Annotated in this window: 53 protein-coding genes (2 of these 53 only partly in view); 32 read left to right on the top strand and 21 right to left on the bottom strand. The window is 63.3% G+C overall.

The features are described from left to right. On the top strand, positions 1-423 hold the final stretch of the coding sequence (locus AC1DZ8_RS03870) for an FGGY-family carbohydrate kinase (RefSeq protein ID WP_477306063.1). Its footprint begins 1,164 nt before the window's first position; the window shows 423 of its 1,587 coding nt (coding positions 1,165-1,587); its start codon lies beyond the left edge, outside the window; the stop codon is at positions 421-423. A gap of 1 nt (position 424) precedes the next feature. Here the strand turns inward: AC1DZ8_RS03870 and AC1DZ8_RS03865 are convergent, their stop codons facing one another. The 7 genes from AC1DZ8_RS03865 to AC1DZ8_RS03835 form a co-directional block, all read right to left on the bottom strand. Next, positions 425-1,516, bottom strand: a complete 1,092-nt coding sequence (locus AC1DZ8_RS03865) for an ABC transporter ATP-binding protein (protein ID WP_477400324.1) — start codon at positions 1,514-1,516, stop codon at positions 425-427. Positions 1,517-1,518: 2 nt separating this feature from the next. Beyond that, on the bottom strand, positions 1,519-2,565 hold the full coding sequence (locus AC1DZ8_RS03860; protein ID WP_477306059.1) for an NAD(P)-dependent alcohol dehydrogenase: 1,047 nt from the start codon (positions 2,563-2,565) through the stop codon (positions 1,519-1,521). Between the two features lie 15 nt (positions 2,566-2,580). Next, complete coding sequence (locus AC1DZ8_RS03855) at positions 2,581-3,408, bottom strand: carbohydrate ABC transporter permease (RefSeq protein WP_477306057.1); 828 nt, start codon at positions 3,406-3,408, stop codon at positions 2,581-2,583. Continuing rightward, positions 3,405-4,271 (bottom strand): carbohydrate ABC transporter permease, encoded by an 867-nt coding sequence (locus AC1DZ8_RS03850; protein ID WP_477306055.1) that lies wholly within the window; start codon positions 4,269-4,271, stop codon positions 3,405-3,407. Before AC1DZ8_RS03850 ends, AC1DZ8_RS03855 begins: the two co-directional genes overlap by 4 nt. A gap of 103 nt (positions 4,272-4,374) precedes the next feature. Beyond that, on the bottom strand, positions 4,375-5,646 hold the full coding sequence (locus AC1DZ8_RS03845; RefSeq protein WP_477306053.1) for an ABC transporter substrate-binding protein: 1,272 nt from the start codon (positions 5,644-5,646) through the stop codon (positions 4,375-4,377). Between the two features lie 228 nt (positions 5,647-5,874). Continuing rightward, positions 5,875-6,792: an AraC family transcriptional regulator gene (locus tag AC1DZ8_RS03840; RefSeq protein WP_477306051.1), complete on the bottom strand. Its 918-nt coding sequence runs from the start codon at positions 6,790-6,792 to the stop codon at positions 5,875-5,877. Between the two features lie 95 nt (positions 6,793-6,887). Continuing rightward, a complete protein-coding gene (locus AC1DZ8_RS03835; protein WP_477306144.1) occupies positions 6,888-7,691 on the bottom strand; it encodes a helix-turn-helix transcriptional regulator in 804 nt (267 codons plus the stop codon). Positions 7,692-7,810: 119 nt separating this feature from the next. On the opposite strand from AC1DZ8_RS03835, the gene AC1DZ8_RS03830 reads away from it, so the two are divergent. From AC1DZ8_RS03830 to AC1DZ8_RS03760, 15 genes are all read left to right on the top strand, one after another. After that, positions 7,811-8,947 (top strand): ABC transporter ATP-binding protein, encoded by a 1,137-nt coding sequence (locus AC1DZ8_RS03830; RefSeq protein ID WP_477306049.1) that lies wholly within the window; start codon positions 7,811-7,813, stop codon positions 8,945-8,947. Next, entirely contained in the window at positions 8,928-10,091 is a 1,164-nt protein-coding gene (locus AC1DZ8_RS03825) for an ABC transporter substrate-binding protein (RefSeq protein ID WP_477306047.1), read from the top strand. The genes AC1DZ8_RS03830 and AC1DZ8_RS03825 overlap by 20 nt, the downstream gene beginning before the upstream one ends. Before the next feature lie 61 nt (positions 10,092-10,152). Then, on the top strand, positions 10,153-11,016 hold the full coding sequence (locus tag AC1DZ8_RS03820) for an ABC transporter permease (RefSeq protein WP_477400323.1): 864 nt from the start codon (positions 10,153-10,155) through the stop codon (positions 11,014-11,016). Next, entirely contained in the window at positions 11,016-11,828 is an 813-nt protein-coding gene (locus AC1DZ8_RS03815) for an ABC transporter permease (protein WP_477306043.1), read from the top strand. The genes AC1DZ8_RS03820 and AC1DZ8_RS03815 overlap by 1 nt, the downstream gene beginning before the upstream one ends. Before the next feature lie 11 nt (positions 11,829-11,839). Then, on the top strand, positions 11,840-12,601 hold the full coding sequence (locus AC1DZ8_RS03810) for an SDR family NAD(P)-dependent oxidoreductase (RefSeq protein ID WP_477306142.1): 762 nt from the start codon (positions 11,840-11,842) through the stop codon (positions 12,599-12,601). A gap of 189 nt (positions 12,602-12,790) precedes the next feature. Beyond that, positions 12,791-14,194 (top strand): MATE family efflux transporter, encoded by a 1,404-nt coding sequence (locus AC1DZ8_RS03805; RefSeq protein WP_477306041.1) that lies wholly within the window; start codon positions 12,791-12,793, stop codon positions 14,192-14,194. 429 nt (positions 14,195-14,623) lie between these two features. After that, positions 14,624-15,202, top strand: coding sequence for a TetR/AcrR family transcriptional regulator (locus AC1DZ8_RS03800; RefSeq protein ID WP_477306140.1), 579 nt, complete (start codon positions 14,624-14,626; stop codon positions 15,200-15,202). A gap of 46 nt (positions 15,203-15,248) precedes the next feature. Beyond that, positions 15,249-16,526, top strand: coding sequence for a beta-ketoacyl-ACP synthase II (gene fabF / locus AC1DZ8_RS03795; protein ID WP_477306039.1), 1,278 nt, complete (start codon positions 15,249-15,251; stop codon positions 16,524-16,526). 93 nt (positions 16,527-16,619) lie between these two features. Further along, positions 16,620-17,435: an oxidoreductase gene (locus AC1DZ8_RS03790; RefSeq protein WP_477306037.1), complete on the top strand. Its 816-nt coding sequence runs from the start codon at positions 16,620-16,622 to the stop codon at positions 17,433-17,435. A gap of 185 nt (positions 17,436-17,620) precedes the next feature. Then, positions 17,621-19,420: a winged helix-turn-helix domain-containing protein gene (locus AC1DZ8_RS03785; RefSeq protein ID WP_477400322.1), complete on the top strand. Its 1,800-nt coding sequence runs from the start codon at positions 17,621-17,623 to the stop codon at positions 19,418-19,420. Between the two features lie 178 nt (positions 19,421-19,598). Further along, positions 19,599-19,895, top strand: coding sequence for a nickel-binding protein (locus tag AC1DZ8_RS03780; protein WP_112560016.1), 297 nt, complete (start codon positions 19,599-19,601; stop codon positions 19,893-19,895). 128 nt (positions 19,896-20,023) lie between these two features. Further along, complete coding sequence (locus tag AC1DZ8_RS03775; RefSeq protein ID WP_477306032.1) at positions 20,024-20,182, top strand: DUF1127 domain-containing protein; 159 nt, start codon at positions 20,024-20,026, stop codon at positions 20,180-20,182. 29 nt (positions 20,183-20,211) lie between these two features. Beyond that, positions 20,212-20,433 (top strand): hypothetical protein, encoded by a 222-nt coding sequence (locus AC1DZ8_RS03770; RefSeq protein WP_112560017.1) that lies wholly within the window; start codon positions 20,212-20,214, stop codon positions 20,431-20,433. 381 nt (positions 20,434-20,814) lie between these two features. Continuing rightward, positions 20,815-21,492: an outer membrane protein gene (locus tag AC1DZ8_RS03765; protein WP_477306030.1), complete on the top strand. Its 678-nt coding sequence runs from the start codon at positions 20,815-20,817 to the stop codon at positions 21,490-21,492. A gap of 100 nt (positions 21,493-21,592) precedes the next feature. Beyond that, complete coding sequence (locus tag AC1DZ8_RS03760; protein ID WP_477306028.1) at positions 21,593-23,182, top strand: tetratricopeptide repeat-containing sulfotransferase family protein; 1,590 nt, start codon at positions 21,593-21,595, stop codon at positions 23,180-23,182. 140 nt (positions 23,183-23,322) lie between these two features. Here the strand turns inward: AC1DZ8_RS03760 and AC1DZ8_RS03755 are convergent, their stop codons facing one another. From AC1DZ8_RS03755 to speB, 8 genes are all read right to left on the bottom strand, one after another. Then, positions 23,323-24,126 (bottom strand): ABC transporter permease, encoded by an 804-nt coding sequence (locus tag AC1DZ8_RS03755; RefSeq protein ID WP_477306026.1) that lies wholly within the window; start codon positions 24,124-24,126, stop codon positions 23,323-23,325. Further along, positions 24,123-24,977: an ABC transporter permease gene (locus tag AC1DZ8_RS03750; RefSeq protein ID WP_477306024.1), complete on the bottom strand. Its 855-nt coding sequence runs from the start codon at positions 24,975-24,977 to the stop codon at positions 24,123-24,125. The genes AC1DZ8_RS03755 and AC1DZ8_RS03750 overlap by 4 nt, the downstream gene beginning before the upstream one ends. Next, entirely contained in the window at positions 24,974-26,011 is a 1,038-nt protein-coding gene (locus AC1DZ8_RS03745) for an ABC transporter ATP-binding protein (RefSeq protein ID WP_477306022.1), read from the bottom strand. The genes AC1DZ8_RS03750 and AC1DZ8_RS03745 overlap by 4 nt, the downstream gene beginning before the upstream one ends. 81 nt (positions 26,012-26,092) lie before the next feature. After that, on the bottom strand, positions 26,093-27,181 hold the full coding sequence (locus AC1DZ8_RS03740; protein WP_477306020.1) for an ABC transporter substrate-binding protein: 1,089 nt from the start codon (positions 27,179-27,181) through the stop codon (positions 26,093-26,095). A 67-nt stretch (positions 27,182-27,248) separates the two neighbouring features. Beyond that, positions 27,249-27,896, bottom strand: a complete 648-nt coding sequence (locus AC1DZ8_RS03735; protein ID WP_477306018.1) for an amino acid ABC transporter permease — start codon at positions 27,894-27,896, stop codon at positions 27,249-27,251. Continuing rightward, positions 27,893-28,549 carry an amino acid ABC transporter permease gene (locus AC1DZ8_RS03730; RefSeq protein ID WP_477306016.1) on the bottom strand — a complete coding sequence of 219 codons (657 nt, stop codon included), beginning with the start codon at positions 28,547-28,549 and terminating at the stop codon, positions 27,893-27,895. The genes AC1DZ8_RS03735 and AC1DZ8_RS03730 overlap by 4 nt, the downstream gene beginning before the upstream one ends. A 6-nt stretch (positions 28,550-28,555) precedes the next feature. Continuing rightward, positions 28,556-29,338, bottom strand: coding sequence for a transporter substrate-binding domain-containing protein (locus AC1DZ8_RS03725; protein WP_477306014.1), 783 nt, complete (start codon positions 29,336-29,338; stop codon positions 28,556-28,558). Between the two features lie 94 nt (positions 29,339-29,432). Continuing rightward, a complete protein-coding gene (speB, locus tag AC1DZ8_RS03720; RefSeq protein WP_477282987.1) occupies positions 29,433-30,494 on the bottom strand; it encodes an agmatinase in 1,062 nt (353 codons plus the stop codon). 208 nt (positions 30,495-30,702) lie between these two features. Between speB and gcvA the strand changes: the two genes are divergently transcribed. The 8 genes from gcvA (at position 30,703) to AC1DZ8_RS03680 (ending at position 39,855) form a co-directional block, all read left to right on the top strand. Beyond that, positions 30,703-31,671 (top strand): transcriptional regulator GcvA, encoded by a 969-nt coding sequence (gene gcvA, locus AC1DZ8_RS03715; RefSeq protein ID WP_477400321.1) that lies wholly within the window; start codon positions 30,703-30,705, stop codon positions 31,669-31,671. Between the two features lie 169 nt (positions 31,672-31,840). Next, positions 31,841-33,145 (top strand): nicotinate phosphoribosyltransferase, encoded by a 1,305-nt coding sequence (gene pncB / locus AC1DZ8_RS03710; protein ID WP_477400320.1) that lies wholly within the window; start codon positions 31,841-31,843, stop codon positions 33,143-33,145. Between the two features lie 311 nt (positions 33,146-33,456). Further along, entirely contained in the window at positions 33,457-34,899 is a 1,443-nt protein-coding gene (locus AC1DZ8_RS03705; protein WP_477306008.1) for a hypothetical protein, read from the top strand. Between the two features lie 152 nt (positions 34,900-35,051). Beyond that, positions 35,052-36,356 carry an ABC transporter substrate-binding protein gene (locus AC1DZ8_RS03700; RefSeq protein WP_477306006.1) on the top strand — a complete coding sequence of 435 codons (1,305 nt, stop codon included), beginning with the start codon at positions 35,052-35,054 and terminating at the stop codon, positions 36,354-36,356. 214 nt (positions 36,357-36,570) lie between these two features. After that, entirely contained in the window at positions 36,571-37,452 is an 882-nt protein-coding gene (locus AC1DZ8_RS03695) for a branched-chain amino acid ABC transporter permease (RefSeq protein WP_352582590.1), read from the top strand. Next, entirely contained in the window at positions 37,449-38,411 is a 963-nt protein-coding gene (locus AC1DZ8_RS03690) for a branched-chain amino acid ABC transporter permease (protein WP_477306004.1), read from the top strand. The genes AC1DZ8_RS03695 and AC1DZ8_RS03690 overlap by 4 nt, the downstream gene beginning before the upstream one ends. Then, the gene (locus tag AC1DZ8_RS03685) at positions 38,408-39,133 is read left to right on the top strand and encodes an ABC transporter ATP-binding protein (protein WP_477306002.1); all 726 of its coding nucleotides are present in this window, start codon (positions 38,408-38,410) and stop codon (positions 39,131-39,133) included. The genes AC1DZ8_RS03690 and AC1DZ8_RS03685 overlap by 4 nt, the downstream gene beginning before the upstream one ends. Then, on the top strand, positions 39,130-39,855 hold the full coding sequence (locus AC1DZ8_RS03680) for an ABC transporter ATP-binding protein (protein WP_477306000.1): 726 nt from the start codon (positions 39,130-39,132) through the stop codon (positions 39,853-39,855). The genes AC1DZ8_RS03685 and AC1DZ8_RS03680 overlap by 4 nt, the downstream gene beginning before the upstream one ends. On the opposite strand, the gene AC1DZ8_RS03675 is transcribed toward AC1DZ8_RS03680, so the two are convergent. Further along, positions 39,856-41,265: a sodium:proton antiporter gene (locus AC1DZ8_RS03675; RefSeq protein ID WP_477306138.1), complete on the bottom strand. Its 1,410-nt coding sequence runs from the start codon at positions 41,263-41,265 to the stop codon at positions 39,856-39,858. It lies immediately after the preceding gene. A 39-nt stretch (positions 41,266-41,304) separates the two neighbouring features. Next, positions 41,305-41,919 carry a bifunctional nicotinamidase/pyrazinamidase gene (pncA, locus tag AC1DZ8_RS03670; protein WP_477305998.1) on the bottom strand — a complete coding sequence of 205 codons (615 nt, stop codon included), beginning with the start codon at positions 41,917-41,919 and terminating at the stop codon, positions 41,305-41,307. Between the two features lie 271 nt (positions 41,920-42,190). Between pncA and AC1DZ8_RS03665 the strand changes: the two genes are divergently transcribed. From AC1DZ8_RS03665 to AC1DZ8_RS03640, 6 genes are read left to right on the top strand one after another with little or no spacing between them, the layout of a single operon-like run. Then, entirely contained in the window at positions 42,191-43,054 is an 864-nt protein-coding gene (locus AC1DZ8_RS03665; RefSeq protein WP_477305996.1) for an FAD binding domain-containing protein, read from the top strand. Next, positions 43,051-45,858 (top strand): molybdopterin-dependent oxidoreductase, encoded by a 2,808-nt coding sequence (locus AC1DZ8_RS03660; protein ID WP_477305994.1) that lies wholly within the window; start codon positions 43,051-43,053, stop codon positions 45,856-45,858. Before AC1DZ8_RS03665 ends, AC1DZ8_RS03660 begins: the two co-directional genes overlap by 4 nt. Continuing rightward, the gene (locus tag AC1DZ8_RS03655; protein WP_477305992.1) at positions 45,855-47,396 is read left to right on the top strand and encodes a 6-hydroxynicotinate reductase; all 1,542 of its coding nucleotides are present in this window, start codon (positions 45,855-45,857) and stop codon (positions 47,394-47,396) included. The genes AC1DZ8_RS03660 and AC1DZ8_RS03655 overlap by 4 nt, the downstream gene beginning before the upstream one ends. Next, complete coding sequence (locus AC1DZ8_RS03650) at positions 47,396-48,280, top strand: UPF0280 family protein (RefSeq protein WP_477305990.1); 885 nt, start codon at positions 47,396-47,398, stop codon at positions 48,278-48,280. The genes AC1DZ8_RS03655 and AC1DZ8_RS03650 overlap by 1 nt, the downstream gene beginning before the upstream one ends. Continuing rightward, complete coding sequence (locus AC1DZ8_RS03645; protein WP_352582569.1) at positions 48,273-48,857, top strand: amino acid synthesis family protein; 585 nt, start codon at positions 48,273-48,275, stop codon at positions 48,855-48,857. The genes AC1DZ8_RS03650 and AC1DZ8_RS03645 overlap by 8 nt, the downstream gene beginning before the upstream one ends. Further along, positions 48,854-49,315, top strand: coding sequence for a MarR family winged helix-turn-helix transcriptional regulator (locus tag AC1DZ8_RS03640; protein ID WP_477305988.1), 462 nt, complete (start codon positions 48,854-48,856; stop codon positions 49,313-49,315). The genes AC1DZ8_RS03645 and AC1DZ8_RS03640 overlap by 4 nt, the downstream gene beginning before the upstream one ends. Before the next feature lie 2 nt (positions 49,316-49,317). Here AC1DZ8_RS03640 and AC1DZ8_RS03635 read toward each other — a convergent pair whose 3' ends face one another. Then, positions 49,318-50,433, bottom strand: a complete 1,116-nt coding sequence (locus AC1DZ8_RS03635) for an aminomethyl transferase family protein (RefSeq protein ID WP_477305986.1) — start codon at positions 50,431-50,433, stop codon at positions 49,318-49,320. A 74-nt stretch (positions 50,434-50,507) separates the two neighbouring features. Then, positions 50,508-51,278 carry an ABC transporter substrate-binding protein gene (locus AC1DZ8_RS03630; RefSeq protein WP_477305984.1) on the bottom strand — a complete coding sequence of 257 codons (771 nt, stop codon included), beginning with the start codon at positions 51,276-51,278 and terminating at the stop codon, positions 50,508-50,510. Between the two features lie 197 nt (positions 51,279-51,475). On the opposite strand from AC1DZ8_RS03630, the gene AC1DZ8_RS03625 reads away from it, so the two are divergent. After that, complete coding sequence (locus tag AC1DZ8_RS03625) at positions 51,476-52,366, top strand: SGNH/GDSL hydrolase family protein (RefSeq protein ID WP_477305982.1); 891 nt, start codon at positions 51,476-51,478, stop codon at positions 52,364-52,366. A 39-nt stretch (positions 52,367-52,405) separates the two neighbouring features. Here AC1DZ8_RS03625 and AC1DZ8_RS03620 read toward each other — a convergent pair whose 3' ends face one another. Together AC1DZ8_RS03620 and AC1DZ8_RS03615 are read right to left on the bottom strand one after the other, a co-directional pair. After that, positions 52,406-54,091, bottom strand: coding sequence for a hydantoinase B/oxoprolinase family protein (locus AC1DZ8_RS03620; RefSeq protein WP_477305980.1), 1,686 nt, complete (start codon positions 54,089-54,091; stop codon positions 52,406-52,408). Position 54,092: 1 nt separating this feature from the next. Beyond that, positions 54,093-56,177 carry a hydantoinase/oxoprolinase family protein gene (locus tag AC1DZ8_RS03615; protein ID WP_477400319.1) on the bottom strand — a complete coding sequence of 695 codons (2,085 nt, stop codon included), beginning with the start codon at positions 56,175-56,177 and terminating at the stop codon, positions 54,093-54,095. Positions 56,178-56,399: 222 nt separating this feature from the next. On the opposite strand from AC1DZ8_RS03615, the gene AC1DZ8_RS03610 reads away from it, so the two are divergent. Then, on the top strand, positions 56,400-57,114 hold the 5' portion of the coding sequence (locus AC1DZ8_RS03610) for a ferredoxin--NADP reductase (protein ID WP_477305976.1). It continues 113 nt past the right edge of the window; the window shows 715 of its 828 coding nt (coding positions 1-715); the start codon lies at positions 56,400-56,402; the stop codon falls past the right edge of the window.

The raw sequence follows: 57,114 nt of genomic DNA, 5'->3' as shown, positions 1-57,114 counted from the left end.
AGCGGGCTGACGCTGGATTCCTCCTTCGACAGCCTGTGCAAGCTCTACTGGCGCACCGCCGTCGGCATCGCGCTGGGCGTGCGCCATGTGCTCGAGGCGCTGAACGAGAACGGCTACCTCATCGACACGCTGCATGTCACCGGCGGCCACACCAAGAACCCGCTGTTGATGGAGCTTTATGCCGACGCCACCGGCTGCGCTGTGATCGAGCCGCTGGCCGATGAAGCGGTGCTGCTCGGCACCGGCATGGTCGCCGCCACCGCCGCCGGGCTGTTTCCTGATCTCAACGCCGCCTGCGTCGCCATGCAACAAGGCGGCAGGGCACGCGCCTCGAACCCGGGTGCATCAAGCCGCTTCGACCGCGATTACAAGATCTTCCTCGAAATGCACCGCCAGCGGCAGGCGCTCGACGCCATCAGCTAGGCTACTGTGCTCTGCGCAAGGATACACCTGACGTCGCGTCGAACAGGTGGATGCTCTCCTCCTCGAATGTGTAGCGCACTGGCGCGTGCAATGCCGGGCATTCACGGGCCGGCACGAGCGCGCTGACCTCCTTGCCGCCGCAGGCGAACGTCACCAGCGCGTCATTGCCATGGAATTCGATGAGGTCGGCCGTGCCCTGCAGGGGGTCGATGCTGCCCCCGGCGCCGGCGGTCTTCAGGTCCGGCGGGCGGATCCCAAGTACGGCACGATGCAGGCCGCGCAGATCGAAGCCGGAGCCTTCAATGGAAAAGGTCGCGCCGGCGCTGGTCAGGATCCAGCGGTCGTCTCTCCGCCCGATGGCCACGTCGATGAAATTCATGTTCGGTGTGCCGATGAAGCCGGCGACGAACAGATTGCCGGGCCGGCGGTAGATCTCGGCCGGCGAGCCGATCTGTTCGATGACCCCGTCCTTCAGCAAAACGATGCGGTCCGCCAGCGTCATCGCTTCGAGCTGGTCGTGAGTGACATAGACGGTGGTGGTCTTCAGCGACTGGTGCAGGCGGGCGATTTCGACCCGCATATGGTTGCGCAGTTTGGCGTCGAGATTGGACAGCGGTTCGTCGAACAGGAACACCTTTGGCGTCTTGATCATGGCACGTGCAATCGCCACGCGCTGCTGCTGGCCGCCGGATAGCGCGGTCGGCTTGCGGGCGAGGTAGGGCTCGAGGCCCAGTGTCTTCGCCACCGCCTCGACCCGCCTCTGAATCTCGGCCGACGGTACCTTCTGTCGCTTGAGGCCGAAGGCGATGTTGTCGAAGATCGTCATGTGCGGGTAGAGCGCATAGTTCTGGAACACCATGGCGATGCGGCGGTCGCCGGGCTCGAGATCGTTGACCACTCTGCCGCCGATCGACACCTCGCCGCCGCTGATGTCCTCCAGCCCGGCCAGCATCCTGAGCAAGGTCGACTTGCCGCAGCCGGACGGGCCGAGGAAGACGACGAACTCATGCTCCTCGATCGAGAGATTGAGATCGCGGATGACGGTGGTGGCGCCGTACGCCTTGTCGACATGGGAACAAACGATCGCGGACATGATCAGCCCTTCTCGCCGGTAAGCAGGATTTGCAGCTTGACGTCCTGCGGATTGCCTTGCGCCGCTCGCTCGAAGGCCTCGATGCTGTCGGCAAATGCATAAGTGCTGGTGATCAGTGGCTTGAGGTCGACCTTGCCCGAGGCAATCAGCTGCAGCGCGCGGTCGAAGATGTTGGCGTAGCGGAACACCGTCTCGATGCGCACTTCCTTGGAGATCGCCGCCGGCACGTCGAGGCTGACCGGCTCCACCGGCAACCCGACCAGCACCACCGCGCCGCCCGGCCGCACGACATCGAACAAATTGGCGAATGCCCTAGGGCTGCCGCTCGCCTCGAAGACGATGTCCGCGCCCCAATTGTCGGTCGCGGCTGCGACGGCATCGACCAACGCCTGCTCGCCGATATTGACCGGCACGATGCCGGCATATTGTGCGGCGATCTCGAGCTTGGGCGCCGAGAAATCGGAGATCAGTACTTTCGAGCAGCCGCCGGCAAGCGCGGCAAGCGCGATCATGATGCCGATCGGGCCGCAGCCGACGACCACGGCGACATCGCCCGGCACGATGCGGGCGCGGGCCGCCGCCTGCATGCCGATGGCAAAGGGTTCGACCATCGCGCCTTCGGCAAACGAGACGTTGTCGGGCAGCCTGTAGGTGAAGGCGGCCGGGTGGACCGCAAAGGGCGCAAGAATGCCGTGCACCGGCGGCGTCGCCCAGAAGGAAACGTCCGGGTCGACATTGTAGATGCCGAGCTTGGTTGCCCGCGACGACATGTTCGGCACGCCCGGCTCCATGCAGACGCGGTCGCCAACCTTCAGTGTCCTGACATTGGCGCCGACCTCGACGACCGTTCCCGCGGCTTCGTGGCCGAGCACCATCGGCGCCCGCACGACATAGCTGCCGATGGCGCCATGCGTGTAATAGTGCACGTCGCTGCCGCAGACGCCGACCGTGTGGATGGCGATCTTGACGTCGTCCGGTCCGACGTCGAGCGGCAGCGCGATTTCGCGCAGCGACAGTTCGCCTTTTTTCTCAAGCACCAGTGCCTGCATCGGTCAGTCCTCGCATCAAGTCTTTTTTTGCCGGAAAACAGAATTCAGGAAGCCGCTGAGCACGCCGAGGAACAGCAGCGGCGGCAGCGACAGCAGCACGACCGAGGCGTTCAGGATGCCCCACGGCACGTTCATGCCTTGCTGCGAGAGCTCGGAAGCGACGATTGGCAAGGTCTTGGCGTTGGAGCTCGACAGCATCAGCGCGATCAGGAACTCGTTCCACACCAGCACGAAGCTGAAGGCGACGGCGCCGATCAGCGAGCGCGCCGCAACCGGCAGCGCGATCCGCCAGAACACCGAATAGGCGCCGTAGCCGTCGACGAAGGCGGCTTCCTCGATTTCCTTCGGCACGGCCTGGAAAGCAGGGATGGCGAGCCACATGATCACCGAAATGGTGAGTAGCGAATAGGTGACGATCAGCGCCGGCAAAGTATCGTAGAGCCCGATCTGCAGCCAGATCACCATCAATGGAATGGCGACCGCCACAGGTGGCAGGAAGCGAAGCGACAAAACGAAGAACTGGATGTCGCCGGCGAAGCGGTTGGGATAGCGCGCCACCGCATAGGCGGCCGGCAGGCCGAGCACGACGCCGATCAGCACGGCACAGCCGCAGGCGACCACCGAATTGTAGAGCCCGGTCATGACGCTGTCGCGGCCGATGATATAGCTGATGTTGTCAAACGTCGGCGTAAACACCAGGCGTGGCACGCGGGTGATGATGTCGACATTGTTCTTCAGCGAATTGAGCGCCGTCCAGGCCAGCGGGAACACCGCCATGAAGCCGGCAAATGCCAGGATGGCCTTGCCAATGAGCAGGCCCAATCTTGTGCGGTGTGGCCTCATGCCTGCACCCGCTTCCACAGCATGGTGAAGGTGATCACGGTCGCGATCATCATCAGCACCGCCATGGCCGAGGCATAGGACACCTTGCCGGACTCGATGAAGCCTTGCGAGAAGGCGTACATGTCGAGCGTCTCGGTCGCCACGCCCGGCCCGCCGCGCGTCATCACATAGATTAGGTCGAAGGAGCGCAGCGATTCGATCATCTTGACGAACATCAGGCTGATCAGCGGCGCCTTCAGCATCGGCAAGGTCACATAGGCATGGATCTGCCAGCGTTTGGCGTGGTCGAGGCGCGCCGCCTCGATCGGTTGCGGCGGCAAGGTCTCCAGGAGCTTCAGCACGATGACGGCGAAGAACAGGCCCCACTGCCAGACATCGACCGAGGCCACCGCAAACAAGGCCGTCGACGGCTTCGACAGCGGGTCGAAGATCAGCCCGCCGGTGATCAGCCGGTAGGGGTAGGTGGCGATGCCGTAGAGCGGATGATAGGCGAACTTCCACACGAAGGCCGCCGAAACGCGCGGCAACAGCACCGGGATGATGAACAGCAGGCAGTAGATGTTGCGCAGCCGCGGCGACGCCGCTTCGAACATCAGCACGCCGAGCCCGATCGCCACCACCATTGTCGCCACGACCGTGACGACTTCCCATTTCACCGACACCCAGACAGCGTTGAGGAAACGCCGGTCGAGGAACAGATCGATGAAGTTCGACAGCCAGACCCAGGAATAGTCCGACGAGCTCAGTTCGCGGTTCTGCAGCGCGATGACTATGGCGTAGAGCGTCGGCACCATCGACAGCACCAGGAGAATGGCGAGCGTCGGAACCAGAAACGTCACGGGCAGGGAAGAACGTCGGCGCATTGCCTATCCTCGGGCTGTGCCTTTCGGGAGTGGCGGGAAACCCGCGGCGCACAGGCCCGGCATCCCATCGAATGCCGTGGACCGCGCGCCGCGGGCGGGAGGATTATTTCTTTTTCAGCAGCTCGTTGGCGTAGGCTTCGAGCTCGTCGAGGCCGCCCTTGACGTCGGTGCGTGTGCCGGTGACCAGCTCTTCCAGGATGATGCCCCAGCGGTCGCCCAGATCCGGCCAGCGCGGATCCTGCCAGAAGTTGACCGCCGTCACCTTGCCGGTCTCGGCAAGCGCCTGGCCGAGATCGGCGCCGTAAATGTCGGCGAACTCCTTGCTGGACAGGATGCTGGTGCGGTTGAGCTCGCCGAACTGGTGCGCGTCGAGCCGGCGCTTCTCGTTCTCCTTCGATGTCGCCCAGGCGATGAACAGGCCGGCGCATTTCTTCGAGGCGTCATCCGCGTTGGCCTTGGCGGCAATGGCGAGCCCATGACCATAACCCCCGCCGGTCAGCGGCGACGGCGGCGGCAGGAACCCGATCTTGCCGACCACTTGCGACGTCTTCGGGTCGACCGCCATACCCGACAGCGGCGTCGATTCGACGAGGATGGCGACCTGGCCCGACAGGAACGCGCCGGTCGATTCATCCCAGCTGCCGGTCTGCGTGCCGGGCGCGGAGTCCTTGAACAGCTTCAGGTAGGTCTCGGTCGCCTTGACGGCAGCCTCGGAATTGAAAGCCGGCTTGTCGCCATCGAACCATTTGCCGCCATAGGCTTTGAAAAATGGCATCCAGCGCCAGACGTTGGCGCCCGAGCCACGCGCGCCGCGCAGTGCAATGCCGTACATGCCCTTGTCCGGGTCGGTCAGCTTCGGCACATCGGCGATCAGTTCGTCCAGCGTCTTCGGCGGCTGGATGCCGGCGGCTTCCAGCACGTCCTTGCGATAGACCATTAGGTCGCCGCCGCCGGTCAGCGGCGCAAACCAGACCTTGCCGTCATAGGTGGCGACCTTCTGGCGGCCTGGATCGAAATCGGCATAGTCATAGTCAGCCGGATAATAATCGACCAGCGGCACGATCCATTTCGACGATGCGAACAAAGCGACATTGGCTTCGTCGACATAGTAGACGTTGTAGTTGCCGACGGTGGATGCATCGGCGCGCGATTTCGCCCGGCGGTCGTTCTCGTTGAGATAGTCGATCTGGAAGCCGGCGCCGGCAAGCTTTTCGAACTCGGCCTTGGAGTCCTCCAGCAGCGTCAGGCCGTCGCGCGGCTGCGCCAGCACTTTGACCGGTGCCGAGCAGACCGGCGCCGCCAGCGCCATGGTTGAGAGGGTGGTGGTGAGCATGAAAGCTGCGCTTAAGCTCGCAGCGAGCCGAATTGGTTTCATTGATTTTCTCCTCCAGGAACAGTCGCAGGAAGCGGAAGTCCTCGGCTGCGCGATCCTCGCCATCGCCCGAGCGACATGCCACCCATCGCCAAAATGAGGAGTTGCTAAAGGCCGCGCTAGAAGCCCCGTTGCAGCAGACCTGTACTTTTATGCATTGTGCGCTGCAAAACCGGCTGCATGGAGACGGTGTCCGTCAGATGAGTACCGATGGGTCGGGAAAGGGCGGGTTCAGGCGCGCATCGTCAGCCGCTGCCGTGACAGCTTGCGGTAGGAGGACGGCGTCATCCTGTGCTTGCGCAGGAAGGCGCGGTTGAAGTTGGAGATGTTCATATATCCGACCTGGAAGCAGATGTCGGTGATCGGAATATCGGTGTCCGCCAGCAGCTTGCACGCCTGCCAGAGCCGGAGCTTGGCGATGTGGTCGCTGAAGGAGTTGCCGGTGTTTTTCTGGAAGAAGCGCGAAAACGTGCTCTCGCTCATCCCGGCCAGTTCCGCCACTTTCGGCAGCTTCAGATCCTCGGCGAAATGCTGGAACAGATAGGTCAGCGTGCGCTGGATGATGTCCAGCGAGGTGGCGTCGAGGGCCGGCGAGAAATCCGGTGACGACAACAATTCGTATTCGTCGGTCCTGGCCAGCAGATCCACCAGTTCGAGGAACAGGCAGAGCCGGACGAGCCCGTGCACCGTGCCCATCCGCTCCATCAGCGCACCGCCTTCAAGCGCGGTTTGGCCGTGAAAGACGATGCCGCGCAGTGACCGCTCCAGGAACGGCTCCAGCTCGCGCAGTTCCGGCAACAACCCGGCCGACCCGCGCAGCCGTTCGGGATCGAACTGCAGAACGATGTCACGGCCTTCGATCAGCTCGCCCGGCTGCACCGCCGTTACCCAGTCATGCGGCAGCCCGCCGCCGACGATGGCTAGGTAGCCCGGCCCGAATTCGCCGATGTGATCGCCGACCAGCACGACACCGGAAGACTTCCTCAGGAGATGGATTTCGTATTCCGGATGGAAATTCCAGACATTGCGCTCCCAGGGATAGTCGTCGAGCCGCCATAGAAAACTGTCGCTCGCCTCGGTGACGATGTGCTCGAAAGCAGGCACCGTGCGCGGGATCGCGGCCGTATTCTTTCTGCGCCTGAATGCCATCGTCTGCTCTCCGGGCGAAATCCGGATCCGGTCCGGTCTCGGCTCGTTCCTAGCAGTCTGTCGCCGGCAAGTGAACGATCTCTGCCTTCACGACGTCAGCGCCGGCTCTCGATGATCTCGATGAAGCGGGCGAACAGCCCGGCCTGTGATTTGATGCCGAGCTTGCGATGGATGTTTCGGCGGTGAACCTTCACGGTTCCCGGCACGATGCGCATGGCTCTCGCGATCGATTCGGTGGAATGCCCCTGCAGCACCAGGTCGACGACATGCTTTTCGCGCGGTGTCAGCGACAGGCTTTCCCAGATATGTGCGCGGTCGAATTCGTTGACCGCTGCGATCGTCTCGTCCTGCTCCGCTTCGTCCGGCTCGTCGGCCGCAAGAGCAGGCCAGCGCAGCCTGGCGAAGCTGATGACCGCCGGTGCCATGTCGCGTAGCAGCCGGGCATCTGCGGTGCCGAAAGGCCCTGAAGCGCGCAGTCGCATCAGCGACAGCACCAGCGCGTCCTTCCCCCGCAGCGGCACGAAGAAGCCGACCTCCTCGGCCAGTTTGGTCTGGCTGTAGTAGGAGCGAAAATATTCGCTGGCGTAGAAGCGGTCCGGCGCCAGCTCGCGCATGCGCCAGAACCCTTCCTTGCGCTCGACAGCCGCGTGGTGGAACGGGTCGAGCAGATAAGGCCCTTCCTGATAGAGCGTGACGAAGACATGGCTCTCGGCCGGCGAGAAGGTTTCGAACAGCAGCGGAGGTCGCGCCGCACCGCGATAGCCGAAGATCACGCAGTGGTCGAAGCTGACATGCTGCCTCAGCCAATTGACCATCGCGCTGCCGAACAGGTCGCCGCTGGTCTCTCGGGTCGCCGCGACAAGGGCAGCAAGCTGGGCGTATTCGTCGCTGCGCGACACACTCAATCTATACCCCCTTAAACGAGAAAATAGATCAGATATACCACCTGCGAGGTATATACTAGCCGCCGTTGGCTCTGATAGCGTCGTGAAATAGCCCTGTTGCTGGAGCCCGCACTTTGACCGCAGTGCCCGACATCGAGTTTCGCGGCGTCACCAAGCGCTATGGCGCGGTGACCGCGGTCACCGGCATCGATCTCGCCGTTCCGCCCTCCGCCTTTGTCGCCCTGCTCGGCCCGTCAGGCTGCGGCAAGACCACATGCCTGCGCATGATCGGCGGCTTCGAGCAGCCGAGCGAAGGCAAGGTGCTCATCCGCGGCCAGGACATGGCCGGTACGCCGCCCTATCGCCGGCCGGTCAACATGGTGTTCCAGCAATACGCGCTGTTTCCGCATCTCGATGTGGAAGCCAATGTTTCCTACGGGCTGCGCCAGGCACGGCCACGCCTTGCGTCGCAGGAGATCGGCCGGCGCGCCGGCGAGGCGCTCGAAATGGTGCGGCTCGCCGGCTATGGCAGCCGCAAGATCCACGAACTCTCAGGCGGCCAGCAGCAGCGTGTCGCGCTGGCGCGCGCGCTGGTCAACAAGCCGGCGGTGCTGCTGCTCGACGAACCCCTGGCGGCGCTCGACAAGAAACTGCGCACCGACATGCAGATCGAATTGCAGAACCTTCAGCGCGAGATCGGCATCACCTTCGTGCTGGTCACCCACGACCAGGAAGAAGCGCTGTCGATGAGCGATTTCGTCTGCGTCATGAACGGCGGCCGTATGGTCCAGCTGGGGCAGCCGAGCGAAATCTATGATGAGCCGGCCGACCTGTTCGTCGCCGATTTCGTCGGCAAGACCAACCTGCTGAGCGGCAAGGTTGCCGGACACACAGGCGATCTGGTCAACGTGGCGCTCGCCGACGGCACCGTCATTGCTGCGCGCAAGCGAACCGCCTTGCAGAAGGGCGAGACCGTGTCGGTCAGCCTGCGTCCTGAGTCTCTCAGCCTCGGCGCCACGGACGGCAGCCCGTTCAAGGGCATCGTGCGCAACCGGATTTTTCTGGGCTCGACCGCGGAATACGCCATCGAGGTCCAGGGCATCGGAACGCTGCTGGCCAAGGCCGACCATTTGATCGGCCATGGCAATCTCTTCAAGCTGGGTGAACCCGTCGCCATCGGCTTTGCCTCCGGGACGCCGCTGGCGTTTCCGGAGAACAAGAACAACGGGACCAACCAGAGGGTAGCAAAAAATGTCGAAATCATATCGTGACGGACTGCCGATAAGCCCTGAGAACTTCGTCGACCAACTGATGCGTTTGAAGCGCGGCTCGATCGGCCGCCGCGACTTCCTAGGCCTCACCGGCCTAGGCATCGCAACCGCGGTGATGGCGCGCGAGATCGGCATCATGCCGACGCAGGCCTTCGCCGCGGAAAACCTTGGCGACCGCATGTCGATCGCCACCTGGCCGAACTATCACGACCCGCAGACCTTCGAAAACTTCAAGAAGGACACCGGCGTCGCCGTTGAGGTCAACGTGTTCGGCTCCAATGAGGAAATGCTGGCCAAGCTGCAGGCCGGCGCGTCCGGCTGGAGCCTGTTCGTGCCCACCAACTACACGATCTCGACCTACAAGAAACTCGGCATCATCGATCCGCTCGATATGGCGAAGCTGCCGAATTTCGATGGCACGCAGGAAGACCCACGCTTCACCTCGGAAGGCACGATCGACGGCACGACCTATGCGGTGCCGAAGAACTGGGGCACCACCGGTTTTGCCGTCAACACCAAGAAGCTGACCAAGCCGATGACGAGCTGGAAGGAGTTCTGGGACGTCGCCATGGCTGAGGGCGATGGCCGCACCATGGTGCACGACTACCAACTGACCACCATCGGCAACGCGCTGAAATATTACGGCTATTCCTTCAACTCGCTGAAGCAGGACGAACTTGCCAAGGCCGAGGAACTGCTGCTGAAGGTCAAGCCGCATCTGTTCGCGGTCTCGTCGGACTATCAGCCTGGAATGCGGGCGGGCGACGCCTGGATGACCATGTGCTGGACGAATGACGGCGCGCAGCTGCATCGCGATATCCCGGAGATCGCCTATGTGCTGGGCAAGGAGGGCGGCGAGATCTGGACCGACTTCTACGCCATCCCGAAGGACGCGCCGAACAAGCCTGCCGGCTATGCCTTGCTCAACTATCTGATGACCCCTGAGGTCGCGGTGAAGGAGCACCTCGCCAACGGTGCGCCCTCGACCGATGCACGGGTCAACAAGCTGCTGCCCAAGGAAGTGCTCGACAATCCGATCCTCTATCCGGCGGCGGACCTGTTGACCCCCTTGGAATTCGGCGCGGCGGCGACACTGACCGATCCTGGCCGGGCCGAACTGATGGCGCGCTTCAAGTCGGCTTGAAGCCGGCCTGAATGAGACAAGCAACCGGCGGGCAGATGTCCGCCGGCATCGGGGCGGTTCAATGCACGGCAACAGATTTCGGCATAATATCCTGACAGCGCTGCTGCTCGCTCCGGCCACAGCGTGGCTGGTGGTATTCCTGGTCTTGCCGTTCATCGCCATTGCCGTGTTCAGCGTCGGCGAGCGGGCGCCGGAGGGTGGCTACCAGGCCGCCTTCACGCTGGCGCAATACGCCAACCTCCCGGCGCGGGCGACCGCCTTCTGGAACACGATGATGCTGGCGCCGGTGGGTGCGCTTGCCTGTCTGCTCGTTGCCTACCCGGTCGCCTATTACCTTGCCCTCAAGGCACCGCAGCGCTGGCGGCTGATCCTGCTTGCGCTCGTCGTCATTCCGTTCTGGACCAGCCTTTTGATGCGGACCTATGCCTGGATGTACATTCTGGGCGGGCGCGGCATCCCGGCGCTGCTGGCGTTTGTCGGCATCGAGGATGTCAGGCTGATCAACACGCCGGGCGCCGTGCTGCTCGGCATCGTCTATGGCTATCTGCCGCTGATGATCCTGCCGATCTATGTCAGCCTCGAACGGCTCGACCGGCGATTGCTGGAAGCCTCCGCCGATCTCGGCGCGACGCCGCTTTCGACGTTTCTGGGCGTGACGCTGAAGCTTTCGCTGCCCGGCGTGATGACCGGCTTCTCGCTGGTGATGATCCTGCTGCTTGGCGAATACCTGATCCCGACGCTGCTTGGCGGCGGCAAGGTGTTCTTCATCGGCAACGCGCTGGTCGACCTGTTCCTGCAGTCGCGCAACTGGCCGTTCGGATCGGCCATCGCCATCACGCTGGTCGCGGTTTCGGTGGTGGTGCTGATTGCGGCGAACCGCATATCGACGCGGGTGTCGGGCGCTCGCAAGGTGGATCTGATCTGATGCGCGCCTTCGTCACCGCCGTCTTTGCCTTCCTCTATCTGCCGATCGCGCTGGTCGTGCTGTTCTCCTTCAATGCCGGCCGGCATGCCAGCGAGTTCACCGGCTTTTCGGTGCAGTGGTACGGCACGGCGCTGTCGAACCCGTTCCTGGTCGAGGCGCTGAAGAACAGCCTGTTCATCGCCACCACCAGCGCGCTTCTGGCGGCGGTGTGCGGCACGGCGGCCGCGCTCGGCCTGGCACGGGTCGGTGTCAGAACCCGCGCCGTCTTCGACGCGCTGATGGGCGCCGCGATCGTCGTTCCCGGCGTCGTCATCGGCATCTCGACGCTGGTCGCGCTCGTCCAGCTGTTTGGCGTGCTCAACCCGTTCCTCGCCTCGATCTGGCCTGACGACCAACCGCCGCGCCTGTCCCTCGGCTATGGTTCGATCATCGCTGCGCATGGTCTGTTCTCTATGGCATTGGTGACGATGATCGTCGGCACGCGTCTCGCCAGCCTCGACCGCAACCTGGTCGAGGCCTCGAGCGATCTCTACGCCACGCCGCTGACCACCTTCCGCTCGATCGTCCTGCCGCAGATCATGCCGGCTGTGGTCGCCGGCTTCCTGCTCGCCTTCACCTTCTCCTTCGACGATTTCATCGTCGCCTTCTTTGTCGCCGGCGCGCAGACGACGCTGCCGATCTACGTCTTCGCCTCGATCCGGCGCGGGGTGACGCCGGAAATCAACGCCATTGCGACGATCGTGCTCGTCGCCTCGGTCATGCTCGTGGTGCTTGCCCAATGGCAGCTGCGCCAGCGCAAGCCGGCAAACTGAAAGCCGAGATCATGATCCTCAAGGACCGCATCGCCGTGGTAACGGGCGCCGGCTCCGGCATCGGTCGCGCCGGCGCCATGATCATGGCCAGGGAGGGTGCGGTCGTGGTCATCGCCGACCGGGATCAGGCCAGCGGCGAGGCGACGGCGGCAGACATCCGGGCAGTGGGCGGGCAGGCGGAGGCGATCGCGACCGATGTCGCGGACGACACAGCCGTCGGGCAACTCATTGCTGGCACGCTCGACAAGCACGGGCGGATCGACATCTTGCACAATCATGCCGGCATCCAGGTCGGCGGCACGCTGACCGAGGTCGAAGTCGGCGGCATGGATGCCTCCTGGCGGGTCAATGTGCGGGCGCAGTTCCTGGCGGCGCGGATCGTCATGCCGTCGATGATCGCGCAAGGCGGTGGCGTCATCCTCAACACGGCCTCGAATTCCGGCGTGTTCTACGACCGCGAGATGATCGCCTACGCCACCTCCAAACATGCAGTTGTGGCGATGACCAGGCAGATGTCGCTCGACTATGCCCGCCACAATGTCCGCATCAACGCCCTCTGCCCGGGCTGGGTCGACACGCCCTTCAACGAACCGTTCATCGCCCAGATGGGCGGACGCGAGGCGATCGAGACCTATGTCCGCACCAAGATCCCGATGGGGCGCTGGGCGAGCGCCGAGGAGATCGCCGAAGCGATCCTGTTCCTCGTCTCCGACCGCTCATCCTTCATGACCGGCCAGGCCTTGGTGATCGACGGTGGCGAGAGCATCGGCTGATTTAAGAACAGTCGGATCGGAAGGGTTTCGCGCCTCTGGCTCAATCGCTGCCCGCCCGTCCTCCCTTGCCTTAATGTCGCATTTCGTCCAATAGAACGACGCAAACGCCGCGAAACCGAAGGTTTTGCCGTTTGGAAGTGCGGCTTCCGGCCTCGTTGCCGACGCGCCGCAATCGGAAAGAGCAGGACAATGTCTGCGATCGAAGCCGGCGCTCGTGCGTCGGAAAATCTTTGGCGTCAGGAAATCAGGGCGACATTGGCGCTGGCCTGGCCGATGGTGCTGACCAATCTCGGCCAGACCGCGATGACCGCCACCGACGTCATGATGATGGGGCGTCTGGGCGCGGACACGCTGGCCAGCGGCGCGCTCGGCGCCAACCTCTATTTCATGCCGCTGATCTTCGGCCTCGGCCTGATGCTGGCGACCTCGCCGATGATGGCGACCGAGCTCGGCCGCCGCCGCTATTCGGTGCGCGACCTACGCCGCACCGTGCGCCAGGGCCTGTGGCTGGCGATCCTGATCTCGATCCCGATCTGGATCGTGCTGTGGCATGGCGAAGCCATTCTGCTGGCCATGGGACAGGAGCCGGTTCTGGCCCATCAAGCCGGTATCTATCTGCGTTGGCTCGAATGGGCGGTGCTGCCCTTCTACGGCTACATCGTCCTGCGCTCCTTCATCTCGGCGATGGAGCGCCCCGGCTGGGCGCTGGTCATCGTCTTCGTTGCCGTCGCCTGCAACGTGCTCTTCAACTGGGTTTTCATGTTCGGAAATCTCGGTGTTCCGGCAATGGGCATCGCCGGCTCCGGCCTGGCCACAACGCTGTCGAGCATGCTGATGTTCGTTGGCATGGCTGCTGTCGTGATGCTGGAAAAGAAGTTCCGCCGCTACCGGTTGTTCGGCCGCTTCTGGCGCGCCGACTGGCCGCGCTTCAAGGGTTTGCTCAGGCTCGGCCTGCCGATCGCCGGCATCCTCGCTTTCGAGGTGACGATCTTCAATGCGGCGGCCCTGCTGATGGGCCTGATCGATGCGGATTCGCTGGCCGCGCACGCCATCGCCATCCAGATCGCCTCGATCTCCTTCATGGTGCCGCTCGGCCTCAACCAGGCGGTGACGGTGCGCGTCGGCCTGGCGCATGGCGCCGGCAATCCGGAAGGCGTTTCGCGCGCCGGCTGGACCTCTTTCGTCATCGGCGTCTCGTTCATGGCGCTGATGGGGCTGGTGATGGTGTTGTGGCCGCATCTGCTGATCAGCGCCTTCATCGATATCACCGATCCGGTCAATGCCAGGGTGATCGCGCTTGCCGTATCGTTCCTGGCCTTTGCAGCGCTGTTCCAGATCTTCGACGGCGCACAAGCAGTTGCCGCCGGCATGCTGCGCGGTCTGCACGACACCAAGGTGCCGATGATCTATGCCGCGATCGGCTATTGGGGCATCGGCCTGCCGCTCGGCGTGCTGCTCGCCTTCCATTTCGGCCTGCACGGCGTCGGCATCTGGATCGGCCTGGCGTCGGGTCTGGCGGTGGTGGCGATGCTGCTCCTGGCGCGCTGGCTGCGGCGCGACCGCCTGGCGCCGGCCCTGTCCTTCGGACATTGAACTAGACTCGCGCCGCCGTTGAGGTGCTGTCAATCAACGTCGGCGGGGCACGGCTGTCCGCGAAGACGGAATTCAACGTACCCTGCCTCTGCGGCCCTTTGCGGCTGCAAAGGCGATGTCACCTTGGTTAGAGAACGAACAACTCGGTCACGGTCGTGTCTCCCGAGAGTACGCCGCGGCCGATTGCCATCATTCCTCGCCGGTTCAGGACGTCGAACTCGAACACCCCTCCCAAAACCTCTCGGGTAGTCGTTGCCGCAGGCGCTTCCTGCGCAGGAGTAGCAAGCGCCGCCCATGACATCTCCATCAGGATAGAGCCCGATATGACAACGGTTCTCTTTTCATGGTGGTTGCCTCATCTCAAAATAGATTGCGTTCGTGCTCTATAATTATTATAGATTACGAACGCAATCAAAAAGGAGATCGATGATGCGAGTTAGCCGCGTTCAAGCTGCGGAAAACCGCCAAGCCGTGATCAATGTGGCAAGCCGGCTTTTTCGTGAGCGAGGTTTTGACGGCATCGGCCTTAAGGATCTGATGAAGGGTGCCGGACTGACCCAAGGCGCCTTTTACAAGCAATTCGCGTCAAAGGACGACTTGGCGGCGCAGGCATCCAGGCGGGCGATGGAAAGCGCCAGCCACCGGTGGTCGGCCGCAACAGCAGCAAACCCTGAGAATCCGCTCGACGCAGTGATCTCGTTCTATCTCAGCATGGATCATCGCGAAGAAAAGATGGACGGCTGCCCGGTCGTTGCGCTCGGCTCGGATGCTGCCAGACAGGGCGCCGGCGTGAAGGCGTCATTCGAAGCCGGGATCAAGGAGTACCTTGAGATGCTCGCCGGTTGGGTTGGCGAAGCCGACGGCGACGAGGCCGGCGGCAAGGCCAAGGCCATTCTCTCGACAATGGTCGGCGCGGTGCTGCTCTCGCGGGTCGTCAACGACCCGGGCCTCGCGCAGGCTTTTCTGGATGCGGCGACCGATCAGGTTCGCGAAGCAGTCGCCGCTTGAACGGCGTTGGCAGCGCTGTCGGCGCACCCAATTGATAGGAGAATAGATGCGACGGATTGTGGTTACAGGCATGGGGGCGATCACGCCCCTTGCTGCCGATGTTGAAGCGTCCTGGTCGCGCCTGTTGGCCGGTCGTTCGGGCATCCGTAGGCTTCCGGACGATGTGGTGGGAGACCTGCCGGCGAAGATTGGCGGCGTGGTTCCCTCCCTCGAAGAAGATCCAGACGCTGGTTTCGATCCGGATGCCGTCCTGCCGCCGAAGGATCAGCGCAAGGTAGATCGGTTCATTCTGTTTGCGCTGGCGGCGGCGGAAGAGGCGCTTGTGCAGGCAAAATGGAAGCCGGGCTCGGAAACGGAGCGCCTGCGCACAGCAACGATCATCGCGTCCGGCATCGGCGGGTTCCCTGCCATCACCGAGGCGGTGCGCACGGTGGACACGCGCGGTGTCCGCCGCCTGTCGCCCTTTACGGTGCCGTCCTTTCTAGTGAACCTCGCAGCGGGCCACATCTCAATCCGCCATGGCTTCAAAGGGCCGCTCGGCGCGCCAGTGACGGCATGCGCGGCCGGCATCCAGGCGATCGGCGACGCGGCTCGTCTTATTCGCGCAAACGAAGCCGACATCGCAGTGTGCGGCGGGACGGAAGCATGCATGAATATCGTCAGCCTCGGTGGGTTTGCCGCGGCACGCTCTCTTTCGACCTCCTTTAATCACCGTCCTGATGAGGCCTCTCGACCGTTCGACAAGTCGCGCGACGGCTTCGTCATGGGCGAAGGAGCCGGCATGCTGGTCATCGAGGAATTGAGGCATGCGTTGGCGCGCGGCGCAAAACCGCTCGCCGAGCTCGTCGGCTACGGCACGACCGCGGATGCTCACCACGTCACTTCTGGTCCTGAGGACGGCGACGGTGCGCGCCGAGCCATGGAGATTGCAATTGCGCAAGCAGGGATTTCGCCGCGCGAGGTTCGTCATCTCAATGCGCATGCGACCTCCACGCCAGTAGGCGACCTGGGGGAGATCGAGGCAATCAAGGGCGTGTTCGGGCGCGATTACGCGATAGCTGTCAGCGCAACGAAATCGGCGACCGGACACCTGCTGGGCGCGGCCGGCGGGCTTGGTGCCATCTTCTCGATCCTAGCGATCAGAGACCAGGTGGCACCGCCAACACTCAATTTGAGCGTTTCCGATCCGGCCGCCGACGGCATCGACTTCGTCGCAAACGAGCCCCGGCCAATCGAGATGGAGTACGCGATCTGCAATGGCTTCGGCTTTGGAGGCGTGAATGCCAGCGCCTTGTTCAGGCGCTGGAACCACCCGGTGGCCTGACGCGACCGCCAGAGGCAGTCAGGACTGACGCCCTTCGCTCCGATCTTCCATGCTTCTCCGACTCGATCCAACACAAAGAAAGAAATGACTTCCATGAACAAGACCAATCCTGGCGTCGCCCTCGTCACCGGGGCATCCTCCGGTATCGGGCGCGCGACCGCCAACGCCCTACGGAACGCGGGCTTTCGCGTATTCGGAACCAGCCGTCGCACAGCCTCCAAACAATCCGACGGCGTTACCATGCTGACCTGCGACGTGACCGACGACGCGTCCGTTGCGAAAATGGTCGATGACGTTCTGGCCAAGGCCGGACGCATCGACCTGCTCATCAACAATGCCGGCATGGGTCTGTTTGGCGGCGCGGAGGAGTCCTCGATCGCCCAGGCCCAGGCGCTGTTCGACGTCAACGTCTTCGGCGTTTTCCGCGTGACCAACGCAGTGTTGCCGGCAATGCGGCGCCAAGGGAAGGGCAGAATCATTAATTTGAGTTCGGTACAGGGATTCATCCCCGCCCCCTATTTCGCGCTTTATGCGTCGACCAAACATGCCATCGAGGGCTATTCCGAATCGCTCGATCACGAATTGCGCCCGTTCGGCATTCGCGTTTCGTTAGTCGAGCCCGCCTATACCCGTACGTCATTCGAGGACAATCTCGCCTCCCCCGATCAGTTGCTTGATATCTATGACTCTGCGCGCGCTGGCATGACTACAACCGTGCGGAAAGCGATGGAAAAAGGCGATGCACCCGAAGTGGTAGCCGCGACCGTTTTGGCCGCTGCGATCGATCCCGCTCCGAAGAAACGCTATGCGGCGGGAAAAATGGCGCGCCAGGTCAGTCTCCTGCGGCGTTTCGTCCCCGCGTCCGCATTCGACAAAAGCCTGCGAAAGCAGCTCGGGCTGCCGGTCTGACGTCAGCATCCACGACATCTAACAATCTTAGGGCCCCAATCAGTTGCCGTCCGACGACATCGCACTGAGCAGCCTGCGCCGCCATGGAGACGGCGGCTTCGACTACAATTGCCTTGCCACCTTTCGGGCCAAGCCTCTCCCACAATCAAAGCTGATAAGGTAGATTGTTGCATCGGAAAGGGGCGATGCAATACTCATTTGGACAATTCGAACTTGATGAAGCTGCCCGCAAGCTGTCGCTAAGTGGCGTTGGGCAGAAGATCCAGCCGCTTGTCTTTGATTTGCTGGTGTATCTGGTACGCAACGCCGGCCGGGTCGTCCCCAAAGACGAACTGATGGACGCGCTTTGGCCCGATGTCATCGTGACGGAAGCATCGCTTCAGCGCGTGGTCAGCCTCACCCGAAAGGCGCTTGCAGCCGGCGGCCTGCAGGATGCGATACACAGCTACGTTCGCCACGGCTATCGCTTCGCCATCGATGAACCGGGACTGGGGTATGTCCGGCCTGCCTCGTTGCAAGGGGACGACGAGCTTGCTGAGGCCCGCAGGCTGGCAGCCCTGTGCGATTGGAGCGCGGCTGCAAAACTGTTCGCGCATTTGGCGGATAATGAAGCTCTCTCTCCCGCGGACGTCGATCTCTGGGCTCTGGTCGTCGAATGTGGCGGGCGGCCGACCGAGGCGATCCCGGTGCTCGCCCGCGCAGTGACGGCTCATGTCGAGGCCGGCGACCTGGCCCGCGCCGCGAGATCCGCTGTCACGCTGGCAAAGATCCAGGCCGAGCGCGGATCGGGCGCCGTTGCGGAGGGATGGCTGGAACGTGCTGCGTCGCTTCTGTCTCAGTCGCCGGACGATAGCACGCAAGCCTATCTGCTGTGGATGCGGTCGCGCCTGGCATCCTCGGGCGGACGTCCCGAACAAGCGCTGCAACTGGCGTCAGCCGCTTACGCGATTGCCGAAAATTGCGACGATCCCGGCCTGCGGGCTCTGACGTTGACATACAAGGGGTTTTTCAACCTCGCCCTCGGCAAGATCGAGGAGGGCAGCGAGCAGCAAAACCATGCGGCGGCGATCGCTCTGTCGAGCCAGGTCGACCCGATCACCGGCAGTCTGGTTTACTGCAACATCCTGTGGAGCTGCAGGACGTACGCCGATTGGCCCCGTGCCCGCCAGTGGAGCGAAGGTTTTGAAAGCTGGTGCACCGCAAGTTTTGCGCAGACCTCGGGCGCGTGCGACCTTCATCGTGCCGAAGTGGTCGCGGCGCAGCAGATATTGCCTGAAGCCCTGACCTGTATAAACGAAGCGCTTCCCAAACTCTCCGCGGAGGAATCCTGGTCGCTCGGCGAAGGCTTCCGTGTCCGCGGCGATATCTTCGCCATGATCGGCGACCTCATATCGGCGCGCGCCGACTACGACCAGGCTTATGCACTGGGTTGGGACGCGGAGCCGGGCAATGCTGTACTTTTGTTCGAAACAGGCGATCTGGACGGCGCGCTTGCCGCACTCGATCGGGCTCTGCAAGGGATGTCGTGGTTCCATCTGCAGCGGCGCGGAAACCTGCTGGTGAACGCAGCCTGCATTGCGGCGCGCGGCAGGCGCTCTGCCCAGGCGTCGATCTATCTCAACGAAATCGATGCACAGCCTGAACGCTGGCGGCAACCGGCAACGCAGGCTTTGATAGCCGAAACCAAGGCGGCGCTCTGCGAGCCAGGCGACCCGAACGGAAATCGGCTGCTGCTGTTGGCCCGGCAGCTCTGGACCAGCGCAGGCGTCGAGTATCACGCGGCAAGGGTTCGGCTGCAGCTCGCCAGTGCCTTGTTGCGGTCGGGCGACGTCAGCGGAGCGAAAGTGGAAATCACCGCGGCAGAGAGATCTGCCCGTCAGCTGGGATCACGGCGCCTGGAAGAGGAAGCCGCAACGCTTCGCCATGGCTTTTCGCGCGAGAGCCAGCCGCTTGTCGATGGCTCCATGCAAGAACTCAGCCTCTGATGCTGCCTGCCTCCTGATCAAGCTTGTCGGTGGTTGGCGGCGAAAAGATCAGCCGGAGATCAGGTCCCGGTAAGGACGATCAGTCCCCCTCGAAGGTAATTTTTCCCCAGCCAAGCAGACATGCCTGGCAATCAGCCGCGCCGGCGAAAGGCTGGCGCCAAATCGAAAGGGAAAGATCATGAACCTGTTTGTTATCCGCCGCCCGAGCGCATGGGCATCTCTGCAGGAACTCGAAGCCGCCGGCGCGAAATCGGCAAAGGTCGCCAAGGAACAGATGGCGGGCACGGTCAGCTGGATCCGCAGCTACGTCGTGCACGAGCCCGACGGGCGCATCGGTACCTTCTGCATCTACGAGGCCAAGGACGGCGAGGCCATCCGGGATCACGCCAAGCGCGTCGGCATGCCCGGTGAGGAATTCTACCCCGTCGCCGACACGGTCATCCTTCGCAACGATCCGATGACGGCGGCGGCCTGACGCCTCCAGTCGCTGCCTCGCCTGAACAAAGCGAGGCAGCGTCATTCAACCAGCAGACATGAACAGCACGGCGCCTGTGGCGGCATACCGCATTCCATGCGCTGCACTTCCCACGAACGGAGAAAGCAATGTTTCACTACCTGAAGCGCGTTTCGATCGGGCTGAGAGCACGCAGGGCCGAGAGGGCCTTGCAGGAACTGCCCGACCACATCCTGAAGGACATAGGCATTCGCCGCGGTGCGATCCCCTTTTCCGTCCGGGAACACTTCAAGGACCGTCTCGTCTGAGTGCCCGGCACTCAATTGGAACCAGGGACATGGACCTTCTGATAAACATGGCGAACATCTTGTATGTGATCGCCTACTTCACGCTGGACATTTTGCGGCTGAGGATTCTCACCACGGCGGCTGCAATCTGTCTTGCCGTGTATTTCTACAGCCAGCCGGCGCCGCTCATGAACGTCGTCGGCTGGAACGTTTTCTTTGTGCTCCTGAATCTGGTCCAGATCGGTCGCATTTTGAAATCTCGCTATGGTTGAGGCAAAGCTGCTGACCTGTTCTGCGCGAGCCTGACGTGTTCGCTTCGGTCAAAAGAAAGCTGAATCTAGGACGGTGTGAGGTGCGTTGCAGTTCGCGGGTCTACCTGGTCAGTGGACGTGGACCCGCTTTTGGTCAGACCTCAGTTGCCTCGATTGATTGGCACCGGGCGCTGCATGGTCGTGCCTGTGCGTTGGCACGCAGCTTGCTCGCAGCAAACTTTGCGCTGACCATGACGCCACAATCCGGTTGTTGCAGTATTGCAACGGGAATTGCTGTTAATCTCGGCCGAAAAATCAGGTTGCATGTTCAAAGGTTGACAGTTCGGCAATTGGCCCGGACTGATGTCTCCTGATGCATGTCGGTGTGGGGATGGACTGTTCATGAAACTGAACCTGATGGCCAGCGTGTCGACGTTAGCTCTGGCGCTCGGCTGGACCTCTGCACATGCGGCCGAGGCCGTAGAAATCCCTTCTGCCCAGGACCTTTGGTATGTCACGCTGTTCGGCGGCGCGAGCTTTCCAAGTGAGGTAAAGACCCACGCAGACTACTACAACAATGACTTTTCCATGGACTTCAAGACCGGCTTCATCGTCGGCGCGGCCGTTGGCAAACGGCTCAATGACGTATCCCGCGTCGAAGGTGAACTGTCCTACGCTCGTTACAAGGCGAGCACGTATTCCGAGGGTATTTTTTCCGGGTACCCGGCCTCGGGTAATTTGTCAGCTACCTATTTGCTCGCCAACGTCTGGGCCGACGTTGCTCATTTCGGGAAGGCGACGGTCTACGCTGGCGGCGGCCTCGGCGCCGCTTATGTAACTGCCGACACGCATTGGGACGGCCACTCGTATGGGTACGGGCCGGGCGGGTGGGGCTTCGCCGGTCAGTTGGGAGCCGGCGTCAACTACGCGCTGGCGCAGAATATCGACATCGACTTTGGCTACCGGTTCAAGGCTGTCTCCAGTGTCGACTTCGATTCCAGTCGCGAAGGCGATGCCGTTTTTTCAAACGGCAAGCTGAATTCCCAAAACCTTCAGCTTGGCGTGACGTTCAAATTCTGATTGGTTGCAAACTTGATCCGGCCGACTGTTGTCGGCTGTCCGGCAACCAGGAGTTAACGATCCCGTCGCCGCCGCTCCAGCAAACCGTGGCACCATAGCTATGGCCCAGAACTCACACCCCACCACGGGGAAATCTGCTCTGGAAACTTTACAGCGCGGTATCGACTTTCAACGGCGAAATCTCTTTCGCGAAGCAGAGTTCTGCTACCAGACTGTACTCCGCCAGCAACCCAACAATGCCATGGCGCTTAACCTGATGGGCACGCTGGCAATCGAAGCGCATCGAAACGATGTGGCCATTGGCTACATGAAACGAGCAGTCAAACTCGATCCCAACAGCGCTGTTTTCCGAAATAATCTTGGTAACGTCTATAATCTTGTCGGCAATGTCGATCTGGCGCGCAAGCATCTAAGAAAAGCGATCGATCTGGACGGCAGGCTGATCGAGGCTATGTGCAACCTTGGCCGATCCTATAGGGCTGAACTTGCGGGCGAGATTGCCGAGGGTTTCTACCGCAGGGCGCTGGAGGTCGACGGCCGGTCGCTCACTGCCCTTGTCGGCATGGGCGACCTCCTCACGGATATGGGCAGACAAGCCGAAGCGGTTGGATATTTTGAGCGTGCCATTGCCCTCGACCAGCGGAATGTCGAGGCACTGGCCGGTCTGGCGCTCGCACGACGGGCGATCAAGGGCGATCCCGCCCTGGCGTTGGTGCAGGCCCGCCTCGAGCTGCCGACGACCACCGATCGTGATCGGGTGATCCTCCACCATGCCGCAGGAAAGATGCTTAACGACCAACACGAGTATCTGCTTGCGATCCGCCATTTCACCAAGGCAAAGGCCATTTCCGGCAGCGACTTCGATATTGACCTGCACACGAGGCTTTACGACAGCTTCATCCACACTTTCGACGCTGGTTTTTTTGAAGCTCGTCAAGCATTTGGCAATCCGACCGACCGACCTGTCTTCATCGTTGGCATGCCGCGTTCGGGAACGACGCTGACCGAGCAGATATGCGCCAGCCATCGGGGTATCTATGGCGCCGGCGAACTGCCGATTATCCGTCTGTTGGCTGCAGAACTTGGGTTCGATCAGCTTGATCCTACGATCTTCACCAAGGCCATGGAGGCACTCACTCCGCAGAAAGCCAAAGACCTCGGTTCGAAATATCTCGGCTATCTCAAGAAGCGCAACGACAAAGCGATACGCGTCATCGACAAGATGCCGCATAATTTCGAACTATTGGCTTTCATCAGCCTTGTTTTGCCAAACGCGCGTGTCGTCCATTGCATGCGCGACCCGATGGACAATTGCACATCCTGCTTCATGCACAATTTTTCGGATGCGCATGGCTACAATGCCGACCTCGCCAAACTTGGCCAGTATTATCGGCAATATGATCGCCTGATGAATCATTGGGCAAAGGTCCTGCCAATTGCTATCCATGACATGCAATACGAACGAACCGTGGCTGATTTCGAAACCCAGGCTCGCGGATTGATCGCTTTCCTCGGTATGGAGTGGGACGCCGCCTGTCTGCAATTTCACCAGACTGAACGCACAGTCCGAACGCCGAGCCGCTGGCAGGTGCGCCAGCCGATCTATTCAACCTCTGTCGAGCGTTGGAAGCTATATGGCGATGCCCTTGACCCGTTGCGGGCCGCGCTGGGGCCGCTCGCCCAAGTCTGAGATCGCGTTGAACACGTCCGAGGCAGTGGCTGCTCACGCCATGGCGCTCGAGGCTAAATTGGCCATGCCTTCGCCACAGGAAACCAGCGGTTGGCGCATCGGGGCCGTAAAAGCCCCGATGCTCACGCTCTTACATGCATTCAGTTGCCCTCCGACGACATCGCGCCGAGCAGCCTGCGAATATCGCCGAACCTGGCGATCGAGCCGAACACCAGTGCCGCCACCGCAACGAAGAACACCGACACCGCGGCCATGGTCGGCGTGTAGCCATAGCGCAGGGCGTTGAAGATCTTGATCGGCAGCGTCTCGGTGGTGAAGCCGATCGTCATATAGGCGACGATGTATTCGTTGAGCGACAGCACGAAGGCGAAGGCATAGCCCGAGACGAGGTAGGGCAGGATCAGCGGCAACACCACCGTCTTCAGCACGGTGCGGTCGTCGGCGCCCATGGTGGCGGCAGCCTCGACCAGCGAGCGGTCGATCGAGGCAAAGCCCAGCGACAACGTCACCAGCGGTAGCGTCACGAAGAAGATGGCGTGGCTGATGATGGCGGTGAAGAACTGGCCGAACAGCCCGACCGTCGCCCAGAAGCTGAGAAAGCCGAGTGCGGTGATGACCGGCGGCAGGATGAAGGGCGCGAGCCCCAGAACCTGAAAAATGTTCGCCCATGGCGCGATGCGCCGCCACAGGAACCAGGCCAGCGGCAGCGCGACCGCGACGGCAATCGCCGCCGAACAGACGGCCAGCGTCACCGAATGGATCAGCGCCAGCCGCCATTCCGGGTCGGTGAAGATCTGGGCGTACCAGGCGACCGAGAAGCCGACCGGCGGGAAGCTGAGCTCCTGCCGCGAATTCACCGACACGCCGGCGACGACGATGAGCGGCGCGGCCAGGAACAAGGCGACGATGGTGAAATAGACACGGCGCAGCAAGGTCGCGGTCATAGGGCGTTCTCCCGGCGTCCGACGAGCAATGTCAGTCCGACCAGCGCCAACGAGATCAGCACCAGGAACACCGCCATCGCCGCGCCAAATGGCATGTTGGACTGATAGATCGCCTGGTCGGTGATCAGCACCGACAGCGTCCAGTGTTGCGGCCGCCCGAGGATTTGCGGCAGCAGATAGGAACCGAGCGCAAACACAAAGACCATGATCAGTGTGGCTACGATGGTGTTGCGCAGCGCCGGCGCGACAACGTTGAAGAAGGCGCGGATCGGCGAGGCGCCGAGCGTGCGCGCAGCCTCCAGCAAAGTCGGGTCGAGGCGCACCAGAGCGGGGTAGAGCACCAGGATGGTGTAAGGCAGCGCCTGGTAGACCATGCCGGTCAGCACCGCGCCGAAGGTCGGCAGCAGCGCCACCGGCTTGTCCATCAGCCCGATCGCCACGAACAGATTGGTGATGCCTGCGGTGCGCGAAAACAGCGTCGACCAAGCAAAGCCAATAATGACTTCCGACAGCGACAGCACCGACAAGAGGCCGACCAGCCACAGTGTCTGCACGCGGCGCGGCCGGCGGGTCAGGAGATAGGTGAACGGGAAGGCGATGCAGACGCAACAGACCGCGACCAGCACCGCCAACATCAGCGAGAAGCCGAGCACGCCGCCGAAGAACACCGACAGGAAGCGGGCGTAATTGTCGAACACGAAATCCGGCGTGTAGAAACCGGATGGATTGCGCTTGAAGAAGCTCACCGCGATCATCGTCGAGAACGGCACGACGAAGAAGACGATCAGCATCAGCGCCGGAAAGAACAGCGGCGTGTAGTCGGCTACCGACTTCGGAGCTTCGCGTCTCATGCGCCGAGCACCACGCAGCTGGCCGGCGGCAGCGTGACGCCGACCTTGGCGCCGACCGGCACGTCATGCCGTTCGCGCGGCGTCGTCACCGCGATGATGCTGGTGCCGCCGACATCGACGAAGGTCTCGATGGTGCCGCCGAGATCGCGCACGAAGCTCACTTCGCCGGTGATGGCCGAGCCGCCGGGGCTGCCGAGATGCACATCCTCGGGGCGGACCGAGACGGAGGCTTTGGTTTGCCCGGCCGGCATCGCCAGGCCCGGAATGGCAGTGCCCAGGATCGTGGTGCGGCCCCCGCTGTCGACTTCGGCCGGCAGCAGATTGGTGATGCCGATGAAGTCGGCGACGAAGGCGTCGGCTGGCTTGCGGTAGATCTCGATCGGCGGCGCCGCCTGCAAAATCTTGCCGTGACCCATGACGACGACGAGGTCGGCCATGGTCATGGCTTCACGCTGGTCGTGGGTAACGACGATGGTGGTGATGCCGAGCCGCTGCTGCAGCTGGCGCAGTTCCACCTGCATGGCCTCGCGCAGCTTGGCGTCCAGCGCCGACAGCGGTTCGTCGAGCAGGAACAGCTTCGGCGACAGCGCCAGCGCCCGGGCAATCGCCACGCGCTGGCGCTGGCCGCCCGACAGTTTCGCCACCGGCCGGTCGGCAAAGCCGGTCAGATGGATGAGATTCAGCAACTCGTCGACGCGCTTCTTCTGCTCCTCCTTCGAGGCGCCGCGAATGCGCAGCGCATAGGCGATGTTGTCGCCGACGGAGAGATGCGGAAACAGCGCCAGCGACTGGAACACCATGCCGAGATTGCGCTTGTGCGTCGGCAGCGGCGTGATGTCCTCGCCGTCGAGCACGATGGCGCCGCTGGTCGGCTCCTCCAGCCCGGCAATCATGCGCAGCAGCGTGGTCTTGCCGCAGCCCGATGGGCCGAGCAGGCACACGAACGTGCCGTGCGGCACGTTGAGCTGGACATTGTCGACAGCGGCGAAATTGCCGAATTTTTTGGTGATGCTGTTGATGTCTAGTCCGGGCATGCTCATCCCTCTCAGGCTGTGCGCTTCAAGGCCGCCGGAAGAAATCCGGCGGCCGATCAGTTTTCAAGCGGATCGGGCTGATCAGCCGACGATCAGCTCGGTCCACTTCTGGTTGATCCAGTCGGCTTTCGACGTATAGAGGTCGTAGCGCGGGATGATCGGATCGATATCCGACGACACCGCGGCGAACTCTTCCGGCTTGAGGTCGAGCACCTCTTTCTTCAAGGTCGGTGTGGTGCCGACCTTGCGCGACATGACGCCCTGCATAGACGGCTGGCTCATATAGTCGATGAAGGCATGCGCCTCGTCGACCTTGGTCGAGGCGCGCGACAGCACCCAATTGCCGGAATCCTGGATGCCGCCTTCCTTCGGGAAGGTCGAGCGGACATGGAAGCCGTCGGCGACCGCGAGCCCGGTGACGTCGTGATAATACTGGCCCATCGGGATTTCGCCCGACTTCAGCGCCTGTTCGAACTGTGCTTCGTCGCGATACCACAGGCGGACATTCGGCTTCAGCTCGGCGAGCTTCTCGAACGCCTTGTTCAGCCCGTCCTCGGTGTCGAGCGCATTTGTGCCGCCCATGAAGGTCTTGGCCGTCACTTCGAGCAGGAACGAGTTGGAGGCAAGCGCCAGCAGGCCAAGCTTGTCTTCATTGGCCTTGTCCCACAGCGCATCCCATGATGTCGGCGCATCCTTGTAGACGTCGGTGTTGGAGACCAGCGTGATCCACCAGGCGACGGCGCCGACACCGGCAACGCGGCCATCCGGATATTTGTTGATGAAGCGAGGCAACAGGTCGCCATAGTGCTTGAACTTCGACGTATCGAGCGGCGTCCACAATTCCGTCGACTGCCCCTTCAGCGTCGAAGTCTGCGACATCATCGAAAGGTCGGCGGGCGCCTGGCCGGCCTTGGCCGCCTGCTCCAGCTGCACCAGCCAGGCCTCGCCGGTCGGCTCCGCGACCGATTCCACCGCAATGCCGGTGGCCTTGGTGAAGTCGGGGAAGACGTGCTCGTCGAAGGATTTCTTGAAATAGCCGCCATAGACACCAACCTTCAGCGACTTGTCCTGCGCCCGCAGGATCGACGGCATGGCGAGCACGCCAGCGGTGGCCAGGCCCGCGCCAAGCACGCCGCGCCGCGTCAGGGATTTTCCGATCAGTCTGTTCATCCGATTTCTCCTCAGTTGATGCCGGTCATGCCGGCAGGTTCCCTTCACGCACTGTCGCCGCCTGGCGTCAGTGGGCCGCCGCTCGTTGTTCGAGCGTACGGGCGTATTGCGTCAGTGGAAAGCACATGACGAAGAAGATCAGCGCCACCAGCCCGTAGACCTTGAACGGTTCGAAGGTGGCGTTGTTGATGGCGTTGGAGGTCCTGACCAGCTCCTCGAAGCCGATGATCGAGGTCAGCGCCGTCGATTTGATCAATTGCACCAGGAAGCCGACGGTCGGCGCCCTTGTGATCGAGAACGCCTGCGGCAGGATGATCAGCCTCAGCTCCTGCAACCGGTGCAGGCCAAGGCTGGCGCCGGCGTCCCATTGCCCGCGCGGCAGCGCATCGACGCCGCTGCGCCAGATCTCGGCCAGATAGGCGCTGGCGAAGAAGGTCAGGCCAAGCACTGCGGCAGTCCACGGCTCGATGCGCAGGCCGAGCATCGGCAGGCCGAAGAACATCAGGAACAGCTGCATCAAAAGCGGCGTGCCCTGGAACAATGCGATGTAGCCGGAAGCGATGCGCCGGCTCCATTTGTTCTCTGCGATGCGGAAGAACAGGATGATCAGCCCGACCAGCGCGCCGCCAACGAAGGCGGCCAGCGACAACAGCACCGTCCAGCGGGCGGCGAGCAGCAGGTTGCGAACGATGTCCCAGAAGGTGAATTCGATCATGACACGCCGGCTCCCAATACGCGGCGCCCGCCTGTGACCAGCAGCCGGCGCAAGGCCATCGACAGGCCAAGATAAACCAGCGTCACGACGAAATAGGTCTCGAAGGAACGGAAGGTGCGCGCCTGCAGCATGTCGGCCTCGTAGGTCAGTTCACGCACCGCAATCTGCGACACCACGGCCGATTCCAGCATCATGATGACGACCTGGCTGGTCAGCGCCGGATAGATCACCTTCAGCGCCTGCGGCAGCACGATCTTGACGAACACCTGGCGTGGCCGAAGCCCCAGTGAGAGTGCTGCTTCCGTCTGTCCGCCGGGCACGGCATCGAGGCCGGCGCCGACGATTTCAATCGTGTAGGCCGCCATGTTGAGCGTCATTGCCAGCATGGCGGCCAGGATCGGGTCGAGCCTGATGCCGAGGCTGGGCAGGCCGAAGAAGATGAAGAACAGCTGCACCAGGAAAGGCGTGTTGCGCATCACCTCGACATAGACCGCGATGGCGCGCTTCACGAACACCGGGCCGTTGCGCCGGCCGGCAGCGCCCAGGATGCTGAGCAGCGTACCCACGAACGTGGTCACGACGATCAACAGGATCGTCGTGAGCGCGCCGCGCGTGATGTCGCCCAGAGCACCTGGAAGCCAGGCAAAAGCCACGGGAACTCAGTCCTTCAGATTATCTGGATTGAGCGGCGTCTTCAGCCAGGCCTTCGAGCTCTCGTCGAGCTTGCCGTCGGCCAGCATCTTGGCAACCGCATCATTGACCGCCGTCTTCAGCCGGTCCTCTTTCTTGTTGAGGCCAATATGCGAGGGCGAGGTCAAAAGCTGGAATTTCTGCTCCGGCTTCAGCGCGTCCTGCTTGGCCAGCACCTGGGCGCCGACATCGTTGCCGACCACCATCAGCTGGGTCTGGCCGGAGATGAAGGCCTGGATGACGGAGTTGTAGTTGTCAAAGCGCTTGATGTCGGCCGATGCCGGTGCAGCTTCGGTCAGCGAGGTGTCTTCCAGCGTGCCGCGATTGACGGCGATCGACTTGTCGGCGAGGTCTTCCTTGCCTTTGACAGAGAGTGCGGCCGGGCCGATGACGGCGATGTAGTAAGGCGCATAGGCGGCGGCGAAATCGATCACCTCCTCGCGCTCCTTGGAGTAGCCGACGCTCATCAGGATATCGACGCGCTTGTCGGTGAGATACGGGATGCGGTTCTGGCCGGTGACGCTGACCAGGTTGAGCTTCACTTTCAAGGAGTCGGCAATGGCCTGGGCCACATCGACGTCATAGCCCTTGATGCTCATATCGGCGCTGGCCGAGGAGAAGGGCGGGAAGTCGGAGAAGATGCCGACATTGATGGCGCCGGCTTTGGTGATATCGTCGACGGCGTCGGCGTGGGCCTGGGAGGCGAAGCCGAGGCCGGCGAGCATCAGCGCGGCGGCGACGGTTGATTTCATGTGAAAATTCATTGTGGTTCCCTTCTGGAAGCTTGTTTGTTTTGAAAACGGTCGCCGGCTCCAGCGCGGCGACCGCCTTTGCATCTGAAGTCGGTCAGGCCCCCTTGCTCGTAATGGCCGGGCTGAACACCATCAGGCTCAGGATCTCGAACAGAACCTGCGCGCCGACATGGGCGGTGTTGGTGGTGGCGTCATATTGCGGCGCCACCTCGACGACGTCGCCGCCGACAATGTTGAGGCCTTTGAAGCCGCGCAGCAGTTCGAGCACTTCGCGCGTCGTCAGGCCGCCGATTTCGGGCGTGCCGGTGCCCGGCGCGAAGGCCGGATCGACGCTGTCGACATCGAAGGAGATGTAGGTCGGGCCGTCGCCGACGATCTTGCGCGCCTTCTCGATGATGGCGGGGATGCCGAGCCCGGTCACCTCTTCGGCATGCACCACGGTCATGCCGGATTCGTAGGTGAACTCCCACAGATATTCAGCCGAGCCTCTGATGCCGATCTGGATGGTGCGGGTCGGGTCGAGCACGCCGTCCAGCACCGCGTTGCGGAACGGGCCGCCATGGTGGAACTTGGTCATGTCGAACAGCCCGCTTGTGTCGCAATGGGCGTCGATATGGATCATGCCGACCGGAGCCTTCTTGCCGACCGCTTTCAGGATCGGGTGGCTGATCGAGTGGTCGCCACCGACCGAGAGCGGCAGCACGCCGGCATCGACGATCTGGTTGGTACGGCGCTCGATGTCCTCATGGCTGATTTCCAGCCGGTAGCGGCTGCGGAACGGGGTGTCGCCGATATCGGCGACGCGAAGCTCATGCGTCGGCGCACACTCCAGCACATGGTTGTAGGGGCCGATGCGCTCGATGGCACGTAGCGCCCGTGGCCCGAAGCGCGAGCCGGGACGGTTGGTGACGCCGAGGTCCATCGGCACGCCGATGATGGCCACCTGCAAATCGCCGAAATCCGGATTGTCGGCAGCGATTTCGCGGTAGGGAGCGGCGAGGAAGGTGGGGATGCCGGAATAGGGCGCCAGTCGGGTGCCGGTCTTGGTGAAGATCTTGTCGGCGACCTGCCTGAACTTGGGGTCGAACATCTCGCCGCCATGGCTCTCGCCATATTTGCGGCGCAACGCGTCGAGCTTGCCACGATCATAACCCATGTCGGTCTCCTCCGCTGGTGCATGCGGCCGTGGCGACATCTTGCGAACTGACCGTCATCCGGCCGGGTCGCTGTCCCGCTGGCTGCCTGCAGATTTCATGTCATTGATGCTGTTGACCTGCCAAAGTGTCCGGCAGCAGCATTGAAAAATCAATTGATATTGTTAGGGTGTTGCTTGTGAGAAAATCTCACAGAGCATCCGGGTATCAATGGCCAAGCGTCTGCCGCCCCTAAATCCCCTGCGCGCCTTCGAAGCCACGGCGCGCCATGCCTCGCTGACCAAGGCGGCGAGTGAGCTGAACGTCACCCATGGCGCAATCAGCCATCAGATCAAGGCGCTCGAGCAAGCACTCGGCGTAAAACTGTTCGAGCGCACGGGACAGCGGGTAAAGCTCACACCGCATGGTGCCGAACTGCTGCCGGCGGTATCGACCGCCTTCGACGGCATCGCCGCCGCCACCCAGCGCATGACCAGACCGGCGAGCGCCGGCACGCTGTCGGTTTCGTGCGTACCGGCGCTCCTGCTTCTGTGGATGACGCCGCGGCTGGGCAGCTTCATGGCGCAATATCCCGATATCAGGCTGACGCTGGTTCCGTCCAACGATCCCAAGGACATCCGCGCGCCGCAGGTCGATCTCTGCATACTCTATGGCGATGGCAGCTGGACCGATTGCTGGATGCGCAAATGGTCGGGCCTCGAACTGTTCCCGGTGGTCAGCCCGACGCTGATCAACAACCGGCCGATCCGTACCTGCAGGGATCTCGCCGACCATGTCATCCTGCATGGCGACGATGGCCGCGAATGGCACACCTGGCTGGCCGCCGCAGACGGGCTGGACCTCGAACGCGGCCGCCGTCACCATCTCGGCGACGCCCGTACCGCCATCGAGGCCGCGGTGCACGGCCATGGCGTGGCGCTCGGCGATTCCGTCACCGCCAGCATGCTGCTCGCCAGGGGCCTGCTGGTGGCGCCATTCAGCCTGTCGGTGCCGGCGGTCGATGATTTCTATGTCGTCTGTCGCAACGAAATGCGCTCGGCGCCGATCGTGCAACTCTTCGTCGACTGGCTGTTTGCCGAGAAGGAACAGGCCGACAGCCGCGCCGACGCCCCGGTGGCCGGCCGCGTCAACATCCGCCGCAAACGCCCGGCGTTGCGGGTGGTCGGCGCCAAGAGCTGAGGCTGGACCGGAGCGGCTCCTTTTTGTCGGGCCAGTCGGGAAAGCGGGCAGCGCTTTCAAAAATTCAATGCTAATAAGCTCTTGCCAAGCAATTCCAGGAAAAGTGTTCGGCGGTTCTCCGTCCGGAATTGCGTAAGACAGACGCTAGCAGCGAAGGCGACGGCAGGACATGGCAAGAACCGATATTGCGCGGCGCGTCTACAACCATACCTGGAAGCTGGACCCGATCGTCCGCAGCCTGCTCGACACGGATTTCTACAAGCTTTTGATGCTGCAGATGATCTGGGGCATGTATCCCAAGGTCGACACCACCTTCTCGCTGATCAACCGCACAACATCGGTTCGCCTTGCCCACGAGATCGACGAAGGCGAGTTGCGCGACCAGCTCGACCATGCCCGCACGCTGCGCTTCTCCAAGAAGGAGATGATCTGGCTCGGCGGTAACAATTTCTATGGCCGCAAGCAGATATTCGAGCCGGAATTCCTCGCCTGGCTGGAAGGTTTCAGGCTGCCCGAATACGAGCTGTCCAAGCGCGACGGCCAGTACGAGCTCTCCTTCAGTGGTCCCTGGATGTACACCACGCTGTGGGAGATTCCCGCGCTCGCCATTATCAACGAAATGCGTTCCCGCGCGGCCATGCGCGCCTACGGTCCGTTCGCGCTCGACGTGCTCTATGCCCGCGCCAAGGCCAAGATGTGGGCCAAGACCGAGCGGCTGAAGGCCTTGCCCGGCATCCGCATCTCCGACTTCGGCACCCGCCGCCGGCATTCGTTCCTGTGGCAGCGCTGGTGCGTCGAGGCGCTCAAGGAAGGCATTGGCGAGGCCTTCACCGGCACCTCCAACGTGCTGCTGGCCATGGATAACGATCTCGAAGCGCTGGGCACCAACGCGCATGAATTGCCGATGGTGTTTGCAGCACTTGCGAAGACCGAAAAGGAACTTAAGCAGTCGCCCTACAAGGTGCTGCAGGACTGGCAGCGCTATTACGGCGGCAACCTGTTGATCGTGCTGCCCGACGCCTTCGGCACCGCATCCTTCCTGCGCGACGCGCCGGACTGGGTCGCCGACTGGACCGGCTTCCGCCCCGACAGCGCACCGCCGATCGAAGGCGGCGAAAAAATCATCGACTGGTGGCGCGAGAAGGGGAAAGACCCCAGGCAGAAGCTGCTGATCTTCTCCGACGGGCTGGAGGTCGAGACCATCGAGGAGACCTATCACCACTTCAAGGGCAAGGTGCGCATGTCCTTCGGCTGGGGCACCAACCTCACCAACGATTTCGAAGGCTGCGCGCCGACAGAAACCAACAGCCTCGATGCGATATCGCTGGTCTGCAAGGTGACGGAGGCCAATGGACGCCCGGCGGTGAAGCTGTCGGACAATCCGGCCAAGGCGACGGGCGACAAGAAGGAGATCGAGCGCTATCTCCGGATTTTCGGGGCCAAGGATCGCGTGGAGCAGCTGGTCAAGGTTTGAGGGCTGGGGCTCTCCCAGCAGAGGCTCCTTTCCTCTCCCTCCGGAGGGGGGAGAGGTGGCGCCGCGAAGCGGCGACGGAGTGGGGGAACCACTTGGCAACCGCCGCAACGAACATGGGAAAGAGGACCACGCGCAAGCATCGTCTTGACCCGCGCCGGGGTCGACCCCCACTCCGTCGAGCTTCGCTCGACACCTCTCTCCCGATCGACGGGGGAGAGGAAGGGCGCCAAGCTATCCGAGCAGGCGCGTGTCTTCAAAGACAAAGGCTCCGTTCCGAAGACAACAGCGTGATCTCCCCCCTTGAGGGGGAGATGTCCGGCAGGACAGAGGGGGGTGTGAAGGATCGCCGCGTTGGAAGATATTTCGCCTGTTCAGCCATCCTCACCCTCCTTCCCACTCCCGCCTTCGCCCACGCCTCCGACCGTGGCCACGTCCTCTTGCTCCCCACCGGCTACTACATCGCAGGCGGTGCGCTCGCCGTTGCCGTCAGCTTCCTCGTGCTCGCCCTTTTGCCACCTGCCGCCCTCGACCGTTTCTGGCGCGGCCGCCTGCCACTTTTCACATTCAGCGACGCTCCTCGCACAATCATCAGCCTCATCTCTTTTGCCGGCTTTGCAATGCTCATCGCCGCCGGCCTGTTCGGCAGCCGCGACCCGCTCTCCAATCCGCTCCCCCTGACCATCTGGACGCTGCTCTGGGTCGGCCTCGCCATCGCGCAAGGCCTGCTCGGCGATCTCTGGTCCTGGCTGAATCCCTGGTACGGCCCATGGCGGATCGTGACCCGCCTGCTTGGTCAGCGCGATGCCGAAGCGCCGGAATCGCGTTTGCCCGCCTGGCTCGGCTGCTGGCCGGCCGTCATCCTGTTCTTCGCCTTTGCCTGGTTCGAACTGATCGACCCGGCGCCCGACGACCCGGCACGGCTGGCCTATGCCGCCGGCCTCTATTGGCTGTTCACCTTTGTCGCCACGCTCGCCTTCGGCTATCGCGGTTGGAGCCAACGCGGTGAATTCCTGACGATCTTCTTCACCATGGTGGCGCGCTTCGCTGTGCTTGAACGCGACGAGGCCGGCCGGCTCAATCTCTGCTGGCCAGGCGCAAAACTGCTCGCCGCAGCACCTCTGCCCGCCAGCGGCATCGCCTTCCTGCTGCTGGCGCTGTCGTCAGTGTCCTTCGACGGCCTGTCGAAAACCTTCTTCTGGCTCGGTCTGTTGGGCATCAATCCGCTGGAGTATCCCGGCCGCACCGCGCTCATCGGCATCGGCAGCTTCGGCCTGGTGCTGACCTTCGTGTTGTTGGCAGCAGCGTTCCTGCTGGCCGTCATCCTCGGCCAGCGCCTTGCCGGCAGCCGGCATTCGCTGGGCGAGGCCGCCGGGCTGCTGGTCTGGTCGATCGTGCCGATCGCGCTTGCCTATCATGTCGCGCACTATCTGACGGCGCTGCTGGTCGACGGCCAGTATGCGCTGGCCGCTCTGTCCGACCCGTTCGCGCTGGGCTGGAACCTGTTCGGCACCGCCGACATGCAGATCGAAGCCGGCATTGTCGCCGGCGCCGACTCCGCCTGGTGGCTGTGGAATGTGCAGGCGGGCATCATCATTGCCGGCCACATGCTCGCCGTACTCGTCGCCCATGGTCTGGCCTGGCGATTGCACCCGGTCCCATCACGCGCCGCCCTCAGTCAACTGCCGCTCACCGTACTGATGATCGCCTACACCATCTTCGGTCTCTGGTTGCTTGCCACGCCGACAGCGGGATGACAAAAGACGACCGGCCTGCCTTTGCGGAAGGCAGCTTGCCAGGTCGAGGCTTTGATGATTTAGTTTGTATACATGCGATTTTCCGCCCCTCCTGCAAGGGAGTGGCCTTGCCTCGTTACAGACAGTCAAAACTCAAAAACAGGGGAACTGCCGTGACTGACAAGAATGGGTTTTTCGATCTCTCCAAATCCACGCTCTCCCGCCGCACCGCGCTGAAAGGCCTCGCCGCGGGCGCCGGCCTGGCGCTCGCGCCCGGCTTTGTCCGCTACTCGCAGGCGCAGAGCTCGGCGCCGATCAAGATCGGCTTCCAGTCGCACCGCACCGGCATCGGCGCCGCCTATGGCCGCTGGTACGAGAAGACCAGTGCCGCCGCGGTCAAGGCGATCAACGATGCCGGCGGCATCAACGGCCGCCCGGTCGAACTGGTCATCGAGGATGACGGCACCGATCCCGCCCGCGGCGCCGAGGTGGTCGCCAAATTCGCCACCCAGCACAAGACCGACATCGTCTTCGGTACGCTGTTTTCGCATGTCGTCATCGGCTCGGCGCCCGCCGCCGGCGAAAACAAGATCCCTTATTTCGTCGTCAGCGAAGGCCACCATGTCGCCTCGACCAAGCTCAATCGCTACGTCTTCCAGCCCGGCATCACCGATGTGAAAAGCCAGATCCAGTCGATGGCGCCGTGGATCGCCGCCAATGCCGGCAAGAAGGTGACGCAGATCTTCCCCGATTTCGCCTTCGGCTACGACCATCGCGACTACTTGCCGCCGGCGCTGAAGGCGCAAGGCGCCGAGGTCATTGCCCAGATCGCCATCCCGCCGACGGAATCCTCCTTCACCAAGTATTTCCCGCAGATCCCGGCCGAAACCGAGGTGATCTACCACGTCATGGTCGGCCCGGCCGTGCTTACCTTCGTCAAGGAGCTCGGCGAGTTCTACGGCTCGAACCGGCCGCAGCTGTTCGGCTTCATGGATTCGCTCGAAGCCACCGACATCAACAGCCCCGGCCTCGAGTTCCTGGACGGCAGCCATTTCTGGGAAGGCTCGCCGCGCTATGCCCAGGCCAATGACTCGGCCGCGCAAAAAGCTTACCGCGCCGCCGTCGGCATCGACGACAATGGCGCTGCCGTCGGCGACCCCAAGGACGTCTCCACGGCCTCGCACATGTTCGGTTGCTGGGAAACGCTCTATGTCGTCAAGAAGGCGATGGAAGACGCCGGCTACAAGGGTCCGGAAGACCGCGCCAAGCTGGTCGAGGCGACCGAAGCGCTGACCGAGTTCGCCGAAGGACCGGAGCATCCGCAGGGGCCAAAGACCTTCAACGGCAAGATCCACCAGTGTTTTGGTATCCAGAACATCTCCAAGGTCGAAGGCGGCAAGCTGAATGTCGTCCACAAGACCAAGATCGAGGACGGGCTTTACGAGGCCGAAGGGGATTACACGACGCAGGCGCTCTAGGCTCATTTCAGCCAGCGTGAGCGCTAGGCCACCCCCCTCTGTCCTGCCGGACATCTCCCCCTCAAGGGGGGAGATCGGATTTCGCGGCGGGTTTCGCCAATTACCAACGACGGCAGTAAGGCGCCGTCGCAGGTACTGCCAATCTCCCCCCCTGAGGGGGAGATGCCCGGCAGGGCAGAGGGGGGTGCCTCGCGCCCCCGCCGGTGCCTAGCCCATGCACTTCGGACCCCATCTCCTCCTCGCCGCCCTCGAAGGCCTCGTAACCTCAGCCGTGCTGGCGCTGACCGCACTGGGCCTGTCGCTGGTGTTCGGCGTCATGCGCGTCGTCAATGTCGCCCATGGCGAATTCTTCATGCTCGGTGCAGTGCTGGCCTGGGCGATCTCGACAGCCATCCCCGGCCATCCGACGGTCGGGTTTCTCGCGGCATTGGTGATTGCGCCGCTGATCGTCGGCGCCATCGCGCTGGTCGCCGAGCGATTGGTGCTGCGCCGGCTCAATTACAATCCGGAAGCCACCATCGTCGCCACCATCGGCATGCTCTACATCATTCAGCAGCTGGCGCTCTCCTTCTACGGCCCGGAGGCGCGGCCGGTGGAGCCGCCTTTCAGCTACCGCATCCTTTTGCCCTGGTTCGGCTATTCCGGCTACAAGCTGTCGATCATCGCCGCCTCCGCACTTCTGCTCGTCGCCACCTGGCTGGTGCTGACGCGCACGAAAATCGGCCTCATCATGCGCGCCACCCAGTATGACAGCGAGACCGCGCAGGCTTTCGGCATTCCGGTCGACCGCGTCTATGCCGGCGTCTTCGCCCTCGGCGCCATGCTGGCCGCGATTGCGGCGGTGCTGATCGTGCCGATCAGCCAGGCGCATTATCTGATGGGACAGGACCCGCTGCTGCTTTCCTTCATCGTCGTCATCATCGGCGGTCTCGGCTCGCTGCGCGGCACCGTCGTCGCCGCTGTTCTGATCGGCCTCTCCGACGGCATCATCTCGGTGTTCTTCTCGCCGACTTTGGCCAAGATCATCGCCACGCTGCTGGTCGCCATGGTGCTGGTGTTCCGCCCACAGGGCCTGTTCGGGCAGGCGTCGCGATGAGCGAAGCTTCGCCGGCAAAAGCGTATGCCTTGCATCTCGGCGTCATCGCGCTGCTGTTTGCGCTGAGCTTCGTCCTGCCGGAATACCATCACGGCCTTCTCGCCCGCATCATGGTGCTGGCGGTGTTCGCCATGGGTTACAACATGTTGTTCGGCTATGTCGGCCTGCTCAGCCTCGGCCACGCCATGTTCTTTGCCGCCGGCCTCTATGGCGCCGGCCTTTCGGTTATCCATCTAGGCTGGAATGTGCCGCTGGCCTTCCTCGCCGGCATCGCTTGTGGCGCGCTGCTTTCGCTGGTGATTGGCCTGCTCGCGCTGCGCACCACGGGTGTGGCCTTCATGATCGTCACCATGATGTTCGCGCAGGTCTTCTATCTCGTCATCCTGTATTTCGCTGCCTGGACCGGCGGCGACCAGGGCCTGGTCGTGCCGCAGCCGGCGCGCGTTCTGAGCTTCGGCGCGACGTCGCTCGACCTCACCAACCCGACCGTGCGCTACATGAGCGCGCTGACGCTGTTCGCGGCGGTGCTGCTCATTGCGCTCGCCATCGTCCGTTCCCGCTACGGCCGCGTGCTGGTCGCCGTGCGCGAGAACGAGGAGCGGACCAAAATGCTCGGCTATGACACCTTTTCGAACAAGCTCATCGCCGTCGTCGTCTCCGGCACCATCTGCGCGGCATCGGGTGCGGCCTATGCACTGTTGTTCGGCTATGTCGGCTCGAGCTTCGCCTCGGTGCAGTATTCCATCCTGCCGCTGCTCTGGGTGCTGCTCGGTGGCGCCGCCACGACGCTCGGCGCGCTGATCGGCACGGTGTTCATGTACTATGTCATCGACGTCGCCAGCGGCTACACCTCCGCCTATCTCTTGATCGTCGGCATCGCGCTCATCCTCCTGGTGCTGTCTTTCCCCAAAGGCATTTTGGGCACCATCCGTCAGCGCTGGCTGGGGTGGCTGCCATGATGCCGCTGCTGACCACAAAAGGCCTGTCGCGCAATTTCGGCGGTCTGCGCGCCGTCGACGGTGTCGACTTCCAGCTGATGCCTGGCGAAATCCGCGCCGTCATCGGCCCCAATGGCGCGGGCAAAACCACCTTCGTCAGCCTGATCAGCGGCCGCATCCAGCCATCCTCCGGCATGATCGTCTTCGACGGCGCCGACATCACCAGCCAGCCGGCCTATCTCAGGGTGCGCCGGGGCATCGCCTACACTTTTCAGATCACCAGCGTCTTTGCCAATTTGTCCGCCTACGACAATGTCGCGCTGCCGGTGCAGCGCACGCTGACCGATGGCCGCTCGAAAGGCGCCGTGCGCACGGGGGTCATGGCCGCGCTTGAGCGAACCGGCCTTGCCGACCGCGCCCGTATGCCGGCGGGCCAGCTCTCCTACGGCCACCAGCGCCTGCTCGAAGTGGCGATGGGCCTGGCGCTGAAGCCGCGGCTCCTGATTCTCGACGAGCCGACGCAAGGCTTGGCCGACAGCGAGATCGACAATTTCATCGAGCTGGTGCGCGAGATCGCCAAAAGCGCCACGGTGCTGCTGATCGAGCATAACATGCCGGTGGTCATGCAGCTGGCCGACCGCATCACCGTCTTCAACGCCGGCAAGATCCTCGCCGAAGGCACGCCCGAACAGGTTCGCGCCAACACCCAGGTGCAGGAAGCCTATCTGGGGACGGCGCCATGACCGGAGGAGTCACAGGGACAAGCGCGCTGACCATCTCCGGGCTCGACTGCTTCTACGGCGAGGTGCAGGTGCTCTACGGCCTCGACCTTGTGCTCAACAAGGGCGAGGTGCTGTGCCTGTTCGGCCGCAACGGCGCCGGCAAGACGACGACGCTGAAGGCGATCATGGGGCTGGTGCCGGCCAGTGCCGGATCGATTCATCTCGCCGGCCAGGAATTGACCGGCCTGCCGGCGCATGAAGTGCCGAAGGCCGGCGTCGCCTATGTGCCGCAAGGCAGGCGGCTGTTCGCTGAGATGACGGTGGCGGAAAACATCGAGATCGGGCTGATGACGCGCGGCAAGGGCAGAGCGACACGCGAGAGCGTGCTCGACCTTTTCCCGCTGCTGCGCCAGCGGCTGCGGCAACGCTCCGGCACCTTATCCGGCGGCGAGCAGCAGATGCTGGCCATGGCCCGCGCGCTCTGCCTCGAGCCGCAGGTGCTGCTGCTCGACGAGCCGACCGAAGGCCTGATGCCGTCAATGATCGCCAAGATCCGCGAGACGGTGGTGAAGCTGCGCGAACTAGGCGTCTCGACCATCCTGGTCGAGCAGCGGGTCGATGCCGTGCTGTCGGTCGCCGACCGCGTCTCATTCATCGAGAACGGCCGCAACCGCGAGACCGTCGATGTCGAGCAGCTGCGCGCCGACCCTTCGGCGGTGCGGCGCTATGTTGGGGTTGGCTGATCAGCCAAAAAACAAAAAGCCAGCAATCAAAAAAATCGGGATCAGCACCAGTCCCGACCACGCCATATAGCCGAAGAAGCCGGGCATTTTCACGCCGCGATGCCGGGCGATGGCGTAGACCATGAAGTTGGGCGCATTGCCGATATAGGTGTTGGCGCCCATGAACACCGCGCCGGCCGAAATCGCGGCAAGCGTCGTGGCAGCCTCGGTCATCAGATGCCGCGCATCGCCGCCGGCCAGTTCGAAGAACACCAGATAGGTCGGCGCATTGTCGAGGAAGGACGACAGCGCGCCGGTCAGCCAGAAATAGGCGAGGTCGTTGGGCTGGCCGGTGGGCGAGGTCACCAGTGCGACCAGGGGCGCCAGCGCGCCATCATGGCCGGCGCGCAGGATGGCGATGACCGGTACGATGCAGACGAAGATGCCGGCAAACAGCTTTGCCACCTCTGCGATCGGCCCCCAGGTGAAGCCGTTGGCCTCGCGATGGCTTTTGTGGGAGACGACAAGCGACAGAAAGGCCAGCACCAGGATGATGGCGTCGCGCACCAGGTTCTGCAGTTCGAGGCTGACGCCCAGGACGGAGAAACTCACGCCCGGCCTCCACGCCGCCGACAGCAGGATCGCGCCGATCACGCCGGCCAGCAGCGGCAGATTGGCGAGGCCGCGAATCCGCACCTTCGTATCCGGCGTCGGGTCCTTGATTTTCGGCGCACCGCCTTCGCGGCGGTGCAACATGATGTCGATAGCCAGGAAGACAAGCAGCACCAGGCCGCCGGTAAACAGCGTCTCGCGCCAGAGGTTTGCCGTCGTCCAGAAGAAGTCGACGCCACGCAGGAAGCCGACGAACAGTGGCGGGTCGCCGAGCGGTGTCAGCGAGCCGCCGATGTTGGAGACGAGGAAAATGAAGAAGATGACGACATGGGCGTTGAACGGCCGGTTGTCATTGGCGCGCAGCACCGGCCGGATCAGGATCATCGAGGCGCCGGTGGTGCCGATGATCGAGGCAAGGATTGCACCGGTGAGCAGCAGCCCGGCATTGACCTGCGGCGTGCCGTGGATGTTGCCCGCAAGCAGGATGCCGCCCGAGATGGTGTAGAGCGCGAACAAAAGGATGATGAACGACATATATTCGGTGAGCAGCGTGTGCAGCACCGCCTCGCTCGCCAAAGATATGCCGAAGGCGATCGCCAGCGGCACCACCACAAGTGCTGCCCAGGCGGCTGCGATCTTGCCGTATTGATGCTCCCAGACATGGTGGAACAGCAGCGGCCCGGTGGCGATCGACAGCAGCAGCCCTGCAAACGGCAGCCCCCACCATAGCGACATCGCAGCGCCGGGCAATTCGCTGCTCTCGGCCGCAAAGGCCAGTTGCGGGGACAGGACAGAGCAGAGAACACCTGCCGCCAGTATCGTCCCTGATTGTGTGCAGCCCCCCAGAAACCTCACGGCTCAGTCCGCTGTCGGGTCTTCGAGCCTCACCCCGGCGTCGCGCATCCGCTTCAGCATCGCCTCGACCGAACCGTTGAGATCGATGCCGCGGCAGGCGTCGAGCCGCACCGTCGTCTTGAAGCCTTGCTTGGCCGCATCGAGCGCCGAGAAGGCCACGCAGAAATCGGTCGCCAGGCCGACCAGGGTCACAGTGTCGATACCGCGCTCCTTGAAGTAGCCGGCAAGCCCGGTCGGGGTCTTGTGGTCGTTCTCGAAGAAGGCGGAGTAGCTGTCGATACCAGGGCGAAATCCCTTGCGGATCACCAGCTCGGCCTTGGTCCAGGCAAGGCCGGAGTGAAAGTCCGAGCCAAGGCTGCCCTGGATGCAATGGTCGGGCCACAGCGTCTGCGGCCCATAGGGCATCTCGATCGCGCTGAAAGGCTGCGCTCCCGGATGGCTGGAGGCAAAGCTCGAATGTCCGGCCGGGTGCCAGTCCTGCGTCAGCACGACATGCCCGGCGTGCCGGATCAGATCGTTGACCAGCGGCACGATCTCGTCGCCGCCGGCAACCGCCAGCGCACCGCCTGGGCAGAAGTCGTTCTGCAGGTCGATGACAACAAGCGCTTCGTCGGCCATGGCGCCTCTCCTCTTCTTCGTCTCGAGCGGGGATCGAGTGAAAAACGCCGCGGATGCGACCGGATGCAGAAACTTGACCAGATGGCGGCCTGCGTCAACCTCTGGAGCCGTAACAAATGCGTGGCGACCCGCTTCCCTCAAACTCCGGCTTTGACAATTCCCGCCAGCTTGATATCATTTGCATACGAATGAATTTTGCCGGATTGAACACTGGCGAGGGTTTCGGGAAGACCCCACTTTTTGGGAAGGCCGATTTTTTGGAAGGTAGGGCGTGATCCGTTACGCGAAACCCACCACGCTGGACGAGGCGCTCGCTTGGCTCGGCGAGGGCGCCTGGCGCGTGCTTGCCGGCGGCACCGACTTCTATCCGGCGCAAGGCGCCAAGCCGTTCCGCGACAATGTTCTCGACATCAATGGCCTGGCTTGCCTGCGCGGCATCGCCGAGACCGAAACCCATTGGGTGATCGGCGCCCGCACCACCTGGACAGATCTCGTCCGCCATCCCTTGCCGGCGGCATTCGATGCGCTGAAGCAGGCTGCGCGCGAGGTCGGCTCCCTGCAGATCCAGAATGTCGCCTCCATCGCCGGCAATCTCTGCAACGCCTCGCCTGCCGCCGATGGCGTGCCTGGCCTGCTGGTGCTGGACGCCGAGGTCGAACTGCGCTCAGTGGCCGCAACACGTTATCTGCCCTTGCCGGATTTCATTCTCGGCAACCGCCGCACCGCGCTGCTGCCCGGCGAAATGGTCACCGCCATCCGCATCCCTAAGCGCGCGGCCTCCGGCACGTCGGCTTTCGTGAAACTTGGTGCGCGGCGCTATCTCGTCATTTCCATCGCAATGGTCGCAGCCCGCCTCGTTGTCGAAAACGGCACGGTCAGAGAAGCGGCCGTCTCCGTCGGCTCCTGCTCGGCTGTCGCCAGGCGGCTGGCCGGTGTCGAAGCCGTGCTGCGCGGCAAGGCTGCCGGCAGGACACTCGCCGACGCGGTTCTTTCCGCGCCGATGGCCGAGCTGTCGCCGATCGCCGATGTGCGCGGCAGCGCCGAATACCGGCTCGACGCGGCGCGCGAGCTTGTCGCCCGCGCCGTGCTGAGAGCCTGCGGGCTGACGAACGACAACAGCATGGTGGCGGCATGAGCCAGGTCCGGTCCGAGGTGATTGAAGCTCTGCCAGACCTCGTGTCCGGCTTCGGCCTCGAGCGTTCGGATATCGCTTTCGCAGTCAATGGCGCCGCCGTCTCGGTCAACGTGCCGCCGCTGCGCCGGCTGTCGCAGGTTCTGCGCGACGAATTGCAGCTGACCGGCACCAAGGTCGGTTGCGACGCCGGCGATTGCGGTGCCTGCACGGTGCTGGTCGACGGCGACGCCGTCTGCGCCTGCCTGATGCCCGCGGCCTCGGCAGCCGGGACATCGGTGACGACCGTTGAAGGCCTTGCCAATGGCCGCCTGTCGGCGCTGCAGGCGTCGTTCCTGGCGCATGGCGCGGCGCAATGCGGCATCTGCACACCGGCGCTGCTGGTCGCGGGAACGGGCTTGCTCGACAGCAACCCCAACCCGACCGAGGTCGAGGTGCAGGATGCGCTGGGCGGCATCCTTTGCCGTTGCACCGGCTACCGCAAGATCATCGCGGCGGTGATGGATGCTTCCTTGCAGGCGGCCAGCCTCGATTTCCGCCTGCCGCAATCGGGCCATGCGATCGGCGCGTCTCCGGTCCGGCTGGACGGCGTACCGAAAGTCACCGGCGCTGAAAAATTCGGCGGCGATGCCTTCCCAACCGATGCGCTGGCGGTGCTGGTGGTCCGCTCGCCGCACTATCACGCCGGCTTTGCTTTCGGTGACCTGGATGGCTGGGTGAAGACGCATCCCGGCATTGTCGGTGTCTTCACCGCCGCCGACATTCCGGGAAAGAACTGTTTCGGCGTCATCGGTCCGTTCGCCGACCAGCCGGCACTGGCCGAAGGCTTTGCCCGGCTGCGCGGCGAGGCCGTGGCGCTGGTCGCCGGCGAGCGCGAGGCGATGCTCGATCTCGACTTGTCGGATTTCCCGGTCCGCTGGACCGAGCTGCCGCATTTTCTGCTGCCGGGTGACGCGCAGGCCGATGGTGCGGCGCTGATCCATGCGAACCGCCCGGACAATCTTTTGACCAAGGGTTTTGTCGAGCGCGGCGACCCCGAGGCGGCGCTTGCGGGCTCGGCAGTCACCGCGTCCGGTGCCATCGACACCTCCTATGTCGAGCACGCCTATATCGAGCCGGAAGCCGGCCATGCCTATATGGATGGCGATACGCTGGTCGTCGTCGCCTGCACGCAGGCGCCTTACATGGACCGCGACGACACGGCCAAGGTGCTCGGCCTTGCCGTCGACAAGGTTCGCATCGTGCCGACCGCGACCGGAGGAGGCTTCGGTTCCAAGCTGGATGTCTCGCTGCAGCCGCTGATTGGCCTCGTGGCGCTGAAGACGGGACGGCCGGCAGCGCTCGCCTACACCCGCAACGAATCCATGATGTCGACCACCAAGCGCCATCCCTCCGAGATGAAGGCGACCATCGGTGCCGACGCCGACGGCCATGTCATGGGCATGGTCTTCACCGGCGATTTCAACACCGGCGCCTATGCCAGCTGGGGCCCGACCGTCGCCAACCGCGTACCCGTGCATGCTTCCGGCCCTTATGCGACGCCGAACTACCGCGCCGAAGGCCGCGCGATTCACACCCATGGGCCGATCTCCGGCGCCTTCCGCGGCTTTGGCGTGCCGCAGGCGACGATCATGCAGGAAACGCTCTATGATGAGCTCGCCGGCAAGCTCGGCATGGACCGGCTCGATTTTCGCTTGAAAAACTGCCTTCGGAACGGATCCGAAACGGTTACCGGGCAGAGGCTGGAGTCGGGCGTCGGTATTTTCGAATGCCTCGACGCCTTGCGGCCCCATTGGGCGCGCGCGACGGCCGACGCAGATACATTCAATTCCTCCAATACGAGCAAAAAGCGCGGCGTCGGTGTGGCGTCCTGCTGGTATGGCTGCGGCAACACTTCGCTGCCCAATCCATCGACCATCAGGGTCGGTATCTCACCCCTAGGCGAGGTCATCCTGCATCAGGGCGCCGTAGATATCGGCCAAGGCTCCAACACCGTCATCACCCAGATCTGCGCAGACGCCCTCGGCCTGCCGCTGGAAAAATTCAAGCTGAAGAGCGCCGATACGGCGATCAGCCCCGACGCCGGCAAAACATCGGCCTCGCGCCAGACTTTTGTAACCGGCAAGGCGGCCGAGAAGTCCGGGCGCGCCTTGCGCGAAAAAATCCTGCGTTTTGCCAATGTCTCGGAGAACGCGGCCCTGCAATTGGACGGTCCGGCGATCGTCATCCGCGAGGGTGAAGCGACCCGCCGCATCGATCTCGCCGCTCTCGATGTCGATGCTGACGGTTTCGTCTTCCGCGCCGAGGAAACCTACGATCCGCCGACGCTGCCGCTCGATGCCAAGGGCCAGGGCAAGCCCTACGCGCTCTATGGCTATGGCGCGCAGATCGCCGAACTCGAGGTCGATCTCAAGTTGGGTACGGTGAAGCTGATCAAGATCACCGCCGCGCACGATGTCGGCAAGGCGATCAACCCGCTGCTGGTCGAAGGCCAGATCGAAGGCGGCATCGCGCAAGGCATCGGCATGGCGCTGATGGAGGAATACATCCCCGGCCGCACCGAGAATCTGCACGACTATCTCATCCCGACCATCGGCGATGTGCCTGAGATCGAGCACATATTGATCGAGGTTCCCGATCCGGAGGGACCGTTCGGCGCCAAGGGCCTGGGCGAACACGTGCTGATCCCGACCGCTCCCGCGATCCTCAACGCCATCCGCCACGCCACCGGCGTTCTCATCACCAAGGTTCCGGCGACGCCGACGCGCATCCGCGCCGCGATCCGCGACAAGGAGGCACGCGCATGAGCGAGCTTGCCGAACGCTTCGAAACCCATGATCCCGGCGAAAAGCTGGTGGCGGAAAAGATCCGCTGCGATGCCTGTCCGGTCATGTGCTACATCGCCGATGGGCGCACCGGCGCCTGCGACCGCTACGGCAATTCGGGCGGCCGCATCGTGCGCATGGACCCGCTGACCATTCTCGATCATGCCGCCGAGAGCGGCGGCGCTGTCGTGCCGTTCACGGCCGAAGGCGAGCAATGGGACGGCGAACTGGTCAACACCGGCCGCCGCTTCGTCACCGCAATCGGCGCTGGCACCACCTATCCCGACTACAAGCCGGCGCCCTTCATCGTCAGCCAGGAAGTCGAAGGCGTCGATCTCGTCACCGTCGTCACCGAAGGGATCTTCTCTTACTGCGGCGTCAAGGTGAAGATCGACACCGATCGCCATCTCGGTCCCGAAACGGCAATCGTGCGCTCGCAAGGCGAGGCCATCGGCCATGTCACGACAGGCGAATATGGCTCGCAGATGCTGTCGCTCGGCGGCGTGCATCATCTGACCGGCGGCTCCAAGTCGGAGGGACGCGCCACCTGTGACGCGATGCTCAATCTGTGCAACCGCAAGCCGGTCGAACTGACCATTGACGGCGGCGCCACCATTATCGTCGAAGCCGGCAAACCGCCTGTCATCGACGGCAAGCAGGAACACCGCATGCGGGTCGGCTGCGGCTCTGCCACCATCGGCATGTTCGCCACGCAATGGCGCGGGCTCGTCGACGAGGTGGTGGTGGTCGACGACCACATCACCGGCGTTGTCTCGGAGCATCAGGCCGGCAAGGTGCTGGGCTGGCAGGATACCGGCATCAAGATCATCGGCCGCCGCTCGACGCCAGGCCGTTACTTCAAGGTTTCCGAGCCTGGCCTCGGCTGGGGCGGAACCTCGATTTCAGACCCGCTGTCGATCCTCGGCGAATGGAACGCCAAGAAAGGCGCTCGCCCAGGCCTGTCGCTGCTGATGGTGTCGACCACCGGCGAGCAGTTCGCCTATTACGAACTCGACGACGATCTGAAGCCTGTGGAAAAACCGTTCCCGGAACGGCTGCAGAAATCGGTCGGGCTGATCGAGGATAATTGCGAGCCGGCGCTTTGCACCGTGCTGTTTATTGGCGGCGCCGGCGGTTCGCTGCGCGCCGGCGTCACCGAAAACCCGGTCAATCTCACCCGTTCGGTGCAGGGCCTGAAGACCTATGTGACCGTCGGCGGCGCGCCGGTCTATGTCTGGCCGGGCGGCGGCATCACGCTGATGGTCGATGTCACCCGCGTGCCGGAAGGCGCTTTCGGCTATGTGCCGACCCCGGCATTGGTGGCGCCGATCGAATTCACGCTGCGCCGTGACGACTATGTCAGGCTCGGCGGCTACGAGGCCGAGATTCGCAGCGTCGAGGACATTGTCGCCAAGGGCGGCGAGTACCTCAATCCGCGCCGCGGCACAGGCGCCGAGTCCCAAAACCCTTGGCCGCCGCTGGCGCAGTTGCGCCGCGCCGGCTCGAACGGGGCCGGCTGATGCAAGGCCCGCAAGTCAACTGGTTGCCGGACGGCAAACGGCTGCATCTCAACCACGGGCCGATCGACCTGATCGTCGAAGCTTTTGGCGAGGCGGATGAGTGTCGTGCCGCCTACGAACAGGCTGTCGCGCGCTTCCAGACGATCCTGATCGAGTTGGTCGAGGAGCTTCCCGAATTGCGGCTCCCGGCATTTTTCCTGGCGCCGCGCAGCTTCGCCGGCCCGGCGGCGCGCCGCATGGAAGCAGCCGTCATGCCCCTGGCGGAATGCTTCATCACGCCGATGGCCGCTGTCGCAGGATCGGTAGCCGACGAAATGCTCGCTGCGCTGCTCGCGGGTCGCAAGCTCGATCGCGCCTATGTCAACAATGGCGGCGACAGCGCGCTCCATATCGGCAACGGCCAGTCGATGAACCTGGCGATCGCCGGCACCGGCAACGGTATGGCTGACCGCATCACCATTCGCTCAGCAGACGGTGTGGGCGGCGTCGCCACCAGCGGCTGGCGCGGCCGCTCGTTTTCGCTGGGAATTGCCGACGCCGTCACCGTGTTGGCGCGCACCGGCGCCGAGGCCGATGCGGCGGCGACGCTCATTGCCAACGCCGTCGACCTGCCCGGCAATCCTGCCATCAAGCGCGTTCCGGCACAGGATCTTGCGCCCGACAGCGATCTCGGCGCGCGGCTGGTGACACAAGCCGTCGGCACGCTTGCCCGTGCCGGCGTGGAGCGGGCGCTGGACAATGGCCTTGCCGTCGCCGAAGATTTTCGCCGGCGCGGCCTGATCGCCGCATCGGCGCTGTTTCTTGGCGGTGAGACCCGCATCAGTGGTTCCATGGCGCTTGCCGCGCCCAACAAAAGTCCTGGGAAGGAAGTTGCCCATGCCTGAGTTTCCGATCCGCAAGATTGCGGTTCTGACCGAAGAGATCTTTCACGATGGCGGGCCGCTCGCGGCCACGCCGCGCCGACGCGCCGCCGCTGTGGCGCTGGTGAAAAACCCGTTCGCCGGCCGCTACGTGGAGGAACTGCAGAGCGCCATGGACGATCTGAAGCCGCTCGGGCTGCTGCTGACCGACAAGCTCATTGCCGCATTGGGCGGCGACATCAAGCAGATCGACGCCTACGGCAAGGGCACCATTGTCGGCTCGGCGGGCGAGCTCGAACATGGCGCGCTTTGGCACGTGCCGGGCGGCTACGCAATGCGCGAGCGGCTTGGCGACGCCAAGGCGATCGTGCCGTCGGCAACCAAGGTAGGCGCCTTCGGCTCGCGGCTCGACGTGCCGCTCGGCCACACCAACGCTGCCTATGTCCGCAGCCATTTCGACGCCATGGAGGTCGGCCTCAGCGACGGGCCGCGCCCCGACGAAATCCTGTTCTGCCTGGCCATGAGCTGCGGCCCGCGCGTGCACGACCGCATGGGCGGCCTGGCAGTTGGCGACATCAAGGCCTGGGACGGCTTGCGATGAGCGGCGGGGACAATCTTCTGAAACTGGTCGAGGCCGAAGAGCCGGACGATCATGATTACCGCTTGCAGGAGCAGGTCGGCTTCATCCTGCGCAAGGCGCATCAGCGCCATGTCTCGATCTTTGCTTCGCAGATCGGCGACCTGACGCCGCCGCAATTTGCAGCGCTCGCCAAGCTGCACGATGTCGGCGAGACCTCGCAGAACCAATTGGGCACGCTGATCGCCATGGATGCGGCGACGGTGAAGGGCGTCATCGACCGGCTGAAAGCACGCGGCCTGGTCGATCTCACCAAGCACGAAGTCGACAAAAGGCGGTTGCTGGTCAATCTGACGCCTGAGGGACGCGAGGCGATCGAACGGCTGATTCCGCTGGCCCGCGCCATCACCCAGGAAACGCTGGCGCCGCTGACGGCCAAGGAAGCGGCGACCTTTATGAGGCTGTTGGCTAAACTCGCCTGATATCAGGCGCGCAGCCGCGTGCCCTCTGGGTCGAAGAACGGTATCGGCGCCACAACGGCGCGGGTCGGCTTGCCGTCAATGTCGATGCTGAGCTCCGTGCCGATGGCAGTGAACGGCAGCCGCAGATGCGCGGTCGCCAGCACCTTGCCCAGCGAATAGCCGTGATCGCTGTAGGTGACGACGCCGGCGTCCTCACCATCGGCCAAAACCCTGGCATCCGTGGCAGCAGGCCTGTCGCCTTCGAGGATCAGCCCGGTCCACCGCTCGTCGAGCCCCTTGTCGCGAATCTTGAGCAGCGCATCGCGGCCGATGAAATCGCCCTTGTCGAACTTGATCCAGCGATCGAGCCCGACATGGAACGGCGTGCGGCTCTCGTCCATGTCGATGCCATGCGCCGGATAGGCTTTCTCCAGCCCGAGCGTGAACATCGCCAGCACGCCGTAAGGTTTTAGCCCGAAATCGGCACCGGTCCGCATCAGCGCATCCCAGACGGAAGTCGCCTCGTCGGCCGGCACGAACAGCTCGAAGCCGAGCTCGCCGGTCACGCCGGTGCGCGAGATCAGCACCTTGGTCTCGCCGATCCGCCCTGCGGTGAACGCCCAGCGCTTCAGCCCGTCCAGATCGGCGTCCGACACCAGCGCCTTGAGCAACTCGCGCGATCGCGGCCCCTGTATGGTCGGGAAGGCGACGGCCGCAGTGATGTCGGTGACATAGGCCTTGCGACCCTGCGCATGCTGCTGCAGCCAGGGCAGCATCTTCAGCCGGTTGACCGAACCGGTCACCAGCATGAAATGCTCCGGCCCCAACCGGAACACGGTGAGATCATCCATGATGCCGCCATCCTCGCGGCAGACGGTGGAATAGCGCACCTGTCCCGGCTTCATCGCAGCCGCATCATTCACGATGACGTGGTTGACCAGCGCCTCGGCTTCCGGCCCCTTGATGTCCATCTTGCCCATGGTGCTGAGGTCCTGCACGCCGACATTCTTGCGCGTGTTCAGGTGCTCGTCGGCAATGCCGGAATAATATTTGGCCGAAACGAAGTTGCCGCCGACCCGGCCCATCGTGGCGCCGAGCCCAACGATGCTGTTGTAGAAAGGGGAGCGCCGCTCAACCAAGAAATCTCTCCGTTATCAAAGAAAAACGGCAGCGCCGGACGGCGCTGCCGAGGTCAGGCTTGGGAGGAAGGAAATTAACTTCCGTAGACGTCGAACGAGAAGTATTTGTCGTTGATTTCCTTGTATTTGCCGTTGGCGCGCAGCGCGTCGATCGCGGCATTGAACTTGTCGGCCAGCTCCTTGTTGCCCTTCTGCAGCGCGATGCCGACGCCGGGCCCGTGAGTGGCCGGATCGGCGGTCAGCGTGCCAAGCAATTTGCAGCAGGCGCCGTCGGGCTTCTTCAGCCACTCGGTCAGGATGATCGAGCCGTCCATCATCGCATCGAGGCGGCCATTGGCCATGTCGGTGCGGGCGTCGTCGCCGGTCGGATAGGCCTTCACGGTCGAGCCCGAGTATTTCTGCTCGGCGAAATTCTGGTGGATGGTGGCGCTCTGCACACCCAGCGCCTTGCCTTTCAGATCGTCGGGCGATGTCCCGGCAATGGTCGAATCCTTCGGCACGGCGATGGCCGGCGGCGTCTGATAATATTTATGCGTGAACTCCACCTTTTCGGCGCGCTCGGGAGTGATCGTGATGTTGATGATGGCATCGAACTTGCCGGCCTGCAGCGCCGGAATGGAACCATCGAAATCCTGCACGGAGAACTCGCACTCGGCCTTCATCTCGGCGCACAGCGCCTTGCCGAGGTCGATGTCGAAACCGCCCAGCGTGCCGTCCGAATTGGCATAGTTGAAGGGTGGATAGGCGCCTTCGGTGCCGATCCTGAGTTTCTCGGCAGAGGCCAAACCAGTGGCAAGCAGCAGGGCGGCGGAAGCGGCAAGCACGAAACGACCGAAAAGACGCATGTTCCTGATCTCCGTTGATCAGGGAAGTCTATGGTCTTTTACGGGCTCGACGGAGACGGAAACGACATGCTCTGCGGCGATCACGGCGCGGCGCGCTATCCTTCCCCGGGAAATCTTACTGTGATCTAAATTACAGACCGATCATGGACATCGGCGCATGCTCAGCCGGTAATAGATGGTCGTGGGAGGACCTGGGGATGGACCAGCAGGAATTCGTGCAGGAAGCCGCGCAACGGCGCATCGATGAAGACATCGCCAAGCGCATCAAGGTCCACCAGGCCAACATCGAGCGGCTCGAAACCGCAAGGGAAAGCGCCGGCAATCTCGAGGCGGCCGTTGCCAATCGCCCATTGGTGATGCTGGCGCAGGGCGATTCCTGGTTCGACTACCCGCTGACCGGCAACGGATTTCCCTTCGTCGACACCGACGTGATCGCGCAACTGCGCCGGATCGGCCCGATGCCGCCGACCATCCTCAACCTCGCCCATCATGGCGATGCGGCGACCGACGAGATGTCTCTGCCCAAGCAGCAACGGATGATTTCCGCCTTGCGCAACAAGGCGAACTGGCTGGACGGCAAGCCCGACGCCATCCTGTTCTCGGCTGGCGGCAACGACATTGCCGGCGACCAGTTCTGCATCTTCCTCGATTTCAATGACGGCCATGCCGCCGGGCTGAACAGGGACCGCTTCACCAAGGCGCTCGGCATGGTCGAGGCCTGCTATCTCGATCTGTTCGCGCTGCGCGACCGGGTCGCACCCGGCGTGCCGATCTTCGGCCATTGCTATGATTTTCCGATCCCGAACGGGGCGCATCCGTCCTGCGTCGGCCCGTGGCTGAAGCCGTCGCTCGATTTCTGCAACTGGTCGGTGGCCAAGGGCACGGTCATCGTTCACGACACGCTGGCGGCGTTCCGCGACGTGGTGAAGCGTCTAGCCGACGTGTCGGCAAACAATTTTCATCTGGTCGACACACAAGGTACGCTGAAACCGGCCGACTGGGCCAACGAGCTGCATCCCGATCCCGCCGGCTTCAAGAAGATCGCGCAGAAATTCGCCGATACACTCAAGGCGAAGTTGCAGGCTTGATGATTAGATGGGCTCTCGACGGCGCCAGCGCCGTCGAGCTCATTTGGCTCCGAACAGGTCCGTGGCTTGGTCTGCCGTATAATAGCCAAGCCTGACATCCTCGGCGACCAGTTTCGGGTCGCGCTCACGCGGATCGCCATAGCCGCCGCCGCCCGGCGTGCCGACCCGCACGCGGTCGCCGGCTTTCAAGGCAATATCCTGTTCCTTTGACAGGTGCGGCGGCACATGTTCCTCGCCGCCGCGGAACACGGTCACCGTGTTCACCGCGCCGTCCTTGCCGCCCAGCGCGCCTTGCGGGCCGAAGCGGCCGTGATCCATGACGAAGGACGCGCGCGCCTCGCCGCGCAGGATCTCGACCTCATAGGCCAGGCCAAAACCGCCGCGCTGCTTGCCGGCGCCGCCCGAGCCTTCGCGCAAGGCATAGTGGCGATAGAGCACGGGGAAAGCCTGCTCCATGATCTCGACCGGCGGCGACTTCGAAATGCCGATGGTCGAGCAGCCATTGGTCAGCCCGTCATGGCCTGAATTGCCGCCATAGCCGCCGCCGGAGATCTGGTACATGACATAGTCGCGGCCGCGTGCCGGATCGTTGCCGCCGAGCGCGAAATTGCCGCTGGAGCCGGCTGGCGCCGCGGTCACCTTCTCCGGCAATGCCTGCACCATTGCGGCGAACACCGCTTCAGCGATGCGCTGCGACACTTCGGCCGCACAGCCTGAAACCGGACGCGGATACTTTGCGTCGAGGAAGGTGCCTTCCGGCCGCTTGACGATCAATGGCTCGAAAGCCCCGGCGCTGATCGGCACGTCGGGGAAAATATGGCGCATGGCGAGGTAGACCGAGGACAGTGTCGTCGCCAGCACGCTGTTCATCGGCCCGGCGCAGGGCTTTGATGAGCCGGCAAAATCGAACGTCAGCGTGTCGCCCTTTTTCTCGACGGCGAGCGCGATGGTCAGCGGCTCGTTGACCACCCCGTCCGAGTCGACAAAGGCCTTCGAGCTATAAGTGCCGTCGGGAATGGCCGAAATGTTGGCGCGCATCTGTTCGGCGGCGCGGCGGCGCAGCTCGGCGATCGCCTCGACGACAGTTTCGTCGCCGTAACGATCCAGGATTCCGTTGAGCCGGTCCTGGCCGATCAACAGTGCCGCGGCCTGGGCGCGGATATCACCGATGCGCTGGTCGGCGACGCGGATGTTGGAACAGATGATGGCGTAGATTTCGGTGTCGAGCACGCCCTTCTTGAACAGTTTGACCGGTGGAAGCCTGAGGCCTTCCTGCTCGACCGCCGTCGCGGACGCAGAGAACCCGCCCGGCACCGAGCCACCGATATCGGGCCAGTGGCCGGTGTTCGATAGCCAGCAAAATATCTTGCCGTCGCGGTAGACCGGCATGGCGAAGCGCACATCCATCAGATGCGTGCCGCCGAGATAGGGATCGTTGACGATGTAGATGTCGCCCGGCTCTGGCGCCAGGCAACGGCCGTCGGCGATCATCTCGATTACCGTTTTCGTCGAATACTGCATGACGCCGACGAACACCGGCAGGCCTTGTGATCCTTGCGCGATCAGCGAGCCGTCGACCGCCGAATAGATGCCGTCGGAGCGGTCATTGGCCTCGGCAATAACAGGCGAGAAGGCCGCGCGGGAGAAAGTGAGATCCATTTCATCGCAGACCTGCTGCAGGGCAGCCTGTAGAACCGAAAGCGTAATGGCGTCGAGCTTTTGCATCTCAGGCCTCGCCGATGTCGATGATGATGTTGCCGTCGGCGTCCGACCTTGCGCGGTCGCCGGGTTCGAGCACGGTGGTGGCGTCCATCTGCTCAAGGATCGCCGGCCCCTCGATGACGGCATCGAGCGGCAGTTTTTCGCGCGCATAGACCGGCGTGTCGTGCCACTTTCCGGCATACCAGACCGGCCTGGTCTCGCGCAGCGCCTCGTCGAGCGTCCTGGCGCGGCCGGCCGGATCGATCAGCCGCGACAGGTCGATCGCCGGCCGCACGCCGGTCACCGAGGTGTTGAGATTGACCAGATTGGCGCGGATCTCCGGCAGTTCGACCTTGAAGCGGGCGAAATAGGCCTTTTCGAACAGTGCCTGCAGCTCTTGCCGCGTCACCGACGCAGACGGCAGCGGCACGTTGATGATGTGGGTCTGGCCGACGAACTGCATGTCTGCGGAATGGGTGACCCGGATCGTCTCCGGCTTCACCGCTTCCTTGCTGATCAGTTCCTCGCCTTCGCTGCGGTGCCGTTCCAGCACCTCGCGAAGCCTGGCTTCATCGAGCACGGCGACCGGCTGGTTGATGGTGTTGACGAAATCGTGGCGCAAATCGGCGACGACGCAGCCTAGCGCATTGGTGATACCGGGACGCGCCGGCACCAGCACGCGGGGCAGGCCGAGTTCGCGCGCCAGCGCCGATGCGTGCAGCGGTCCGGCGCCGCCGAAGGCGAACAGCGCGAAATCGCGCGGGTCATGGCCGCGCGACACCGAGACCATGCGGATGGCGCCGGCCATTTTCATGTTGCCGAGCCGCAGGATTGCGCCCGCCGCCTCGACGCCGGACAGCCCGGTGGCCTTGCCGATCTTGTCTTCGAAGATGCCGGTGACGCGCTCGACGGTGACCGGATTCTCGACCGCGAGCAGCTTCTTCGGCGCCAGCCGTCCGAGCACCAGATTGGCGTCGGTGATGGTCGGTTCCACGCCGCCGCGGCCATAGCAGATCGGGCCGGGATTGGCACCGGCACTTTCCGGGCCGATCTGGATCAGCCCGGCCGCGTCGACGCGCGCGATCGAACCGCCGCCGGCACCGACGGTGTGCACCGCCACCATCGGCACGTGGATCGGCATCGCATATTCGATCTCGATCTCGTTGGAGACGGCGGGCTCCGCGTTGCGGATCAGCGCCACGTCGGTCGAGGTGCCGCCCATATCGTAGGTGACCAGGTTTTCGAAGCCGGCGCGCTTGCCCGTATAGGCGGCCGCGATGACCCCTGACGCCGGGCCGGACATCACGGTCTTGGCCGATTCGCGGGTGACGAAGCGGGCCGAGATCATGCCGCCATTGCCGTTCATGATCAGGAAGTCGCGGGCATAGCCCTTGGCGGCCAATTCCTTGCGCAGCCGCTCGACATAGCGCTCGAGGATAGGCTGCACCGAAGCGTTGACCGCGGCTGTCACACCGCGTTCGAATTCGCGCGCTTCCGACAGCAGCGCGTGGCCGGTGGTGATGTAGCCATTCGGCCAGAGTTCGGCGGCGATCTCGGCCGCGCGCCGCTCATGCGCAGGGTTGGCGTAGGAATGCAGAAAATGGATGACGAGCGATTCGCAGCCGATGTCGACCAACGCCTTCACCGCCGCGCGCATCTCGGCCTCGTCGAGCGGCGTGCGCACCGCGCCCGAGGCCTCGACGCGCTCCGACACTTCGAACCGGAGATCGCGCGGGATGATCGGCACGAACGTGCCGGTCATGCCGTAGGGCTGTGGCCGTGTGCGGCGGCCAAGCTCGATCACATCGCGAAATCCCCTTGTGGTGATCATGCCGGTTTTCGCCAGCCGGCGTTCCAGCACCGCATTGGTGGTGGTGGTCGTGCCGTGCACGATGAGGTCGATGCCGTCTATGGCAAAGCCGGTGGCGCCAAGCGCTGAAACGACGCCGAAAGCCTGGTTGTCGACCGTGGTCGGCGTCTTGGCGATATGCACCTTTCCGCCGTCTTTTCCGTCGATCAAAATGAGGTCGGTAAACGTTCCGCCGACATCGATGCCGGCAACGACGTTACCCAGGGAATCCGGCTGTTGCACCGAAAAATTCTCTTTCATTGTCGAAACCCGAAATGGCAGGACTACGAATATGCCGCAGTTTGGAAAGCTGTTTTAGTGCGGTATCTTGACACAAATATCGTTTGTATACTAATAAATTTCGGACACAAGAGCTTACCGCTTTCGAGTGTGTGAACGGCACGCTGGGACCTGAACGGTCCGGGCGCGCAGGAAATGGTTTGGCGCCCGCATATGTGAGTGGGCAAGACAGAGTTGGATTTGATGAACACCACATCCGCATTCAACACGGCCGGCGCCCGTCCGCTGCAGTTCCCGATTCCGGCCAATGTCTATGCCGAAACCGTCGTCTCGGTGAAGCACTACACCGACCGCCTGTTCTCGTTCCGCATCACCCGTCCGCAGTCGCTGCGCTTCCGCTCCGGCGAGTTCGTCATGATCGGCCTGCCCAATGCCGAGAAGCCGGTGTACCGCGCCTATTCGGTGGCAAGCCCGGCCTGGGACGAGGAGCTGGAGTTCTTCTCGATCAAGGTGCCGGAAGGTCCGCTGACCTCCGAATTGCAGAAGATCCAGGTCGGCGACACCGTCATCATGCGCCAGAAGTCGACCGGCACGCTGGTCGTCGATGCGCTGACCCCGGCAAAGCGCCTGTTCATGATCTCGACCGGCACCGGTATCGCGCCCTTCGCCAGCCTGCTGCGCGACCCCGACACCTATGAGAAGTTCGACCAGCTCGTCCTGACCCACACCTGCCGCGACAACGCCGAACTGGTCTATGGCCAGGAGCTGGTGTCGGCGCTCGAAAGCGATCCGCTGATCGGCGAACTGACCACCGGTCGTGTCACCCTCTACAATTCGACCACCCGCGAAGAATCGGCGCGCATGGGCCGCATCACCGCGCTGATCGGCTCCGGCAAGTTCTACAGCGATCTCGGCATCGAGAAGCTCAATCCGGAAACCGACCGCATCATGATCTGCG

The sequence above is a fragment of the Mesorhizobium sp. P2_F7 genome, from assembly GCF_056403695.1.
The sequence above is the reverse complement of the archived record's forward strand: the minus strand, read 5'-3'. Positions and strand labels throughout refer to the sequence as shown.

Bases quoted from the DNA above. Each gene is read 5' to 3' on its own strand.
- AC1DZ8_RS03855 (WP_477306057.1), bottom strand. From the start codon at position 3,408: ATGAGGCCACACCGCACAAGATTGGGCCTGCTCATTGGCAAGGCCATC.
- AC1DZ8_RS03645 (WP_352582569.1), top strand. From the start codon at position 48,273: ATGCCTGAGTTTCCGATCCGCAAGATTGCGGTTCTGACCGAAGAGATC.
- AC1DZ8_RS03765 (WP_477306030.1), top strand. From the start codon at position 20,815: ATGAAACTGAACCTGATGGCCAGCGTGTCGACGTTAGCTCTGGCGCTC.
- AC1DZ8_RS03655 (WP_477305992.1), top strand. From the start codon at position 45,855: ATGAGCGAGCTTGCCGAACGCTTCGAAACCCATGATCCCGGCGAAAAG.
- AC1DZ8_RS03810 (WP_477306142.1), top strand. From the start codon at position 11,840: ATGATCCTCAAGGACCGCATCGCCGTGGTAACGGGCGCCGGCTCCGGC.
- AC1DZ8_RS03845 (WP_477306053.1), bottom strand. From the start codon at position 5,646: ATGAAACCAATTCGGCTCGCTGCGAGCTTAAGCGCAGCTTTCATGCTC.
- AC1DZ8_RS03785 (WP_477400322.1), top strand. From the start codon at position 17,621: ATGCAATACTCATTTGGACAATTCGAACTTGATGAAGCTGCCCGCAAG.
- AC1DZ8_RS03865 (WP_477400324.1), bottom strand. From the start codon at position 1,516: ATGTCCGCGATCGTTTGTTCCCATGTCGACAAGGCGTACGGCGCCACC.
- AC1DZ8_RS03780 (WP_112560016.1), top strand. From the start codon at position 19,599: ATGAACCTGTTTGTTATCCGCCGCCCGAGCGCATGGGCATCTCTGCAG.
- AC1DZ8_RS03790 (WP_477306037.1), top strand. From the start codon at position 16,620: ATGAACAAGACCAATCCTGGCGTCGCCCTCGTCACCGGGGCATCCTCC.
- AC1DZ8_RS03685 (WP_477306002.1), top strand. From the start codon at position 38,408: ATGATGCCGCTGCTGACCACAAAAGGCCTGTCGCGCAATTTCGGCGGT.
- AC1DZ8_RS03740 (WP_477306020.1), bottom strand. From the start codon at position 27,181: ATGAACAGACTGATCGGAAAATCCCTGACGCGGCGCGGCGTGCTTGGC.
- AC1DZ8_RS03825 (WP_477306047.1), top strand. From the start codon at position 8,928: ATGTCGAAATCATATCGTGACGGACTGCCGATAAGCCCTGAGAACTTC.
- speB (WP_477282987.1), bottom strand. From the start codon at position 30,494: ATGGGTTATGATCGTGGCAAGCTCGACGCGTTGCGCCGCAAATATGGC.
- AC1DZ8_RS03735 (WP_477306018.1), bottom strand. From the start codon at position 27,896: ATGATCGAATTCACCTTCTGGGACATCGTTCGCAACCTGCTGCTCGCC.
- AC1DZ8_RS03695 (WP_352582590.1), top strand. From the start codon at position 36,571: ATGCACTTCGGACCCCATCTCCTCCTCGCCGCCCTCGAAGGCCTCGTA.
- AC1DZ8_RS03640 (WP_477305988.1), top strand. From the start codon at position 48,854: ATGAGCGGCGGGGACAATCTTCTGAAACTGGTCGAGGCCGAAGAGCCG.
- AC1DZ8_RS03625 (WP_477305982.1), top strand. From the start codon at position 51,476: ATGGACCAGCAGGAATTCGTGCAGGAAGCCGCGCAACGGCGCATCGAT.
- pncA (WP_477305998.1), bottom strand. From the start codon at position 41,919: ATGGCCGACGAAGCGCTTGTTGTCATCGACCTGCAGAACGACTTCTGC.
- AC1DZ8_RS03820 (WP_477400323.1), top strand. From the start codon at position 10,153: ATGCACGGCAACAGATTTCGGCATAATATCCTGACAGCGCTGCTGCTC.
- AC1DZ8_RS03615 (WP_477400319.1), bottom strand. From the start codon at position 56,177: ATGAAAGAGAATTTTTCGGTGCAACAGCCGGATTCCCTGGGTAACGTC.
- AC1DZ8_RS03775 (WP_477306032.1), top strand. From the start codon at position 20,024: ATGTTTCACTACCTGAAGCGCGTTTCGATCGGGCTGAGAGCACGCAGG.
- AC1DZ8_RS03680 (WP_477306000.1), top strand. From the start codon at position 39,130: ATGACCGGAGGAGTCACAGGGACAAGCGCGCTGACCATCTCCGGGCTC.
- AC1DZ8_RS03755 (WP_477306026.1), bottom strand. From the start codon at position 24,126: ATGACCGCGACCTTGCTGCGCCGTGTCTATTTCACCATCGTCGCCTTG.
- AC1DZ8_RS03815 (WP_477306043.1), top strand. From the start codon at position 11,016: ATGCGCGCCTTCGTCACCGCCGTCTTTGCCTTCCTCTATCTGCCGATC.
- AC1DZ8_RS03850 (WP_477306055.1), bottom strand. From the start codon at position 4,271: ATGCGCCGACGTTCTTCCCTGCCCGTGACGTTTCTGGTTCCGACGCTC.
- AC1DZ8_RS03840 (WP_477306051.1), bottom strand. From the start codon at position 6,792: ATGGCATTCAGGCGCAGAAAGAATACGGCCGCGATCCCGCGCACGGTG.
- AC1DZ8_RS03630 (WP_477305984.1), bottom strand. From the start codon at position 51,278: ATGCGTCTTTTCGGTCGTTTCGTGCTTGCCGCTTCCGCCGCCCTGCTG.
- AC1DZ8_RS03800 (WP_477306140.1), top strand. From the start codon at position 14,624: ATGCGAGTTAGCCGCGTTCAAGCTGCGGAAAACCGCCAAGCCGTGATC.
- AC1DZ8_RS03690 (WP_477306004.1), top strand. From the start codon at position 37,449: ATGAGCGAAGCTTCGCCGGCAAAAGCGTATGCCTTGCATCTCGGCGTC.
- AC1DZ8_RS03750 (WP_477306024.1), bottom strand. From the start codon at position 24,977: ATGAGACGCGAAGCTCCGAAGTCGGTAGCCGACTACACGCCGCTGTTC.
- AC1DZ8_RS03650 (WP_477305990.1), top strand. From the start codon at position 47,396: ATGCAAGGCCCGCAAGTCAACTGGTTGCCGGACGGCAAACGGCTGCAT.
- AC1DZ8_RS03725 (WP_477306014.1), bottom strand. From the start codon at position 29,338: ATGAAATCAACCGTCGCCGCCGCGCTGATGCTCGCCGGCCTCGGCTTC.
- AC1DZ8_RS03705 (WP_477306008.1), top strand. From the start codon at position 33,457: ATGTCCGGCAGGACAGAGGGGGGTGTGAAGGATCGCCGCGTTGGAAGA.
- pncB (WP_477400320.1), top strand. From the start codon at position 31,841: ATGGCAAGAACCGATATTGCGCGGCGCGTCTACAACCATACCTGGAAG.
- fabF (WP_477306039.1), top strand. From the start codon at position 15,249: ATGCGACGGATTGTGGTTACAGGCATGGGGGCGATCACGCCCCTTGCT.
- AC1DZ8_RS03620 (WP_477305980.1), bottom strand. From the start codon at position 54,091: ATGCAAAAGCTCGACGCCATTACGCTTTCGGTTCTACAGGCTGCCCTG.
- gcvA (WP_477400321.1), top strand. From the start codon at position 30,703: ATGGCCAAGCGTCTGCCGCCCCTAAATCCCCTGCGCGCCTTCGAAGCC.
- AC1DZ8_RS03760 (WP_477306028.1), top strand. From the start codon at position 21,593: ATGGCCCAGAACTCACACCCCACCACGGGGAAATCTGCTCTGGAAACT.
- AC1DZ8_RS03745 (WP_477306022.1), bottom strand. From the start codon at position 26,011: ATGCCCGGACTAGACATCAACAGCATCACCAAAAAATTCGGCAATTTC.
- AC1DZ8_RS03660 (WP_477305994.1), top strand. From the start codon at position 43,051: ATGAGCCAGGTCCGGTCCGAGGTGATTGAAGCTCTGCCAGACCTCGTG.
- AC1DZ8_RS03805 (WP_477306041.1), top strand. From the start codon at position 12,791: ATGTCTGCGATCGAAGCCGGCGCTCGTGCGTCGGAAAATCTTTGGCGT.
- AC1DZ8_RS03770 (WP_112560017.1), top strand. From the start codon at position 20,212: ATGGACCTTCTGATAAACATGGCGAACATCTTGTATGTGATCGCCTAC.
- AC1DZ8_RS03860 (WP_477306059.1), bottom strand. From the start codon at position 2,565: ATGCAGGCACTGGTGCTTGAGAAAAAAGGCGAACTGTCGCTGCGCGAA.